Annotated in this window: 59 protein-coding genes (2 of these 59 only partly in view); 25 read left to right on the top strand and 34 right to left on the bottom strand. The window is 70.5% G+C overall.

What is annotated here, in order from left to right:
* The 3 genes in view from FCN22_RS05000 to FCN22_RS04990 are tightly spaced (at most 34 nt apart) and all read left to right on the top strand, a layout consistent with a single transcriptional unit that may run on beyond the window.
* Nucleotides 1–80: the 3' portion of an ABC transporter substrate-binding protein gene (locus tag FCN22_RS05000; protein ID WP_202911400.1), read on the top strand. The gene continues 1,156 nt to the left of window position 1, outside the view; 80 of the gene's 1,236 nt are visible here — the last part of the coding sequence; its start codon lies beyond the left edge, outside the window; it ends in the stop codon at nt 78–80.
* Nucleotides 81–114: 34 nt separating this feature from the next.
* Nucleotides 115–984, top strand: coding sequence for a branched-chain amino acid ABC transporter permease (locus FCN22_RS04995; protein WP_137120431.1), 870 nt, complete (start codon nt 115–117; stop codon nt 982–984).
* The gene (locus tag FCN22_RS04990; protein ID WP_137120430.1) at nt 981–2,000 is read left to right on the top strand and encodes a branched-chain amino acid ABC transporter permease; all 1,020 of its coding nucleotides are present in this window, start codon (nt 981–983) and stop codon (nt 1,998–2,000) included. Before FCN22_RS04995 ends, FCN22_RS04990 begins: the two co-directional genes overlap by 4 nt.
* Before the next feature lie 103 nt (nt 2,001–2,103).
* Here FCN22_RS04990 and topA read toward each other — a convergent pair whose 3' ends face one another.
* Nucleotides 2,104–4,851, bottom strand: coding sequence for a type I DNA topoisomerase (gene topA / locus FCN22_RS04985; protein ID WP_238384527.1), 2,748 nt, complete (start codon nt 4,849–4,851; stop codon nt 2,104–2,106).
* A gap of 174 nt (nt 4,852–5,025) precedes the next feature.
* On the opposite strand from topA, the gene FCN22_RS04980 reads away from it, so the two are divergent.
* Complete coding sequence (locus FCN22_RS04980; protein ID WP_137120428.1) at nt 5,026–5,826, top strand: dioxygenase family protein; 801 nt, start codon at nt 5,026–5,028, stop codon at nt 5,824–5,826.
* 28 nt (nt 5,827–5,854) lie between these two features.
* Here the strand turns inward: FCN22_RS04980 and FCN22_RS04975 are convergent, their stop codons facing one another.
* The 5 genes from FCN22_RS04975 to FCN22_RS04955 are packed head-to-tail and all read right to left on the bottom strand — an operon-like array spanning nt 5,855 to nt 10,302.
* Nucleotides 5,855–7,414: a DUF7059 domain-containing protein gene (locus FCN22_RS04975; RefSeq protein WP_137120427.1), complete on the bottom strand. Its 1,560-nt coding sequence runs from the start codon at nt 7,412–7,414 to the stop codon at nt 5,855–5,857.
* A 31-nt stretch (nt 7,415–7,445) separates the two neighbouring features.
* Nucleotides 7,446–8,462, bottom strand: a complete 1,017-nt coding sequence (locus FCN22_RS04970) for a DNA topoisomerase IB (protein ID WP_137120426.1) — start codon at nt 8,460–8,462, stop codon at nt 7,446–7,448.
* A 51-nt stretch (nt 8,463–8,513) separates the two neighbouring features.
* On the bottom strand, nt 8,514–9,083 hold the full coding sequence (locus FCN22_RS04965; RefSeq protein WP_137120425.1) for a DUF3618 domain-containing protein: 570 nt from the start codon (nt 9,081–9,083) through the stop codon (nt 8,514–8,516).
* The gene (locus tag FCN22_RS04960; protein ID WP_137120424.1) at nt 9,080–9,526 is read right to left on the bottom strand and encodes a phage holin family protein; all 447 of its coding nucleotides are present in this window, start codon (nt 9,524–9,526) and stop codon (nt 9,080–9,082) included. The genes FCN22_RS04965 and FCN22_RS04960 overlap by 4 nt, the downstream gene beginning before the upstream one ends.
* Nucleotides 9,523–10,302: a hypothetical protein gene (locus FCN22_RS04955; RefSeq protein ID WP_137120423.1), complete on the bottom strand. Its 780-nt coding sequence runs from the start codon at nt 10,300–10,302 to the stop codon at nt 9,523–9,525. The genes FCN22_RS04960 and FCN22_RS04955 overlap by 4 nt, the downstream gene beginning before the upstream one ends.
* 151 nt (nt 10,303–10,453) lie before the next feature.
* Here FCN22_RS04955 and FCN22_RS04950 point away from each other — a divergent pair, with 151 nt between their 5' ends.
* Nucleotides 10,454–10,876: a ChaB family protein gene (locus FCN22_RS04950; RefSeq protein WP_137120422.1), complete on the top strand. Its 423-nt coding sequence runs from the start codon at nt 10,454–10,456 to the stop codon at nt 10,874–10,876.
* Nucleotides 10,877–10,951: 75 nt separating this feature from the next.
* On the opposite strand, the gene FCN22_RS04945 is transcribed toward FCN22_RS04950, so the two are convergent.
* From FCN22_RS04945 to FCN22_RS04920, 6 genes are all read right to left on the bottom strand, one after another.
* A complete protein-coding gene (locus FCN22_RS04945) occupies nt 10,952–11,455 on the bottom strand; it encodes a CinA family protein (RefSeq protein WP_137120421.1) in 504 nt (167 codons plus the stop codon).
* 25 nt (nt 11,456–11,480) lie between these two features.
* Nucleotides 11,481–12,305: a carbohydrate ABC transporter permease gene (locus FCN22_RS04940; RefSeq protein ID WP_137120420.1), complete on the bottom strand. Its 825-nt coding sequence runs from the start codon at nt 12,303–12,305 to the stop codon at nt 11,481–11,483.
* 137 nt (nt 12,306–12,442) lie between these two features.
* Nucleotides 12,443–13,387: a carbohydrate ABC transporter permease gene (locus FCN22_RS04935; RefSeq protein ID WP_137120419.1), complete on the bottom strand. Its 945-nt coding sequence runs from the start codon at nt 13,385–13,387 to the stop codon at nt 12,443–12,445.
* Nucleotides 13,380–14,786: an extracellular solute-binding protein gene (locus FCN22_RS04930; RefSeq protein WP_137120418.1), complete on the bottom strand. Its 1,407-nt coding sequence runs from the start codon at nt 14,784–14,786 to the stop codon at nt 13,380–13,382. Before FCN22_RS04930 ends, FCN22_RS04935 begins: the two co-directional genes overlap by 8 nt.
* Before the next feature lie 133 nt (nt 14,787–14,919).
* The gene (locus FCN22_RS04925) at nt 14,920–17,262 is read right to left on the bottom strand and encodes a sodium-translocating pyrophosphatase (RefSeq protein WP_137120417.1); all 2,343 of its coding nucleotides are present in this window, start codon (nt 17,260–17,262) and stop codon (nt 14,920–14,922) included.
* 162 nt (nt 17,263–17,424) lie between these two features.
* Nucleotides 17,425–17,766 carry an STAS domain-containing protein gene (locus FCN22_RS04920; protein WP_137120416.1) on the bottom strand — a complete coding sequence of 114 codons (342 nt, stop codon included), beginning with the start codon at nt 17,764–17,766 and terminating at the stop codon, nt 17,425–17,427.
* Nucleotides 17,767–17,890: 124 nt separating this feature from the next.
* Between FCN22_RS04920 and FCN22_RS04915 the strand changes: the two genes are divergently transcribed.
* A complete protein-coding gene (locus tag FCN22_RS04915) occupies nt 17,891–20,245 on the top strand; it encodes a DNA 3'-5' helicase SftH (protein ID WP_137120415.1) in 2,355 nt (784 codons plus the stop codon).
* A gap of 6 nt (nt 20,246–20,251) precedes the next feature.
* Here FCN22_RS04915 and FCN22_RS04910 read toward each other — a convergent pair whose 3' ends face one another.
* The 3 genes from FCN22_RS04910 to FCN22_RS04900 are packed head-to-tail and all read right to left on the bottom strand — an operon-like array spanning nt 20,252 to nt 21,308.
* The gene (locus FCN22_RS04910; RefSeq protein ID WP_274381541.1) at nt 20,252–20,677 is read right to left on the bottom strand and encodes an Rv3654c family TadE-like protein; all 426 of its coding nucleotides are present in this window, start codon (nt 20,675–20,677) and stop codon (nt 20,252–20,254) included.
* A gap of 29 nt (nt 20,678–20,706) precedes the next feature.
* A complete protein-coding gene (locus FCN22_RS04905) occupies nt 20,707–21,069 on the bottom strand; it encodes a TadE family type IV pilus minor pilin (protein ID WP_238384526.1) in 363 nt (120 codons plus the stop codon).
* On the bottom strand, nt 21,069–21,308 hold the full coding sequence (locus tag FCN22_RS04900; RefSeq protein WP_238384525.1) for a DUF4244 domain-containing protein: 240 nt from the start codon (nt 21,306–21,308) through the stop codon (nt 21,069–21,071). Before FCN22_RS04900 ends, FCN22_RS04905 begins: the two co-directional genes overlap by 1 nt.
* A 180-nt stretch (nt 21,309–21,488) precedes the next feature.
* On the opposite strand from FCN22_RS04900, the gene FCN22_RS04895 reads away from it, so the two are divergent.
* The 3 genes from FCN22_RS04895 to FCN22_RS21835 are packed head-to-tail and all read left to right on the top strand — an operon-like array spanning nt 21,489 to nt 23,042.
* On the top strand, nt 21,489–21,920 hold the full coding sequence (locus tag FCN22_RS04895; protein ID WP_137120413.1) for an SRPBCC family protein: 432 nt from the start codon (nt 21,489–21,491) through the stop codon (nt 21,918–21,920).
* Between the two features lie 31 nt (nt 21,921–21,951).
* Nucleotides 21,952–22,488, top strand: coding sequence for a TetR family transcriptional regulator (locus tag FCN22_RS04890; RefSeq protein ID WP_137120412.1), 537 nt, complete (start codon nt 21,952–21,954; stop codon nt 22,486–22,488).
* Nucleotides 22,485–23,042: a helix-turn-helix transcriptional regulator gene (locus tag FCN22_RS21835; RefSeq protein WP_202911398.1), complete on the top strand. Its 558-nt coding sequence runs from the start codon at nt 22,485–22,487 to the stop codon at nt 23,040–23,042. The genes FCN22_RS04890 and FCN22_RS21835 overlap by 4 nt, the downstream gene beginning before the upstream one ends.
* A 52-nt stretch (nt 23,043–23,094) precedes the next feature.
* Here the strand turns inward: FCN22_RS21835 and FCN22_RS04880 are convergent, their stop codons facing one another.
* The gene (locus tag FCN22_RS04880) at nt 23,095–23,454 is read right to left on the bottom strand and encodes a DoxX family protein (RefSeq protein WP_137120411.1); all 360 of its coding nucleotides are present in this window, start codon (nt 23,452–23,454) and stop codon (nt 23,095–23,097) included.
* Nucleotides 23,455–23,491: 37 nt separating this feature from the next.
* Here FCN22_RS04880 and FCN22_RS04875 point away from each other — a divergent pair, with 37 nt between their 5' ends.
* From FCN22_RS04875 to FCN22_RS04860, 4 genes are all read left to right on the top strand, one after another.
* Nucleotides 23,492–24,028 carry a TetR/AcrR family transcriptional regulator gene (locus FCN22_RS04875; protein ID WP_162308137.1) on the top strand — a complete coding sequence of 179 codons (537 nt, stop codon included), beginning with the start codon at nt 23,492–23,494 and terminating at the stop codon, nt 24,026–24,028.
* A gap of 171 nt (nt 24,029–24,199) precedes the next feature.
* Nucleotides 24,200–25,228, top strand: coding sequence for an iron-containing redox enzyme family protein (locus tag FCN22_RS04870; protein ID WP_137120409.1), 1,029 nt, complete (start codon nt 24,200–24,202; stop codon nt 25,226–25,228).
* Nucleotides 25,229–25,244: 16 nt separating this feature from the next.
* Nucleotides 25,245–25,445: a CDGSH iron-sulfur domain-containing protein gene (locus FCN22_RS04865; RefSeq protein ID WP_137120408.1), complete on the top strand. Its 201-nt coding sequence runs from the start codon at nt 25,245–25,247 to the stop codon at nt 25,443–25,445.
* The gene (locus FCN22_RS04860) at nt 25,442–26,071 is read left to right on the top strand and encodes a methyltransferase (RefSeq protein WP_238384524.1); all 630 of its coding nucleotides are present in this window, start codon (nt 25,442–25,444) and stop codon (nt 26,069–26,071) included. The genes FCN22_RS04865 and FCN22_RS04860 overlap by 4 nt, the downstream gene beginning before the upstream one ends.
* Here the strand turns inward: FCN22_RS04860 and FCN22_RS04855 are convergent.
* The 11 genes from FCN22_RS04855 to FCN22_RS04805 all read right to left on the bottom strand — a co-directional run bounded on the left by FCN22_RS04855 (nt 26,032) and on the right by FCN22_RS04805 (nt 37,631).
* Nucleotides 26,032–26,802: a gamma-glutamyl-gamma-aminobutyrate hydrolase family protein gene (locus FCN22_RS04855; protein WP_137120406.1), complete on the bottom strand. Its 771-nt coding sequence runs from the start codon at nt 26,800–26,802 to the stop codon at nt 26,032–26,034. The genes FCN22_RS04860 and FCN22_RS04855 overlap by 40 nt on opposite strands.
* Before the next feature lies 1 nt (nt 26,803).
* On the bottom strand, nt 26,804–27,571 hold the full coding sequence (locus tag FCN22_RS04850) for a 3-oxoacyl-ACP reductase (protein WP_137120405.1): 768 nt from the start codon (nt 27,569–27,571) through the stop codon (nt 26,804–26,806).
* A complete protein-coding gene (locus FCN22_RS04845) occupies nt 27,568–28,944 on the bottom strand; it encodes an aldehyde dehydrogenase family protein (RefSeq protein ID WP_137120404.1) in 1,377 nt (458 codons plus the stop codon). Before FCN22_RS04845 ends, FCN22_RS04850 begins: the two co-directional genes overlap by 4 nt.
* Nucleotides 28,945–28,952: 8 nt before the next feature.
* Complete coding sequence (locus FCN22_RS04840) at nt 28,953–30,326, bottom strand: glutamine synthetase family protein (protein WP_137120403.1); 1,374 nt, start codon at nt 30,324–30,326, stop codon at nt 28,953–28,955.
* Nucleotides 30,327–30,344: 18 nt separating this feature from the next.
* Complete coding sequence (locus tag FCN22_RS22495; RefSeq protein ID WP_274381539.1) at nt 30,345–31,097, bottom strand: FadR/GntR family transcriptional regulator; 753 nt, start codon at nt 31,095–31,097, stop codon at nt 30,345–30,347.
* Entirely contained in the window at nt 31,094–32,662 is a 1,569-nt protein-coding gene (locus tag FCN22_RS04830) for an amino acid permease (protein WP_238384523.1), read from the bottom strand. The genes FCN22_RS22495 and FCN22_RS04830 overlap by 4 nt, the downstream gene beginning before the upstream one ends.
* Before the next feature lie 140 nt (nt 32,663–32,802).
* Nucleotides 32,803–33,411 (bottom strand): type II secretion system F family protein, encoded by a 609-nt coding sequence (locus FCN22_RS04825; RefSeq protein WP_137120401.1) that lies wholly within the window; start codon nt 33,409–33,411, stop codon nt 32,803–32,805.
* Entirely contained in the window at nt 33,408–34,214 is an 807-nt protein-coding gene (locus tag FCN22_RS04820; RefSeq protein ID WP_137120400.1) for a type II secretion system F family protein, read from the bottom strand. Before FCN22_RS04820 ends, FCN22_RS04825 begins: the two co-directional genes overlap by 4 nt.
* On the bottom strand, nt 34,211–35,410 hold the full coding sequence (locus FCN22_RS04815) for a TadA family conjugal transfer-associated ATPase (protein WP_137120399.1): 1,200 nt from the start codon (nt 35,408–35,410) through the stop codon (nt 34,211–34,213). Before FCN22_RS04815 ends, FCN22_RS04820 begins: the two co-directional genes overlap by 4 nt.
* A complete protein-coding gene (gene ssd / locus FCN22_RS04810; RefSeq protein WP_137120398.1) occupies nt 35,410–36,147 on the bottom strand; it encodes a septum site-determining protein Ssd in 738 nt (245 codons plus the stop codon). Before ssd ends, FCN22_RS04815 begins: the two co-directional genes overlap by 1 nt.
* Nucleotides 36,148–36,779: 632 nt before the next feature.
* Nucleotides 36,780–37,631, bottom strand: coding sequence for a Fic family protein (locus FCN22_RS04805; protein ID WP_137120397.1), 852 nt, complete (start codon nt 37,629–37,631; stop codon nt 36,780–36,782).
* Nucleotides 37,632–37,653: 22 nt separating this feature from the next.
* Between FCN22_RS04805 and FCN22_RS04800 the strand changes: the two genes are divergently transcribed.
* The 7 genes from FCN22_RS04800 to FCN22_RS04770 all read left to right on the top strand — a co-directional run bounded on the left by FCN22_RS04800 (nt 37,654) and on the right by FCN22_RS04770 (nt 44,484).
* Nucleotides 37,654–38,856 (top strand): sensor histidine kinase, encoded by a 1,203-nt coding sequence (locus tag FCN22_RS04800; protein WP_137120396.1) that lies wholly within the window; start codon nt 37,654–37,656, stop codon nt 38,854–38,856.
* Nucleotides 38,857–38,866: 10 nt separating this feature from the next.
* Nucleotides 38,867–39,697, top strand: a complete 831-nt coding sequence (locus FCN22_RS04795; protein ID WP_137120395.1) for a LytR/AlgR family response regulator transcription factor — start codon at nt 38,867–38,869, stop codon at nt 39,695–39,697.
* A 71-nt stretch (nt 39,698–39,768) separates the two neighbouring features.
* On the top strand, nt 39,769–40,092 hold the full coding sequence (locus FCN22_RS04790; RefSeq protein WP_238384522.1) for a hypothetical protein: 324 nt from the start codon (nt 39,769–39,771) through the stop codon (nt 40,090–40,092).
* On the top strand, nt 40,089–41,633 hold the full coding sequence (locus FCN22_RS04785; RefSeq protein WP_137120393.1) for a sodium/solute symporter: 1,545 nt from the start codon (nt 40,089–40,091) through the stop codon (nt 41,631–41,633). The genes FCN22_RS04790 and FCN22_RS04785 overlap by 4 nt, the downstream gene beginning before the upstream one ends.
* A 128-nt stretch (nt 41,634–41,761) precedes the next feature.
* Nucleotides 41,762–42,109, top strand: coding sequence for a DUF485 domain-containing protein (locus tag FCN22_RS04780; RefSeq protein WP_137120392.1), 348 nt, complete (start codon nt 41,762–41,764; stop codon nt 42,107–42,109).
* Nucleotides 42,110–42,123: 14 nt separating this feature from the next.
* Nucleotides 42,124–43,752, top strand: a complete 1,629-nt coding sequence (locus FCN22_RS04775) for a monocarboxylic acid transporter (RefSeq protein WP_137120510.1) — start codon at nt 42,124–42,126, stop codon at nt 43,750–43,752.
* Nucleotides 43,753–43,887: 135 nt separating this feature from the next.
* A complete protein-coding gene (locus FCN22_RS04770; protein ID WP_137120391.1) occupies nt 43,888–44,484 on the top strand; it encodes an AMIN-like domain-containing (lipo)protein in 597 nt (198 codons plus the stop codon).
* Between the two features lie 243 nt (nt 44,485–44,727).
* On the opposite strand, the gene FCN22_RS04765 is transcribed toward FCN22_RS04770, so the two are convergent.
* Entirely contained in the window at nt 44,728–45,714 is a 987-nt protein-coding gene (locus FCN22_RS04765; RefSeq protein WP_137120390.1) for a pirin family protein, read from the bottom strand.
* Nucleotides 45,715–45,914: 200 nt separating this feature from the next.
* Here FCN22_RS04765 and nhaA point away from each other — a divergent pair, with 200 nt between their 5' ends.
* From nhaA to FCN22_RS04750, 3 genes are all read left to right on the top strand, one after another.
* On the top strand, nt 45,915–47,246 hold the full coding sequence (nhaA, locus tag FCN22_RS04760) for a Na+/H+ antiporter NhaA (RefSeq protein ID WP_137120389.1): 1,332 nt from the start codon (nt 45,915–45,917) through the stop codon (nt 47,244–47,246).
* A 143-nt stretch (nt 47,247–47,389) separates the two neighbouring features.
* Complete coding sequence (locus FCN22_RS04755; RefSeq protein WP_137120388.1) at nt 47,390–47,806, top strand: phage holin family protein; 417 nt, start codon at nt 47,390–47,392, stop codon at nt 47,804–47,806.
* 18 nt (nt 47,807–47,824) lie between these two features.
* Entirely contained in the window at nt 47,825–48,739 is a 915-nt protein-coding gene (locus FCN22_RS04750; protein ID WP_137120387.1) for an alpha/beta fold hydrolase, read from the top strand.
* A gap of 95 nt (nt 48,740–48,834) precedes the next feature.
* Here the strand turns inward: FCN22_RS04750 and FCN22_RS04745 are convergent, their stop codons facing one another.
* The 3 genes from FCN22_RS04745 to nth are packed head-to-tail and all read right to left on the bottom strand — an operon-like array spanning nt 48,835 to nt 51,507.
* Nucleotides 48,835–50,043: a MarP family serine protease gene (locus FCN22_RS04745; RefSeq protein ID WP_137120386.1), complete on the bottom strand. Its 1,209-nt coding sequence runs from the start codon at nt 50,041–50,043 to the stop codon at nt 48,835–48,837.
* Nucleotides 50,044–50,074: 31 nt separating this feature from the next.
* Nucleotides 50,075–50,773 carry an NUDIX hydrolase gene (locus FCN22_RS04740; protein WP_338016632.1) on the bottom strand — a complete coding sequence of 233 codons (699 nt, stop codon included), beginning with the start codon at nt 50,771–50,773 and terminating at the stop codon, nt 50,075–50,077.
* Nucleotides 50,770–51,507 (bottom strand): endonuclease III, encoded by a 738-nt coding sequence (gene nth, locus FCN22_RS04735; RefSeq protein ID WP_137120385.1) that lies wholly within the window; start codon nt 51,505–51,507, stop codon nt 50,770–50,772. Before nth ends, FCN22_RS04740 begins: the two co-directional genes overlap by 4 nt.
* Nucleotides 51,508–51,566: 59 nt before the next feature.
* Between nth and FCN22_RS04730 the strand changes: the two genes are divergently transcribed.
* Complete coding sequence (locus FCN22_RS04730; RefSeq protein WP_137120384.1) at nt 51,567–52,244, top strand: Crp/Fnr family transcriptional regulator; 678 nt, start codon at nt 51,567–51,569, stop codon at nt 52,242–52,244.
* Nucleotides 52,245–52,273: 29 nt separating this feature from the next.
* Nucleotides 52,274–52,783 (top strand): 2'-5' RNA ligase family protein, encoded by a 510-nt coding sequence (locus FCN22_RS04725; protein ID WP_162308136.1) that lies wholly within the window; start codon nt 52,274–52,276, stop codon nt 52,781–52,783.
* 127 nt (nt 52,784–52,910) lie between these two features.
* On the opposite strand, the gene FCN22_RS04720 is transcribed toward FCN22_RS04725, so the two are convergent.
* The 3 genes in view from FCN22_RS04720 to FCN22_RS04710 are tightly spaced (at most 13 nt apart) and all read right to left on the bottom strand, a layout consistent with a single transcriptional unit that may run on beyond the window.
* Nucleotides 52,911–54,419 (bottom strand): tripartite tricarboxylate transporter permease, encoded by a 1,509-nt coding sequence (locus tag FCN22_RS04720; RefSeq protein WP_137120382.1) that lies wholly within the window; start codon nt 54,417–54,419, stop codon nt 52,911–52,913.
* Between the two features lie 13 nt (nt 54,420–54,432).
* Nucleotides 54,433–54,984, bottom strand: coding sequence for a tripartite tricarboxylate transporter TctB family protein (locus tag FCN22_RS04715; protein WP_137120381.1), 552 nt, complete (start codon nt 54,982–54,984; stop codon nt 54,433–54,435).
* On the bottom strand, nt 54,981–55,141 hold the final stretch of the coding sequence (locus FCN22_RS04710; protein ID WP_137120380.1) for a Bug family tripartite tricarboxylate transporter substrate binding protein. Its footprint extends 820 nt past the window's final position; 161 of the gene's 981 nt are visible here — the last part of the coding sequence; the start codon falls outside the window, past its right edge; its stop codon occupies nt 54,981–54,983. The genes FCN22_RS04715 and FCN22_RS04710 overlap by 4 nt, the downstream gene beginning before the upstream one ends.

Raw genomic sequence — 55,141 nt, 5'->3', positions numbered from 1 at the left:
CCTGGGACTACGAGAAGATCATCAACACGATCCCCGCCGCCGACGCCTACGAACCGGTCTCGAAGGCGTGCTCGCTCTGACCACCGGACGGTCGAGGAGCGACCAGAGGAAGTCATGAGTGCCTTCATCCAGTACACGTTGCAGGGCCTGGCAGCCGGCGGCTTCTACGCCCTGGCAGCCCTCGGGCTCGCCGTGATCTTCGGCGTGCTCGGTGTGGTCAACTTCGCCCACGGCGCCTGCTACATGCTCGGGGCAGTCGTGTCCGCGGTGCTCCTCGACGTCGTGGGTCTGCACTTCTGGCCAGCGTTGGTCATCGTGCCGATCCTGATGTTCCTCTTCGGCGTCCTGCTCGAACGCGTCTTCGTGCAGTGGCTGCTGCGACTCGACGTGCTCTACAACTTCCTGCTCACCTTCGGCATCGCCCTGGTGCTGGTCGACCTGGTCAAGCGTCGGTATGGCGTGTCCGGCCTCCCCTACGAACAGCCTGCCGGGCTGCGGGGCCAACTCCACCTGGGATCACTGAGCCTGCCGACCTACCAGGTCTTCGTGTTCGCCTTCTCCATGCTCGTCTGCGTCCTGGTGTGGCTGCTGCTCACCCGAACCCGCATCGGCATGATCGTCCGCGCCTCGACCGAGGAGCCGGAGCGCACCCGTGCCCTCGGCATCAACGTGAACCGTTGGGTGACACCGGTCTTCGGGTTCGGCATCGGGCTCGCCGGTCTGGCCGGCGTGCTCGCGGCGCCGTTCCGCGCGATCACCGCAGACATGGGCGGCAACTTCGTGATCATCCTGTTTGCCGTGGTGGTGATCGGCGGCCTCGGCTCGGTCCTCGGCGCTGTCGTCGCGGGCTTCCTCGTCGGGCTCGTGGAGGCCTACGGCCAGGCCTACGCCTCGTCCTTCTCACAGATCGCCATCTTCGTCCTCATGGCGCTGGTCATCCTGGTGCGGCCGGCCGGCCTCTTCGGGCGTCAGGAGACAGCATGACCGAGCAGTCGGCTCCCACAGCCCAGCTCGAGCAGACCGCCGAGGTCGCGCCGGCACGGCGCAGCACCGTGCGCTGGGTACTGCTCGCCATCGGCCTCGTCGCTGCCATCGCGCTGCCCTGGTTCGTCTACCCGCCGGTCGCCATGGACATCGCCGCGTGGGCGCTGTTCGCGATCTCGGTCGACCTGCTGCTCGGCTACACCGGGCTGCTCTCCTTCGGTCACGCGGCCTTCTGGGGCTCCTCGGCCTACGTGACCGGACTGATCGCCATACACGTCGGTGTGCCGTTCCCGGTCGCGATCCTCGGCGGCATGCTCTTCGCCATGCTCATCGCCGTGCCGATCGGCTACCTGTCCGTGCGCCGCACGGGCATCTACTTCGCCATGGTCACGCTGGCCTTCGCGCAGATGATCTACTTCGTCGCCAACCAGTGGCACAGCCTGACCGGAGGCGAGAACGGCCTGCAGGGAATCCCCAGGAGCTTCTTCGGGATCGAGCAGGTGGAGACCGACGCGTTCTACTTCTACTACGCCGCCGTCGGGCTCATCCTGCTCGGCGCCTGGGCCGCCTGGCGGATCCTGCACTCGCCGTTCGGCCGCGTCCTGGTGGCCATCCGCGACAACCCCGCCCGGGCCAGGGCCCTCGGGTATGACGTGGAGCGCTACAAGGTGGTGGTCTTCGTGCTGTCGGCCGGGCTGGCCGGGCTCGCGGGCGGCGTCTTCTCGATCAGCCACGGCTTCGCGTCGCTGCAGGAGCTGGCCTGGACCACCTCGGGCAAGGTCGTGCTGATGACCGTGCTCGGCGGGATCGGCACGCTGTGGGGAGGCCCCGTGGGGGCGGCCCTGGTGGTGCTGCTCGAGGACAAGCTGGCCACGATCGGCTTCGATGGCATCGGCATCATCACCGGCTCGATCTTCATCGTGATCGTGCTGTTGTTCCGCCGCGGCCTGTGGGGGACGGCGCGCACGGTGCTGCAGGGCCTGGCCGACCGCCGGCACCGAGCGCCCCGCGACTGACACCTGTGCTCGCGTCAGACCGCTTTGCTCGTCTCAGACCGCTCCCGCCCGGCCCAGGACCGGTTTGAAGTGAGCAAAGGCGCCTGGGCGGAGCAGGGGTGGGTCAGGTGCTGGACTTCTTGGTCGCCTTCTTTGCCGTCTTCTTCGCGGTCTTCTTGGTGGTCTTGCGGGTGGTCCGCTTGCGGGTCGTCGGCCCCTTGGCTCGCTTTTCCGCGAGCAGCTCGAAGCCCCGCGCGGGCGTGATCGCGTCGGGGTCATCGTCCTTGCGCAGCGTGGCATTGGTCTCGCCGTCCGTGACGTAGGGCCCGAACCGGCCGTCCTTGACCACCACCGGCTTGCCGGACGCCGGGTCCTCGCCGAGCTCCTTCAGCGCGGCGGCGGCCGCCCGTCCGCGTTGCTTGGGCTGGGCGTAGATCGCGAGCGCTTCCTCGAGCGTGATGGTGAACAGCTGCGGCTCCGACTGCAACGAGCGCGAGTCCGTGCCCTTCTTGAGGTAGGGGCCGTAGCGACCGTTCTGCGCCGTGATGTCGTCGCCCGACTCCGGGTCCGTACCGACCACCCGGGGCAGGCTGAGCAGCCGCAGCGCGGTCTCCAGGTCGATCGTGGCCAGGTCCATGTCCTTGAACAGGCTGGCCGTCCTGGGCTTGACCTTGGCCTTGCCTTTCTTGGCCGCCAGCTCCTCGGGCAGCACCTCGGTGACATAAGGACCGTAGCGGCCCGACTTGGCGATGATGTCGCGCCCGGTCTCCGGGTCCTGACCGAGCACCCGCCCGTCGTCGGCAGCAGCCTCGAGCAGCTCGCGGGCCTTGGCCGGCGTCATCTCGTCGGGCGCCAGGTCGTCGGTGATGGTGGCCCGCCGGGGCTTGCCCGCGCCCTCGACCAAGGCCCCGTCGGTCACCTCACCGGTCGCCGGGTCGACGCCCTCGGGCACGACCTCCTCGACGTAGGGCCCGTACCGGCCCACCCGGACGACCATGCCGTCGCCGATGGGGATCGTCGAGATCTCCCGGGCATCGATCTCCCCGAGGTCGTCGACCAGGTGGCGCAACCCCTCGACGGACTGCGCCTCGTCACCGAAGTAGAAGCGCTCCAGCCACTCCACGCGCTCCCGCTGGCCACCCGCGATCTGGTCGAGGTCCTCCTCCATCGACGCGGTGAAGTCGTAGTCGACCAGCGTCGAGAAGTGCTCCTCGAGCAGCCGGGTCACGGCGAAGGCCAGCCAGGTCGGGATCAGCGCCGAGCCGCGGTTGCGCACGTAGCCACGGTCCTGGATCGTGCCCACGGTGGCGGCGTAGGTCGAGGGTCGCCCGATCCCCTTCTCCTCCATGGCCTTGACCAACGTGGCTTCCGTATAACGAGCGGGCGGGCTGGTCTCGTGGCCGTCGGCCTCCGCACGCAGCACGTCGAGCGCGACGCCCTCGGACAGCTTGGGCAGCCGGCGCTCCTCGGCCTCCTGGGCGGACCGGGCGAGGGTCTCCTCGTCGCGCCCCTCCTCATAGGCCGCGAGGAACCCGCGGAAGGTGATGACGGTGCCGCTGGCCGAGAACTCGACGGTCCGGCCGTCGGACAGCGTGGCACCGAGCCTGACGGTTGCGGTCGACCCGCGGGCGTCGGCCATCTGTGAGGCGACGGTGCGCTTCCAGACCAGCTCGTAGAGCGCGAACTCCTCGCCGCGCAGCTCGCCGGCGACCTGCGCGGGAGTGCGGAACCGATCACCCGCCGGGCGGATCGCCTCGTGCGCCTCCTGGGCGTTCTTGACCTTCTTCTCGTAGCGGCGGGGTGCGTCGGGGACGTACTCCGCGCCATACAGGTCACGTGCCTGGCCACGGGCGGCGGTGAGCGCCGACTCCGACAGCGTCGTGGAGTCCGTGCGCATGTAGGTGATGTAGCCGTTCTCGTAGAGCCGCTGGGCCACGCGCATGGCGTTCTTGCTGCTCATCCGCAGCTTCCGGCTCGCCTCCTGCTGCAGGGTGGAGGTGGTGAAGGGCGCGGAAGGCCTGCGGGTATAAGGCTTCTCGGCGACGCTCGTGACCGAGACGTCGGCCGCGGTGACGCTGATCGCGATCGCCGTGGCGGCAGCCTCGTCCAGGTGGACGACGTTGTCGGCCTTGAGGGTGCCGTCGTCCTTGAAGTCACGGCCGGAGGCCACCCGGCGCCCGTCGACGCCGGTCAGCCGGGCCGTGAAGGCCTGCCCCGCAGCGGATTCGGGCGCGAACTCGCCCTCGACGTCCCAGTAGGACGCGCTGCGGAAGGCCATCCGCAGACGCTCCCGCTCGACCACCATGCGAGTCGCGACCGACTGCACGCGACCGGCGGACAGGCCCTGGCGCACCTTGCGCCACAGCACCGGCGAAACCTCGTAACCGTAGAGGCGGTCGAGGATCCTGCGGGTCTCCTGCGCGTCGACCAGGCGGGTGTCCAGGTCACGCGTCTCGTGGGCCGCGCGCTGGATCGCCTCCTTGGTGATCTCGTGGAAGACCATCCGCTTGACGGGAACCTTGGGCTTGAGCACCTCGAGCAGGTGCCAGGCGATGGCCTCTCCCTCGCGGTCCTCATCGGTGGCGAGCAGCAACTCGTCTGCGCCCTTGAGCAGCCGCTTGAGCTCGGAGACCTTCTTCTTCTTGTCGGGGTCGACGACGTAGTAGGCATCGAACCCGTTGTTCACGTCCACAGCGAACTTGCCGTAGGGACCCTTCTTCATGTCCGCCGGCATCTCGCTGGGGGTGGGAAGGTCGCGAATGTGCCCGACGCTGGCGTCGACGTCGTAGTCCTTGCCGAGGAACTCGCCGATCTTCTTGGCCTTGGCCGGAGATTCGACGATGACCAGTTTGCGGCCGGTTGCTGCTGCCACGGAATACCCCTTGTCCTGCTCCCCACGTGCAGCGGATTCGTCGCTGCTCGGACGTGGTGGTGCGGGTAGACCGTAACGCGTCCGGCTGGCAGACCGTGAGCGGATAAGCATCGCGGCGGTGGTGAGTCACGTCATACATTAGTTGAACGTTCAACTATAGGGTAGACTGTGGTCATGTCCGAGACAACGCGTATGCCGGTCCTCTACCTCAGCCACGGCGCTCCCCCGCTGGCCGACGACGCCACCTGGACCCGGGAGCTCGCGACCTGGTCGGCGGCCTTGCCCCGGCCCAGGAACATCCTCATGGTCTCCGCGCACTGGGAGGCCGCGCCGGTGACGCTGTCGTCCACCTCGACGGTGCCGCTGGTCTATGACTTCTGGGGCTTCCCCCAGCGCTACTACGACGTCACGTATGCCGCGCCCGGTGCACCAGAGCTCGCCGACGACGTCAGCAAGCTGCTCGCCTCACCCGGCAGCACGGTGCACCGCGAGGAGAGCCGTGGGCTGGACCACGGGGCCTACGTGCCGCTGGTCGAGATGTATCCGGAGGCGGATGTGCCCGTCGTCCAGCTGTCCATGCCCACGCTGGACCCGGCCGGGCTCTTCGGGCTCGGCCGCCGCCTCGCGCCGTTGCGTGACCAGGGCACCTTGATCATCGGGTCGGGGTTCACCACCCACAACCTGCGCTGGTTCAACCCGCACGCCCCCGCCGACGCCCCTGCGCCGACCGCCTCGCAGGAGTTCGACGCGTGGAGCCGCGAGGTCATCGAGGGCGGTGACGTGGACGCGCTGATCGACTTCCTGCACCGCGCCCCGGCCGCCCACGAGGCGCACCCCCGCACGGAGCACTTCGCACCGCTCTTCGTGTCGCTCGGGGCGTCCTACGAGTCGGGCGGCGGATCGCTCGGCGAGGCCACCAGCTCGATCGAGGGGTTCTGGTACGGCCTGTCCAAGCGGTCCTGGCAACTCGCCTGAACCGGCGGCAGGCGGCTGCGGCGGGCCATCACCTCTCCGGGCGCACCAGCAGGCCGTCGGCGACCAGCTCGTGGATCTGCGGTAACGCCCTGGCCCGCACGGCCTCCGCGGAGGTCTGCAGCAGCGCGGCGATGGCGTCCAGCGCCTGACCGGCGGTCAGACCGCCGTCGCACACCCCGACGAAGGCGGCGAGCGCCGTGTCGGCGCGCACCGCGCGGCGCAGCCCGCCACCCTGACGGATCAGGATGACGCCCGGGTCCTCGGCACCCGGCCTGCCGTGCCGTTCCTCGGTGACGTCGTCGGCGCACCGCCATGCGGTCTCGAGCACTCCCCGGTCGCCGTGCTCGGCCAGCCAGGTGCGGGCACGCACCCCCGCGAGCACGGTCGGGCCCATCGGCGCTGACACCGGGCCGAGGACCTCGACGAGGTCACGCCAGGGGGCGCGGTCGGTCGTGGGACGCTGCACGGTCACCACGCCGAAGCCGATCGAGGCCACGTCGCGCACGGCGAAGTCGGCCAGCCACGCGGCATACAGCCGCTCGAACCCCTCCGTGCCGGGCCGCTGGCCACCGTCACGGGCCCAGGTCTCGGCATACTCCGCGGGATCCTGCACTTCCCGCTGGATCACCCAGGCGTCCAGGCCGGTGCCGTCCAACCAGTCACCGACCCGAGCGCTCCAGTCACCCCCGGCGGGGAGCTCCCAGTTGCCGAGCAGCTGCGCGACGCCCCCTGGCTCGAGGTGGTCGGCGAGGTTGCGGACGAGGTCGCGGACCACTTGGTCACCGGCCAGTCCGCCGTCCCGGTACTCGTAGCGCGGCACGTCGGGTGACCGCGGCGTGATGACGAAGGGCGGGTTGCTGACGATGAGCCCGAACCGCTCGCCGCGCACCGGTTCAAGCATGCTGCCGAGTCTCAGGTCGAGGTCCAGCCCGGCGAGGGCTGCGTTGAACGTGGCGTAGCGCAGGGCCCGCTGCGACACGTCGGTCGCGACCACGCGTTCCGCGTGTGCGGACAGGTGCAACGCCTGCACGCCGCAGCCGGTGCCGAGGTCGAGCGCCGACGTGACCGGTGGGCGCGGCGTCCAGGAGGCGAGCGTTGTCGACGCACCGCCGATGCCGAGCACGTGGTCGTCCGGCAGCGGTCCGCGCACGGCGATCTCGGACAGGTCCGAGGCCACCCACCAGGAGTGCTGCTCATCGGCGTAGGGCCGCAGGTCGCACCGGGCGTGGACCGAGCCGCCCTCGACGGCGCCGAGCCCGAGGTCGGTCAGGCCTGCGACGCCCAGCCGCGGGAGGGCGGTGGCGAGCCGGTCCGGGTCGACCGGGAGGCCGAGCGCGAAGAGTCGCACGAGCGTCGCGGCCGGCGAAAGGTTCTGTCCCGTGGCCAGATCGGCGGGAAGCCGCTGCTCGCGACGCAGGGCTCGTGCAGCGGTCGGGCCGAGCAGCTCGGTCAGTCCCTCGACGGTGAAGCCCGCGGCATCGAGGTCGGCCCGCAACGAGGCGACCCGTGCGGGGTCCGGGTGTGGCGGGGGCGCGCTGCCGGGCCGCGATGGAGGCCCGGGCGGATCGGTCGGCGTGTCCGTGGCCATGGCCGTCACCCTAGAACCCGACTCGGCCAGCTCAGCGGCGGGTGAGCAACCGCACGACCGATCGCTCGACCGCCAGCCGGGTGTCGGGGTCGGCGAGATCGTCCACCGCCTCGACGCCGATGCGGTCCAGAGCCGGTTCGATGGTCACCTCGTCCTCGAACCCGTCGACCACGCGAGGGTCGACGTAGGACCGACGGGCCACCGCCGGCGTGTTGCCGAGCTGCTCCCCCACCTGCTCCATGGCAGCGCGCTCGGCCCGCTGCACCCCGGTCTTGGACCGCGGGAGGTCGACCTGCGCCAGCTCGACCGCCGCGACCACCGTGGCCTGCCAGGTGCGCAGGTCCTTGACGGTGAAGTCCTCTCCCGCCAGCTCCTTGAACCGCTCGTTCAGATCCTCGGCGTGCACCTCGTGGTAACCGTCACCTTCGCGAAACACCAGGAGCCGCTCCATCCCGGACCGGCTGCGCTTGAGCGCCGTGACCGTCTTGGCGAGCAGCGCATCCGGGAGGACCACGACTCGCTCCAGGCCGCCCTTCGCGGTGAACTCGGCGATGACCTCGCCCCGTCTGACCCGCACGTTGTCGCGAGAGAGGGTCGCGACCCCCTGCGTGCCGTGCTCCTGCGCGTACTGGTCACCACCGACCCGGAACACGCCGTGATCCAGCATCCGCAGGCCAGCCGCGAGCACCCGGTCTCGCCCGAGTCCCCGTGCGCGCAGGTCGGACTCGGTGGTGGCACGGATCTCGGGCAGGCGCCGGGCCAGCCGCAGGACCCGATCGTGCTTGGCCTCGTCGCGCTCGAGCCGCCACTGGTCGTGGTAGAGGTACTGCCGACGCCCGGCGTCGTCGGTCCCGACCGCCTGGATGTGTCCTGTGGCATGGGGGCAGATCCACACGTCCTGCCACGCCGGCGGTATGACGAGTGCCGTGATCCGCTCGCGGGTCGCCTCGTCGACGGGCTGGCCCTGCACATCGGTGTAGGACCAGCCCTTGCCGCGCCGCCGTCTCCGCAGGCCGGGCTCGTTGGGGTCACTGCGCCGTAGGCGCACCGTTGCCCTCCCTTCCCTGCGCTCCGGCCCGCCGGAGGACGCCCGGACCGATCAGTCGCGAGACTGCTGGACGTTGGACCTGGCCTCCTGCGCCCTTCCCTTGACGTCCTCCGCGGTCTGCTGGCCCTCCTGCTTGACGTTCTGCGCCGAGTCCGCCGCCTGCTCCTTGGTCGCCTGCACGGCCTCCTTGGCCCGGGGTTTCAGATCCTCCGCGGTCTCCTTGGCGACCTCCTTCACCTCGTCGACCACCGGAGCCGCCCGATCCTTCACCGCCACGGCGGCCTGTTGCTCCCGATCGCTCGCCGGGAGCAGCGAACCCAGCACGGCACCGACGCCGAAGGCGACGAGGCCCGCCGCCAGGGGGTTGCCCCTGACCTCGCTCCTGGCCCGGTCCTGGGCCTCGCTGGCCCGATCCGAAGCGTCGGACGCCGAGCTCTGCATGCTCGATCCGGTGCCCATGACCCTGTCCCGCAGCGAGGTGGCGGCACCGCCGACCTTCCCCGCCTGACGGCGGGCCACGTTGCCGGGCCGCACGGTCTCCCCTAGTTGGTTGACGTCGTAGCTGAGGTTGCTCTGGGTGCGCTCGATGTCCTGGCGGATCTGCTCCGGGTCGTTGCTCATCGGATCTCCTCGTTTCCCTTGAGTGCGTCGGGGATGTCGCGCGCCGTCTCCGTGGTGCGCGGGATTCCCTTGACCTGCTTGATTTCCTGGCGCCCTCGGGCGGCGAGAACGGCTCCGATCACGGCCCAGATGGCCGCCACGATCAACGCCGACCACCCCAGGCCCAGTTGTGTGCCGATGGCCCACCACACGGCCACCGATCCGAAGAGCAGGACCATGTAACCCGCCAGGGCGGCCCCGCCGAACATGCCGGCGCCCTTGCCGGCCTTCTTGGCGGACTCCCGCACCTCCGCCTTGGCCAACTCGACCTCCTGGCGCACCAGGGTCGAGAGGTCGTTGCCGATGCGGCCGACCAACTCACCGACGTCGCTCAACGGTCGGCCGGGGGGCTCGCCACCGGGCTGGGCACCGAGTCGCTCGCCTGTCTCGTGGCTCTGGGTCATGGCACCTGGCCACCTCGGACGGCCTCGTCGGCCGCGGGATAGGCCGGATATGCCGGCCTCTCGGCCGATGCGCCACTCGCCGGCACACCGGTGCTCGTGGACTGACCCGAGGAGCTCTGGTCCTGGTGCTCGGCAGCCAGGCCGCGGCCCATCCTCGAGGCGACGAAGCCGAGTCCGGCCGCGACCGCGAGGAAGGTGCCGGGCTTGCTCCGGGCGAATCCCCTGACCTCCTCGAGCAGGCTGCCCGGGTCACGTCCGTCCAGCCAGCCCGCCAGCTCATGGGCCTTGCTCGATCCCTGGCGCGCGAGGTCTGTCGCGACACCGTTCTGCTCGGACCGGTCTGCCATCGAACCCAACTCGTCGCCGAGCTCACGCAGGCCGCCCGCGACGCGCTGTTGCTGGTGCCCGGCCTGGTCGGTCAGCTCCGCCCGCGTCTGGCGCCAGAGGTCCTGTGCCTGGCGCCCGGCCTCCCCCGTGACGTTGCGCGCCTCGTCCTTGGCCCGATCGGCCACGCGCTGGCCGCCCTCCTGAGCATGCCGCTTCACGTCGCTCGCCTCGTCGCTGGCCACCTCCTTCGTCCCGCGGTCACCGCCGCCCACCTGCTCGGAGCCCAGCGGCCGACCAACCGTTGGACCGTCCGTCACCTGTCCCGACGTGGGTGGAGGCTCCTCCACCGATGGGGTCGGGGGCACTCCCGCAGAGCTCGCTGGGGGTCGTACCCCGATCCCCCGAACCGGGTCGTCGGGAAATCCTTGCTCGCCGTAGTCACTTGTCATCAGACCGTCTCCTTCGCTGGGTCACCCCTCGGAGACCCCCATCTACCCCCCACCTCTCGGCCGAAACCCGTTATCTTGGGCGGATTCGGGGTTTGTTGGACGCAAGTGACGGGTACCCGAATCCCAAGGATGGCGAAGGAGGCCGAGGTCGATGCCCAAGACGACGAAGAGCGGCAAGCCGAAGAAGGGTGAGCTGCCGAGCACGCTGCAGCGCTCGGACGCCAAGGCGCAACGCACCTTTGCCGAAGCACACGACTCGGCAGCCGAGGAATACGGCGAAGGCGAGCGCGCCCACCGGGTGGCGTATGCCGCCCTGAAGCACACCCACGAGAAGGTCGGCGACCACTGGGAGCCCAAGAAGCGCAAGGGGCCCTCGGACGCCAAGGCAGCAGGTGGACGAGGCACGAAGGCCGACACGGCCGGCGGCGTCGATGCGAACGCCAGCAAGAGCCACCTCTACGACCTGGCCAAGAGGCTGAAGGTCCCCGGGCGCTCCACCATGTCCAAGAAGGAGCTGGTCAAGGCGATCGAGAGGGCCAACAACCGCAAGTCCGACCAGGCTCGATCGTCCTGAGGACAGTCGGGCCCTGAAGGGCGTCGAGAGGCCTTCGCGCCCTTCAGGACCGGCGAGGCGCTCCGCGGCGCCGACTCAGCCGCTGTGGCGGGAGGATCCCTCGACCTCGGCGCGCAGCAACCGCAGCGCGCCGAGCGTCGTGTCCCGCACCACCTGCTCGGGATCACCGTCGAAGCGGTGTTGTTCGACCCTGACGTCCCCACCTGAGCAGACGGCGATGAAGACCGTTCCGGGCGGCATGTCCTCCTCCGGATCGGGGCCACCCGCGCCGGTGACGGCCACGGCCACATCTGCGGACAGCAGGTCCAGGACCCCGCGCGCCATCTGACGTGCGCAGGCCTCGGTGACCACCGGCCCCGGCTCGACGTGCAACACCGAGAACTTGACCTGCCGGCTGTAGGCCACCACCCCACCGGCAAACCAGTCGGAGGCCGCCTCCGCCGCCCCGAGGTGACTGGCGATCGCCCCGCTGGTCAGCGACTCGGCGGCGGCCACCCGCGCACCGGTGCGGCGCACGGCCGTCGAGATCGCGGCAGCGACCTCCCTCGATTCCTCGTTCAGCTCACTGGGTCCGGGCATGGACACACACTCTGCCATCGAACCACTACCCCTTGTAGGCGGAGGTGGCGATGCCGTCGAGGATGTAGCGCTGCGCAAAGGCGAATACCAGGATCATGGGCACGGTAGCGATGACCGTTGCCGCGAGCGCGATCTCCCAGTGGTACTCACCCGACAGCGCGAAAGCATCGATGATCTGCTTCAGCCCTCGCGGCATGGTGAAGTAGTCCTCGGTCTGCAGGTAGATCAGCGGCTTCATCAGGTCGGACCAGCTGGCCTGGAGCTCGAAGACGAAGACGATGATCAGGGCCGGCTTGGCCAGCGGGAGTGCGATCCGACGGAACATGCCGAGGTAGGAGCAGCCATCCACCCGGGCGGCCTCGAACAGCTCGCGTGGGATGCCGAGGAAGAACTGGCGCAGCAGGAAGATGTAGAACGCGGAGCCGAAGAGGTTTCCGGCCCAGAGCGGCACCTGGGTGTCCACGAACCCGAGCTTGTTCCAGATCAGGTAGACAGGGATCATCGTCACGGCCCCGGGCAGCATCATCGTCGCGAGGACCAGGCCGAAGATGGCTCCACGAAAGCGGAAACGGAAGTAGGCGAACCCGAAGGCCACCAGTGCGCTGCTCAGGCACACGGTCGTGGCGGCCATCACCCCGACCAGCACCGAGTTGAACAACCACCTCAGCACGGGCGCGACCTGCCACACCTTCTCATAGTTGCTCCACTGGAACACCTCCGGCCACAGCTTGTTGTCGAAGACCTGGCTCTTGGGCTTCAACGAGGCGCTGATCAGCCAGATCAACGGGTAGATGAAGGCCACCGTCGCAGCGGTGAGCACGACGAGGTAGGGAATCCGTCTCCAGGACAAGCCCGCAGACCGCGACGAGGACGACCGTGCGGCCGGATCCGCGGGGACGGCTCCCGGGGCGAACGGCGGCTGCGGCGAGCCCGGTGACGTGGCCGTCGGCGCGGGTTCCACGGGTGGTGTGGACTGGACAGAGCTGGTCACTTGGGTTCGCCCCCCTCGTAGTAGACGAAGTGGTTGCCCACCTTCACCTGGACCACGGTGATCACCACGATGATGACGAACAGCAACCAGGCCATCGCCGAGGCGAAGCCCATGTGGAAGTACTGGAACGCGTTCTGGAACAGGTAGACCATGTAGACGAGGGACTCGTCCGACGCGTTCGCCTTCTGCTGCGGCCCGTAGAACATCGTGTATGCCTGGTCGAACATCTGCATGGCGGCGATGGTGTGGGTGATCACGGTGAAGAAGACCGCCCCCGAGATCATCGGCAAGGTGATGACGAAGAACCGCCGGATCGGGCCCGCTCCGTCCAGCTGCGCCGCCTCGTGCAGCTGCCGCGGCACTCCCTGGAGCGCGGCCAGGTAGATCACGACCGCGCCTCCGAGGCTCCACAGGCTGACGATGGCCAGGGAAGGCTTGAGCCAGTTGGGGTCGGTCGTCCAGTTGGGGCCCGCGATCCCCACGAACGACAGCACCTTGTTGACCAGGCCCTGCTGTCCGTTGAGCAGCAGCAGGAACATCGCGCCGGCCGCGACGGCAGGAGTCATCACCGGCAGGTAGAAGGCGGTGCGGAAGAACCCGGCCGCACGCCCGACCCGGTGCAGCAGGAGCGCGAGCGCGAGGGCCACCACCGTGCCGAGCGGGACGAACATCGCCGCGTAGACGAAGGTGTTGGACAGCGACTTCATCACGCGTGGGTCGCTGAGCAGTTCTCGGTAGTTGGCCGTGCCCACCCCGGTCGGCGGCCGGATCATCGAGTAGTCGGTGAAGGACAGCACCAGGCTGGCGATCATCGGGCCGGCAGTGAAGATCAGGAACCCCAGAACCCACGGCAGGATGAACAGGTAACCCGCTCGGTCACGGTGCCGGCGACGATGTCGCCGGGTGCGCGCGACGCGCCCGGCAGCGGTCGCCTCAGCCATTCTGCGGCGCCTTGTCGAAGGCCCCCTGCGCTTCCTGCTGCGCGCGGTCCAACGCGTCCTTGGCGCTCATCTTGCCGGACAGGGCCCGCTCGACCGCGGCCGCCCAGGCGTTGTCGATCTGCGAGCCGACCGGGGAGGAGGGCAGCGGCTTGGCGACGTCCAGGGTCTTGTAGTAGTTCTCGATGGCCGTGTCGAATCCCTTGTCCCCCGTCGGCTTGAGGTACTTCGCCTTGATCGCCTCGTCGGCAGGCTTGTTGGCCGTGAACAACCCGGTGAAGAACGACTTGTCCTTCTTGACGGTCGCGATCCGCGCCGCAGCCGCCTTCATCCAGGTCTGCTTGTCCGTCATCGTCTTGGCGAACGCGCAGGCCGCGGCGACGTTCTTGGCGCCCTTGGGGATGGCCCATGCGTTCCCGCCGAGGATGCTGATCGGCTGCCCCTTCTTGTCCGTGAACATCGTCGACCCGAGCTGCAGGCCGTTCTTGCGCGAGCTCAACAGGACGTTGACGTACCAGTTCTCGATCGGGAAGGCGACGAGCTGGTCCTTGGTGAACTGGTTCTTCTCACCGAAGAGGTCGAAGCTGTCGCGGAAGGCCTTGTAGTCGCTCCAGCCGCCCTGCATCCGGACCATGTCCATGTTGAACTGCAGCGCCTCGACCGCTTTCGGGTCGTTGAGGTTCGGGGAGCCGTCCTTGTTGATGATCTCGACACCGTTGGCGCGTGCCCACAGGGGGAAGGCGTCGGGGATGTGGGTGTCGTAGCCGATGCGCTGGAGCTTGGAGCCGTCGGACTCGAACAGCCGCTTGGTGGTGGCCTTGAGCGCGTCCCAGTCCTTGGTCTGGATGTCGGCGTCGGTCAGTCCGGCTGCTCGCAGGGCCTTCTCGTTGATCAGGTTGACGCTCACCGTGTAGAACTCGGGGATCCCGTAGACCTTCCCGTTGATCGTCACCTGTTGCATCGCCGCCTCTCGGTACTGCGAGGTGTCGATGTGCTGGTTCTTGACGCAGGTGTTCATCGGCTCGATGGCGCCTTGCGCGGCATACGTGCCGATCAGCTTGCGATCCATGTAGACCACGTCCGGAGCGTTGCCGCTGGACACGGCCGTGAGGAACTGCTGGGCATCGAAGTCGCCCTTGTTCGCGGTGACGTCGACGTCCGGGTAGGCGGCCTTGAACGCGTTCATGCGCGAGCTCGCCACCTCGTCGCCCCCTGAGAAGCCCATGATCTTCAGGGCCCCGGAGGGTGTGCTGGCGCCGCCGCTGCCGCCGCTGCCGCCGCCATTCGTCGTGGGCTCCTGGTCGGATCCTCCGCCCACGCCTGCACAGGCGGACAGCATCAGGGACGAGGTCAGCGTCAGGCCGACGAGAGTGGCCAAAGGTAGCGAACGGGCATGCCTCATGGTGAATTCCCTCCGGTGGCGCTCCGCGGTCGGAGCAACTACCGGCCCGGTACCCAGACCGAACGCCCGAGAAACGCTTCCGGGGAGAAACGTTTGCTCGGGCGTCCGGGTGTGTCCAGCCGAGGGGAAGGGCTCAGCGCAGGACGTGCTGCCCCTCTGCCGGCGCCGCCTCGGGGTCGCTGTCGCCGCCGATGGCGAGGTCACGCCGCTTGGTGATGGTGATGACACCGACCAGGATGGCCAACGCGACGACGGCGATGACGATGCGCAGCACCTGGTGCGAGTCCGCGCCGATCGACATGGTCACGACGGCCGGCGCGATCAGCAGCGACACGAGGTTCATCACCTTGATCAGCGGGTTGATCGCCGGCCCCGCAGTGTCCTTGAACGGATCGCCGACGGTGTCGCCGATGACCGTCGCGGCGTGGGCCTCGGAGCCCTTGCCGCCGTGGGCGCCGTCCTCGACGATCTTCTTGGCGTTGTCCCAGGCCCCACCGGCGTTGGCCAGGAAGACCGCCATCAGGGTGCCCGCACCGATCGCGCCGGCGAGGTAGCCGGCGAGCGCGCCGACGCCCAGGCCGAAGCCCACGACCACCGGGGCCAGGACGGCCAGCAGGCCGGGGGTCGCCAGCTCACGCAGCGAGTCCTTGGTGCAGATATCGACGACGCGCGCGTAGTCGGGCTTCTCGGTGTAGTTCATGATGCCCGGGTGGTCGCGGAACTGGCGGCGCACCTCGAAGACGATGGCGCCCGCGGCTCGGGTGACGGCGTTGATCGCCAGCCCGGAGAACAGGAAGACCACCGCCGCACCGATGAGCACACCCACGAGCGTGTTGGGCGAGACGACCTCCACACTCAGCATCGACGCGCTGATACCGGAGGTGTCCACACCCGTCATCGTGCTCAGGGCTTCTCGCACCGAGTCGGTGAACGAGCCGAACAGCGCGGTCGCGGCGAGCACCGCCGTCGCGATCGCGATGCCCTTGGTGATGGCCTTGGTCGTGTTGCCCACGGCGTCGAGCTCGGTGAGGATCTGCGCACCCTCGTCGTGCACGTCTCCGGACATCTCGGCGATGCCCTGGGCGTTGTCCGAGACCGGTCCGAAGGTGTCCATCGCCACGATGACACCCACCGTGGTGAGCAGGCCGCAGCCCGCGAGCGCCACGAGGAACAGCGCCAGGATGGTGGAGCCCATGCCGAGCAGGAAGGCCAGGTAGACGGCCGCGCCGATGATGACCGCGGTGTAGACGGCCGACTCGAGGCCGACCCCGATCCCGGACAGGACCACCGTCGCAGCGCCGGTCAGGGACGTGCGGGCCACGTCCATCGTGGGCCGCTTGTCGGTGCCGGTGAAGTGGCCGGTGAGCCACAGGATGATGCCGGCCAGGATGATGCCGAGGATCACGGCCGCACTGGCGATGAGCCGGGGGTCACCGCCGAGCTGGGCGATCTGGGTGTTGGTCAGGCCCTCGAAGTCGGCGAACGAGCTGGGCAGGTAGATGAACGCGGCCAGCGCACACAGGCCCGCGGAGATGAGTGCCGACACGTAGAAGCCGCGGTTGATGGCCACGAGGCCGTTCTCGCCGGCCCGGGGCTTGGTGACGTAGACGCCGAGCATCGCCGTGATGGCGCCGATGGCGGGCACGATCAACGGGAAGACCAGACCGGACTCCCCGATCGCGGCCTTGCCCAGGATGAGCGCGGCGACCAGCGTCACGGCATACGACTCGAACAGGTCGGCGGCCATGCCGGCGCAGTCGCCGACGTTGTCGCCCACGTTGTCCGCGATGGTGGCGGCGTTGCGCGGGTCGTCCTCGGGGATGCCCGCCTCGACCTTGCCCACCAGGTCGGCGCCGACGTCGGCGGCCTTGGTGAAGATGCCACCGCCGACGCGCATGAACATCGCGAGCAGCGCGGCGCCGAAGCCGAAGCCCTCCAGCACCTTGGGGGCGTTGCCCTTGTAGAGCAGCACCACGACACCGGCGCCCAGCAGACCCAGGCCCACGGTCGCCATACCGACGACGCCTCCGGTGCGGAAGGCGATGCGCATGCCCTCGTCACGGCCGCTGGTCCGCGCGGCCGAGGCGACGCGGACGTTGGCCTTCACGGCCAGGCTCATGCCGAGGTAGCCGATAGCGGCGGAGAAGACGGCGCCGATGACGAAGAAGATCGAGCGGCCGATCCGCACACCGCCGGTGTCGGCGGGCAGCGCGAGCAGGACGAAGAAGACCACCACGACGAAGATCGACAGGGTGCGGAACTGCCGCTGCAGGTAGGCCTGGGCGCCCTCCTCGACGGCCGCGCCGATCTCCTGCATCTTCGGCGTGCCCGGGTCGGCCTTGAGCACCTCCCCGCGGAACTTCACCCCCATCCCCAGCGCGATGAGTCCGATGATCGCCACGACGGCGACCACGGTCAGGTTGCCTCCTCCGAGCGACAGGGAGCTCCCGTCAACAGATGGCATCAAACCCGGCATGCGGTTCCTCCTACGGGCAGGGTCCAAACGCGTGGGGCACGCGTGGCTGCCGTCACTCTATGGGGCGAGTGAACACGAGGACAGGGCGGGATTAGAAAATTGTGCCCACAAGCCACGGGATGAATGGGCCGCGGAGCTCCGGCTGAGGTGGGAGCGAGCGGCTCAGACGAGGCTCGCGACGGCGTCATCGACGCTGTCGAAGATCTGGAAGACCTTGTCGAGTCCGGTGATCGCGAAGACCTTGAGGATGCGCTCGGAGCGGCACACCAGGCGCAGGGTGCCCTCGTGCGACCGGACCATCTTGAGCCGACCGACGAGCACGCCGAGGCCCGTGGAGTCCATGAACGCCACGTCCTGCAGGTCGATGACCAACTGTCGACGGCCCTCCGCGATCTGCTCGTCGAGGCGCTCGCGCAGCTGGGGAGCGGTGTAGACGTCGATCTCGCCGCCGACCGCGATCACGGTGACTTCGCCGTGGTCAGCGGTGGAGATGGACAGGTCCACGGACGGCTCCTTGCCTGTGTTGCCGTTGAGATGAGATCGTCGGTCACTGGCCGCGGGCGTGCCCCGCTGCAAGGCCCAGCCTAGAGCGCGCGGGCGACGAACGCGACATACGGTGGGTGCAGCCATGACCATCGACATCGACGGCGACCTCGCGGCCGCCCCCACGAGCACGCTGCGCCGGCTGTCCCGCGGCACCCGCAGCGAGCGGCTCCTGCACGTGCAGCACGTTCCGGCGCGGGCGGAGGTGCGCGCGCCCTGGCCGGACTGGGTCAACCCGCAGGTGCACGCGGCGCTGGCCGGGGACGGGATCAGCGGGCTGTGGTCGCACCAGCGCGAGACCGCGGACCTGGCCCGGGCCGGGCAGCACGTGGTCGTCTCGACCGGGACGGCGTCGGGCAAGAGCCTCGGCTACCTGCTGCCGGTCCTCTCCGACCTGGTGGACGGCGCGACGGCGGCCTCGGGCCGCGGTGCGACGGCGCTCTACCTGTCACCCACCAAGGCGCTCGCCGCCGACCAGCGCGCACGTCTGGACGGGTGGGCGATCCCCGGGCTACGGGCCGCCACGTATGACGGGGACACCCCCGCGGAGGAGCGGCGCTGGATCCGCGACCACGCGCACTACGTGCTCACCAACCCGGACCTGGTGCACCACTCCCTGCTGCCGGGGCACGAGCGCTGGGCACCGTTCCTGCGCGCCCTGCGCTACGTCGTGATCGACGAGTGCCACGTCTACCGCGGACTCTTCGGATCCCACCTCGCCGTGCTGCTGCGGCGGCTGCGCAGGGTCGCTGCCCGGTATGGCGTGTGCCCGACCTTCGTGCTCGCCTCCGCCACCGTCGCCGACCCGGCGCAGCACGCGGGCGCGTTGCTGGGGCAGCCGGTCCGGGCGGTCACGAGGGACGGTTCTCCACGCGAGTCCCTCACCTTCGGGTTGTGGGAGCCGGCGCTGGTCGAGGGAGGCGGCGAGCACGACGCACCGCACCGCCGCAGCGCCGTCGCGGAGAGCGCGGACCTGCTGGCCGACCTGGTGCTCGACGGGGTGCAGACGGTGGCCTTCGCCCGGTCCCGGGTCGGGGTCGAGGTGCTGGCCACGGCGGCGCGGCGGACGGTCGGGCAGGTGGACGCGGCGCTGGAGGGCACGATCGCGGCCTACCGCGGGGGCTACCTGCCCGAGGAACGACGCGCGCTCGAGCAGGCGCTGCGGTCGGGGACCCTGCGCGGGCTGGCCGCGACCAACGCGCTGGAGCTCGGCATCGACGTGAGCGGACTGGACGCGGTGGTCCTGGCCGGATGGCCCGGCACGCGGGCGTCGCTGTGGCAGCAGGCGGGCCGTGCGGGGCGACGGGGCTCACCCTCCCTCGCGATCCTGGTCGCTGCGGACGACCCGCTGGACACCTACCTCGTGCACCATCCGGCGGCGCTGTTCGACCAGCCGGTGGAGGCGGCCGTGGTCGACCCGGACAACCCCTACGTGCTCGGGCCGCACCTGGCCGCCGCCGCGGCCGAGCTGCCTCTCACCGAGGCCGACGGTGACTACTTCGGGCCCGGGATGCTGCCGCTGCTGGACGAGCTGGCGTCGCGCGGCGTGCTGCGCCGACGACGCTCGGGGTGGTACTGGACCCGGCCGGACCGTGCCACCGACCACGTCTCGCTGCGGGGCAGCGGCGAACCCGTGGTGCGGATCGTCGAACGGTCCAGTGGACGGGTGCTGGGGACGGTCGACGGGGAGCGGGCGCACAGCACCGCGCACACCGGCGCGGTCTACCTGCACCAGGGCGAGCCGCACGTCGTCACCCAGCTGGACCTCGAGGACGCGAGCGCGCTGGTGGTGCGCGGAGATCCGGGATGGTCGACGCAGGCCCGGACCACGAGCAGCTTCGTGCTGGGCCGGACCGAGCTGTGCTGCGAGTGGGGGCCGGTCGGGCTGGCGTTCGGCAGCGTGTCGGTGACCTCGCAGGTCACGTCCTTCCTGCGCCGGCTGCCGTCCGGCGAGGTGCTCGGGGAGCACCCGCTCGACCTGCCGCCGCGGACGCTCGCGACCAAGGCCGTGTGGTGGACGATGCCGGAGGACCTGCTCGCCGCGGCCGGCATCGGAGAGACCGATATCCCGGGCGCGGCCCACGCCGCAGAGCACGCCGCCATCGGCATGCTGCCGCTAGTGGCGACCTCCGACCGGTGGGACGTGGGCGGCGTCTCGACGGCGCTGCACCCGGACACCGGCCTGCCGACGATCCTGGTCTACGACGGCCACCCGGGCGGCGCGGGCTTCGCCGAGCGGGGCTTCGACCGGGCCGTGACCTGGCTGACCGCCACCCGCGACGCGATCGCGGCCTGTGAGTGCCGCGCCGGGTGTCCCTCCTGCGTCCAGTCGCCCAAGTGCGGCAACGGCAACGAACCGCTCGACAAGGCCGGGGCGATCCGGCTGCTCGACGCCGTGCTCCGACACGCGCCTTCCGAGTCGAGCCGACCACGCGCCTGAGCTCGGCTAACCCGCTGGAGGCGGCCCGGCGCGGGCACGCGCGACGGCTTCGGGGAGGGCGGCCACGGAGGGCGGCACCGCCGCCTCCACCTGGATCGCGCCGCCTGAGACGGCGCACTCGGCGAGCCGCGCGGCGTTCGCCCGGACGATGACACCCGCGACCGCGCACGCCTCGCCAGCCGGTGCGCCCCGCAGCACAGCAGACGCTCCCGCCAGCGCCCCGAGGTCAGCGGCCGACCGCGCGCGGTGGCTGGCGACGACCGCGCTGCCGAGCACCAGGGCGGCCACTCCCAGGCTGACCAGGACACCGATCACGCCCATGGCCAGCACGGTGGCGGATCCTCGGTCGCGCCCGGTCCGTTGGACGCCTGGAGCCGTCGACCGTCGAACACTCGACGGCCAGCGTGCAGCACGGCCCGGGTGGAAGGCCACCCACCGACGCGGCTGGGCGCCAACGGGGCTCACGGCGCCGGCCCTCCGACCTCGAGTGGTGCCGAAGCCGTCGCCGCCGGCGCGAACGACTCCGGCAACAGCGCCCCCACCATCCGGGCGCGCGCCCTCACCGACACCCGGACCGCTCCCCCGTTTCGGCTCACCTCGACAGTGGCACCGTCGGGAGCGGCTTGTCTCACAAGCGCGCGCACGGTGCCCGACGGCTCACCCCGCGCGGCGGCCCGCGCGCCCAGTCGGGCTGCGTCGACGCACCGCACCTGGTCGATCACCAGCCCGACCCCGCCGAGCAGGACACCGAGCAGCAGGACCACGACCGGGAACACGGCAGCGAGCTCTGCGGTCACCATGCCCCGGTCGGGCCTGCGGACCATCAGGAGGCGATCGCCAAGGCGCTGGTGATCACCTTGGACAGCGCGCTGCGAACCGCGTCCGAACGCACGATGGCGATCAGCACGGCAGCGAAGCTGCACGCGGCAAGCGTGCCCACGGCATACTCCGCCGTCGACATACCTGCCTCGACGCCACGACGCGCCGCCGTCCATCGGGCGTACCATCGTGCACCCACCGATCGCCCGTGCCCGGTTGTCCTGCGGGTCATGGACTTGGTCATGAATCGCTCCTTCCACGAGGTGAACTGACCTTCATCGTGGAAGCCGCGCGCTCGCCGCGGAACCGGAGTTGGCCCGTCTGTGCATCGCGTGGTCTGGCGCGGCCCGACTGTGGATGACGCGGGCGACGACCAGCCGAATTCCCTGTGACGGGCCGATTCGCGCTGTGTATCATTTGATACATGAGTGAAGTGGAACGGACCATCGCCGCGGACACGGACCGCGTGTGGCAACTGCTCAGCGACCTCGACAACTGGGACCAGATGCTGCCCACGATGCAGCGGGTCACGCGCCTTGGCACCAAGGGCCCGCTGGGCGTGGGAACTCGGTTCGAGGTTCAACAGCCGGGCCTGCGCCGGGCGGTGTATGAGATCACCGATTGGCAGCCGGGTCGCGGATTCACCTGGCGCTCAACGGCGCCCGGGATACGGACCGCGGCGCCCCACTGGCTCGCTCCGCAGGACGAAGGAACCCGGCTGGTCCTGGGGATCGACTGGTCGGGGCCGTTGACCGGGCTCGTCCGTCTGCTCTTGGGTTCGAAGGTTCGCCGGATGGTCGAGCAGGAAGCCGACACCTTCACCCGATTGGCAGAGCGTGCCGGCCGGCCCGACTGAGCATCCTCGAGAGGTACTGCTGGGCCGGATCGTGGAGTGGTTCGCGGACAACGGCGTACTCGACACCAGCATGCGCACGCTCGCGGCCGGCGTCGGCACGAGCAACCGGATGCTCAACTACCACTTCGGATCCCGGGACCGGCTCTTGTCGGCGGTGATCGAGCGGGTCTGCGAGGCGGAGCGGGATGCGCTCGACCAGTTCCTCCGCGACACCAGCGATCCCGTCGATGCCGGCACGAGGTACTGGTCCCACGTCGCCGAGACGGCCAGCGCCTTCGCTCCGCTGTTCTACGAGCTGTCGGTGCACGCCATGTACGGCAAGGAGTATGCCGAGGGGTTGCGCGACATCCTGACCGATGCCTGGTTGGCCGGATTTACCCAAGGCTTCGCCAGGCTCACCGACAGTGCCCACGCCGAGCGGCTGGCTCGGCTGAGCCTGGCCGTGGGCCGCGGCGTGCTCTTCGAGGTGGCGCTGACGGGCGACCGTGCCGCGGCCGACACGGCGATCGAGGAGTTCACCGCGCTGATCAGGCACGCCCTCGACCCACCCCTCGACCCCACCCCGTGACCGGGAACGGCACCGCGCGCCGGTACGGGAGGTGCCGGGCTGACCTGCAGACGGCCCCTCAGCGCATCCGCTTCGGCTACACCTCCGCCGACGGGGACAGGACGGACCGGTATGTCGAGCCGCACCGCCTGGTCTCGATCGGTCGCCGTTGGTACCTCGTCGCCTACGACCCGGGCCGGCACGACTGGCGCAGCTTCCGGCTCGATCGGATGGACGAGCCGTCCAGCACCGGCGAACCGTTCCGACCGCGCGAGCTCCCCGCCGTCGACGCGGCGACCTACGTGCCCTCCGGGATCGAGCAACAGACTCGCCCACACGGGGTGATCGCGCTCGTCGAGGCACCAGAAGCCCTGCTGCGAGAGCGGATCGGCGCCTGGGCTGACATCCGGGCCGTTGACGAGGGCCGCTGCCGAGTGACCATGACGGCCGACTCGCTCGAATGGCCGGCTATGGCGCTGGGCGTCACCGGAGCGCCGTTCACCCTCGAGTCCCCGGCCGCGATGCGCGACCTCCTCACCGACTGGTCCGCTCGGTTCGGTGCCGCCGCCACATGACTCGCCGGTCGAACGCCGGGCCATGCGCAGGTCTCCAGCCCCGCAGGGTTTCTCAGACGAGGAAACAGAAGACGAACACCGCGAGGCACAGGAGCAGCATGCCGATGGCGTTGACGAACAGGTTGCGGCCGAGGTCCCGGGCGCGAACGTGCATGGAGATCGCCACCAGGAAGTAGAGGATCAGGCATCCCGTCGTCACCGGCCCGAGCCAGGGCACCCAGATGCCCGCCAGGAGGCCCGCGGCCGCGGCGAGCTTGATCGGGGCCATCATCGGCCAGTACCTGCGTGGCCACCCCACCTCGGCAAAGCACCGGGCGATGAAACCCACCGGCTTCCAGCACAGAGCTGCGTCGACCACGCACACGATCGCGAGGAGGACAACCGGCCAAGCCGGTTCGGGTAGTGCGTGCATGAAGCGACCGTACCATACGGTATGGTATGGTCGCTTCATGACAGCCCGGGACCGCTGGATCGATGAAGGCATGACCGCTCTCCGCGAGGGCGGGGCCGCAAACGTCCGCGTCGATCGCATCGCCGCGAGCCTCGGGCTGACCAAGGGCTCCTTCCACCATCACTTCCGCGGCGTCAACGACTTCCACCGGGCGCTGCTGCGTCGATACGAGCTCGACTCCAAGGACGCCATCGAGGGCGCCGCGAGGGCCGGCGCCGACCTTCCGGCCGAGCAGGCGCTCACGGCACTTCCCACCCGGGCCGCCCTCGACCCGCGTCTCGAGGCGGCCATCCGGGGATGGGCGCTGGAGAACGAGGAGGCCGGCTCCACCCAGGCCCGTGTCGACTCCGCCCGCCTCGACGCCCTCGTGGACCTGTGGCAGCGCATCCTCCCCGACCCCGCACGGGCCCGGACCGCCGCCCTCGTACCCCACTTGCTCACCATCGGTGCCTCGGTGGCGAAGCCGACCCTCACCCAAGCGGAGCTGGACGACGTGTTCGCCCTCCTGGTGTCCCTCGTCCCCGCAGTGAGGTAGTCGAGGTGGTCCGGCGGCGGGTCCAGCCCACTGCACCTACGCCCGCCCAGCGGATGACTGGCTACTCGCGGGTTTCGTAAGATTCCCTCCGGGTACCAGAGCCACTTCAAGGCACATCGGATCCCGTCCGGCCGTGCGTGAGCGCGGAGGACCGCGGATAGGAGGACAACCATGTTGCTGCCACAACCTCGGGGGCCGATCAGCCACGGTGTCGTGCGGCTGCTGAAGGACGACCGGGACGAACCGGCTGCCCTCACCGGCGGGGACGAGGGGGACCTGCAGGACGACGACCTGCAACTGGCGCTGTGGATGCTGTTCGAGCTGCACTACCGCGGCTTCGCCGATGTGCCCGCGGGCCGGGAGTGGGACCTCGACCTCCTTCGCCTACGAGCCGAGCTGCAGGAGCGGCTCGAGCAGGAGCTGCGCTCGCGAACGGCAACCGCCGTTGCCGAGGCGCTCACCGTGCCGGAAGCGGACTTCCCCGAAAGGCTGACCGCCCTGATCGACGCCGCAGACGGACCGTCCGTTGCGGCCTACCTGCAGCGCGACGCCACGCGGGACCAGGTGGTGGACTTCATGCGTCAACGCAGCATCTACCACCTCAAGGAGTCCGACCCCTACTCGTTCGTCCTCCCCCGGCTCGAGGGAGCTCCCAAAACGGCGCTCGCCGAGCTGCAGTATGACGAGTACGGCGCGGGGCTGCCGCACCGGCTGCACCAGACCATGTTCGGAGACGCCCTGGAAGGATGCGGTCTCGACCGCGAATACGGCGCCTACATCGACCAGGCCAGCGCCCTGACCCTCGCGACGAGCAACGTCGCCTCGCTCTTTGCGCTCCAGCGGCGGTTGCGCGGCGCGGCGCTCGGCCACTTCGCGGCCTTCGAGTCCACGAGCTCGGTGCCCTGCCGCAAGATTGCCCGCGGGATCCGGCGGGTCGGTCTGCCCGATGTGGTGGCGGCCTACTTCGACGAGCACGTGGAGGCAGACGCCGTGCACGAGCAGGTCGCCGTCCGGCACATCTGTGGCGCCCTGGTCGAACAGGAGCCCGCGCTTGCCGAGGACGTCCTCTTCGGAGCCGCCGCCTGCCTGGCCGTCGACGCCCTGGCCGGGGAGCGGCTGCTGGCGTCCTGGGCGTCCTCGGACTCACCCCAGGGTGAGTCGTCACTCACGCGCGCCGCCGCGTCCCCCACTTCCGGATGACCTCGAGGAGATCCCCATGACTTCCACGGACCGCGAGGTGACGGTCGAGCAGTGTCCCGGCGGCCCGCTCCTGGTGCGCGGAGCCGACATCATCCGCGACGCGGAAGGGACCGCCCACGACGTGACTCGACCGCTGGTGGCGGTTTGTGCCTGTGGGAAGACCGGACGACCCCCATGGTGCGACGGGACCCACAAGGCGCTTCGGCGGCCCACGTGAGCGCCGCCGAAGCGGTGGACTTCGGTGGCCTGCGCATCAGCTTCGACCACCGGGTGCTACGTCCACGTTCGTGGACGGCCGCGCAGTCGCACTGGGCCAGCGACCTGCTGCGCACCGCTCCGGCGGGGCACGTGCTGGAGCTGTGCACCGGTGCGGGACAGCTCGGCCTGCTGGCCGTCGCCGGCACCGACCGACGACTCGTGGCGGTCGACGTGAGTCCCGCTGCGGTGAGCCTTGCACGCGCCAATGCCGAAGCGGCCGGACTCGCCGAGCAGGTGGAGATCCGGCAGGGGAACCTCGACGAGACGCTCGACCCCGACGAGCAGTTCGCCGTCATCATCGCCGACCCACCGTGGGTCTCTCGCGCAGATGTTGCGCGGTACCCCGAGGACCCGGTGCTGGCCATCGACGGCGGCACACATGGCCTGGACCTGGCCCTCCGCTGCCTGGACGTGATCGAGCACCACCTGGCCGATGGCGGCTCGGCGGTCCTGCAACTCGGCACACTGGCGCAGGTCGCTCGCGTTCAAGCGTCAGTCTCGGCGGCGACGCACCTGCGCGTCGTGGAACACCGCGAGTTCCCGGATCACGGGGTGCTCGTCCGCATCGACCGGTCCTCGGGCTGAACGGCCCCGCGTCCCTCAGTGGACAGGATTGAGTCGATCCCGCGGCACCGCTCCACCAGTCCTTTGAACAGGCCCTGGTCGGTCCGGGCCTCGGGGTGCCACTGCACCCCGAGCCAGAAGTCGCGGTCCTCGCGTTCCATCGCCTCGAGGGTGCCGTCCGCGGCGTGGGCGGTGGGGGTGTAGCCGGGGTGGGTGATCACTGCTTGGTGGTGGTGGCAGGCGACCTGCACCTGGGGGCCGATCAGCGCGGCGATCCGGGAGCCGGCGACCGTGTCGACCGCGATGGTGCCGTAGACGTCCCCGCCGGGTGAGTGTCCCTCGTGCGACACGACGTCCGGGAGGTGTTGCTCGAGCGAGCCGCCGGCGTGCACGGCCATGACCTGCATCCCCCGGCAGACTCCGAGCACCGGCAGCGTCTGGTCCTCGGCGGCGTCGAGCAGCGCGATCTCCCAGCCGTCGCGGTCGGCTCGCGGCGCGCCGGTCCGCTGCTGCGGCCGCTGGCCGTAGCGGCCCGGATCGATGTCCGCGCCGCCGGCGATGACCAGGGCATCCAGGCGGGACACCACCTCGGCTGCCGCCTCGGGGTCGTCGGTCGGCGGCAGGAGGACCGGCACCCCGCCGGCGAGGGTGACCGCCCGTGCATACTCGGCGTTGAGCAGGTCCGCCTGGGCGTGCCACACGCCCCAGCGGGCCTGCTCCCGGTAGGTCGAGATCCCGATGACCGGTCGCATGTCAGAGCGGCGTCACGTAGGCGCCGGAGATGCCGCCGTCGACCAGGAAGGTCGAGGCGGTCATGAAGCTCGACTCGTCGGATGCCAGGAACAGCACGGCGTTGGCCATCTCCTGTGGCTCGCCGAAGCGGCCCATCGGCACGTGCACCAACCGGCGCTGCGCCTTCTCGGGGTCGTCGGCGTAGAGCTGCTGGAGCAGCGGGGTGTTGACCGGCCCCGGGCACAGCGCGTTGACCCGCACCCCCTGCCGGGCGAACTGGACTCCGAGCTCGCGGGTCATGGACAGCACCCCGCCCTTGGAGGCGGAGTAGGAGATCTGCGAGGTCGCCGCACCCAGCACCGCCACGAAGGAGGCCGTGTTGATGATCGAGCCCTTGCCCTGCTCGAGCATGTAGGGCAGCGCCGCCTTGCAACACAGGTAGACGCTGGTGAGGTTGACCTCCTGCACCCGGCGCCACGCGTCGAGGTCGGTGTCGAGGATGGAGTCGTCCTCCGGCGGTGAGATGCCCGCGTTGTTGAAGGCGATGTCCACCGATCCGTAGGTCTCCTTGGCGGTGCGGAACAGCGCGTCCACCTGCTCCTTGTCCGTGACGTCGGTGGCGACGAACGTTCCGGACACCCGCTCGGCCACCGCGGCGCCGCGCTCCTTGTCGACGTCACCGATCACGACCTTGGCGCCCTCCTGCGCGAAGCGCTCCACGGTCGCCAGCCCGATCCCCGAGCTCCCCCCGGTGATCACTGCCACCTTGCCCTCGAGCCGTCCGGTCACGATGTCGCCTCCTCGTGTGCGATGAACACGTTCTTCTCCTCGGTGAACGCGTCCGGTGCGTCCGGCCCGAGCTCCCGGCCGAGGCCGGACTGCTTGTAACCCCCGAAGGGCGTCCAGTAGCGCACGGCACTGTGCGAGTTCACGCTGAGGTTGCCGGCCTCCACCCGCCGCGCGACGCGCAGCGCCCGTCCGACGTCGCGGGTGTAGATCGAGCCGGACAGCCCGTATTCCGTGTCGTTGGCCATCGCGACGGCCTCCGCCTCGTCGGAGAAGGGCAGCACGGCCACCACCGGCCCGAAGACCTCCTCGCGCCAGACCCGGTCGTCGGTGGAGCGCGGAGCGACCACCGTCGGTGGCACCCAGAACCCGTCGCCGTCCGGCGCCGGACCCGTGCACACCACGTCGACGTCGTCGAGGTAGCCGCGCACCGAGTCCCTCTGGTGCGCGGAGATCAACGGACCCATCTCGCTGCCCCGGTCGGCGCCGGGGTCGGTCACGACCATGCCCTGCACCGCCTTGCCGAGCTGCTCGAGGAACTGCTCGTGCACCGACTCCTGCACCAGGATCCGCGACCGCGCGCAGCAGTCCTGCCCCGCGTTGTCGAACACCGCGTAGGGCGCCGTCGCCGCGGCCTTGGCCAGGTCGGCGTCGGCGAACACGATGTTGGCGCTCTTGCCACCCAGCTCGAGCGTGCACCGCTTCACCTGCTCGGCGCAGCCCGCCATGATCTTCTTGCCCACCGCGGTCGACCCGGTGAAGCAGACCTTGCGCACCAGCGGGTGGGTGACGAACCGCTCACCCACCACCGAGCCCTTGCCCGGTATGACGGTCAGCACCCCCTCGGGCAGGCCCGCCTCGAGCGCCAGCTCACCGATGCGGATCGCCGTCAAGGGGGTCAGCTCGGCCGGCTTGAGGACCACCGTGTTGCCCGCCGCCAGGGCCGGGGCCATCCCCCAGCCCAGGATCGGCATCGGGAAGTTCCACGGCACGATGATGCCGACCACGCCCAGCGGCTCGCGGAAGGTGATGTCCACCCCGCCCGGCACCGGGATCTGCCGGCCGAAGAGCCGCTCCGGCGCCGCCGAGTAGTAGTTCAGGACGTCGCGGACGTTGCCCGCCTCCCAGGTCGCGTTGCCCCAGGTGTGCCCGGCGTTGCGCACCTCCAGCTCGGCCAGCTCGTCGATGTGCTCGTCGACCACCGAGGCGAACCGTCGCAGCAGGCGCGCCCGCTCGCCGGGGGCCAGGTCGCGCCACGGCGGGAACGCCGCCGCGGCCCGCTCGATGGCGGCATCGGTGCGGTCGACGTCGGCCAGCTCCACCTCCGTCACCGGGCTGGCGGTGGACGGGTTGATGACCGTGTAGGTCGTGCTCACGTGCGCTCTCACATCCTCTCGAAGCCGCGGCGCAGCTCCCAGTCGGTCACGGCGGCGTCGAACGCGGCGAGCTCGACGTCGGCCATGTTGGTGTAGTGGTCGACGACGGTGTCGCCGAAGGCCTTCCGGGCAAGGTCGGATCCGTGGAACGCATCGCGGGCCTCGCGCAGCGTCTTGGGCACGTGCGGCCTCCCCGAGGTGTAGGCGTTGCCGGTCAGCTCCTCGTCGAGCTCGAGCTCGTGGTCGATGCCGTGGAACCCTCCGGCCAGCATCGCCGCCAGCGCCAGGTAGGGGTTGACGTCGCCACCGGGCACCCGGTTCTCCATCCGCGCCCCCGCTCCGTGCCCGACCAACCGCATGGCGCAGGTCCGGTTGTCCGTGCCCCAACCGATCGTGGTCGGCGCGAACGAGCCGTCGGCAAACCGCTTGTAGGAGTTGATGTTCGGCGCATACAGCAGCGTGAAGTCGGTCATCGTCGCCAGCACCCCGGCCACGAACTGGTCATACAGCCTGCTGCGCCCACCGGTCTCCTCGTCCCAGAAGACCAGCGACCCGTCGGTCCCCCGCAGCGACAGGTGGATGTGGCAGGAGCTGCCCTCCAGGTGGTTGTACTTGGCCATGAAGGTCAGCGACTTGCCGTGCTGCGCCGCGATCTCCTTGGCCGCGGTCTTGTAGACCGCGTGGTTGTCCGCGATGTGCTTCGCCTCGTCGTAGAGGAACCCGATCTCGTGCTGGCCGGGGTTGCACTCCCCCTTGGCCGACTCGACGTCCATACCGGCGCCGTACATGTGGTTGCGGATGTCCCGCAACAGCGGCTCCACCCGCGTGGTCCCCAGGATCGAGTAGTCCACGTTGTACTGGTTCGCCGGCGTCAGGACGCGGTAACCGCGGTCCCACGCCTGCTCGAAGGTGTCCTCGAAGACGATGAACTCCAGCTCGGTGCCGGCCAGCGCGACGTAGCCGTCCGCGGCCGCACGCTCCAGCTGCGCCGACAGGATCCGCCTCGGGGACTGCTCCACCCACCGGTGGTCCATCCAGGCCAGGTCGCACTGGATCATCGCCGTCCCCGGCAGGTGCGGCAGCAACCGGATCGTGTCGTAGTCGAGGACGAACTCCATGTCCCCGTAACCCTTCTCCCACGAGGTCATCTCATAGCCCGCCACCGTGTTCATCTCCACATCGGCCGCCAGCAGGTAGTTGCACCCCTCCGTGCCGTGGTCGACCACTTGGTCGAGGAAGTACTGCGCGTGCAGCCGCTTGCCCTTCAAACGCCCCTGCATGTCGGTGAACGCGACGATGACGGTGTCGACCGCCCCGTCATCGATGCGGGCACGTAGCTGCTCCAGCGAGAGCAGCCGGTCGTTGCTGCGGATCGAACTCATCATGATCTCCTTCGGGCCTCAGCCCAACAGGCCGCGAAGCAGGGCCGCGGTGTCGTCGCAGTGCTGCTCCATACTCCGCCGGGCCCGAGAGGGGTCGCCGGCGATGATGGCGCGCACGATGGCTTCGTGCTGGGCGTCGGAGTGCTCGATGTTGACGCTCAGCACCGGGATGGCGGTCAGCAGCGTGTGCAGGTCCGCCTGGGACCGGGTGACCGCATCGATGATGTGCGGCGAACCGGTCAGGGTGGCGATCCCCAGGTGCAGCCTCGAATCGGCCTGCCGGTGGGCCCGCCGGCCCTGCGCCCTCGCCACATCCGCCAGGGCCGCCCTCAACATGGTCCGCTGCTTGTCCGACAGCGGACGAGAAGCAGCCACGTGGCACGCCCCCGCCTCCACGACCCGGCGAAACACCAACGAGTCCAACAGCTCCTCGCGTCGCTCACCCAGGTCAGGCGGACTGGTCGGCACGATCTCCGGCAGCGCCAGCACCCGCGTGCCGCCGCCCCGACCGCGCACACTCTGCAACAGGCCGGCCGTGCGCAGGGCAGCGATCGCCTCCCGCAGCGTGGCCCGTGACACCCCCATCCGCGCCGCCAGCTCCCGCTCCGGCGGGAGCGTGCTGCCCTTGGGGTAGACACCCAGCCTGATCGCAGTGGCCAGCTGCTCGAAACAGCCCTCGAAACCGTGGTGGGCCCGGACCGGACGCAGCATGACCTCCATCAACGGTTCGGACTCCATCGACGGGTCCGCCTGGGCGGCCTGACCGTTCACGACTCGAGCGCCCCCTCCGGGTCGCCCTCCTCCAACACCCTCTCCGGGTCCGCCGCGTTGTGGTCCTCGGGCGAGGCGCCGTGCATGAACCGGTTGCGGCCGCCGAGGAACCAGGAGATCGTCGCGAAGAGGAACACGACGAGCACCGCGATCGGTGCGTAGTTGAAGGTGTCCACGGTGATCGGCTTGCTCGGGGGCAGGACGAACATCACCACGATGACACAGACCCACACGACCGCAACCCACCCGATCACCGGGCTCCAGCGGCCGAGGTTCCACGGACCGGGCGTGAAGTGCTCCGCCCGCCGGCGCAGGAAGACCGGCACGACATACGCGATGTAGAGGCCGATCACGGCGATCGACGTCACCGCGAGGTATGCCGTCTGGTTGAACAGGGCGGGTAGCGCGAGCAGGATCGACAGGACGACGCAGAACCAGATCGAGTTGGTCGGCGTGCCCGTCCGCACGTTGACCTTGGCCCAGAGCCTCGAGCCGGGCAGCGCGTTGTCGCGCGAGAAGGCAAAGGTCATGCGGGAGTTCGCGGTCACGGAGGCCATCCCGCAGAAGAACTGGGCGACGCACACGATGAACAGCAGGAACTTGGCCACGCCTGGGCTGCCGAGGGCGTCGAGGAACACCTGGGCGGGCGGCAGGCCGGTGTCGGTGGCGGCGAGCTTGCTCAGTCCGGCGGCGCTGCCGTCCGGGATGGCCGCGGTGATCGAGTAGAGCAGGATGAACCCGCCGATGATCGACACCACCACGCTCATCACGATGCCGCGCGGCGCACTGGTCGCGGCCGACTTGGTCTCCTCCGCGACGTGGGCGGACGCGTCATACCCCGTGTAGGTGTACTGGGCCATCAGCAGGCCCATGAAGAAGACGTATGGCGTGAAGCCCCAGCCGGTCTCGTTGTGCCACCCGGTCAGGGTCCAGCCGACGCTCTGGTGGTGCTCGGGGAGCAGCCAGAGGAAGCCGACGATGACGAGGACGCCGACCACGTGCCACCACGCGGAGACCATCGACAGCAGGCTGACCAGGTTGACGCCGAAGGTGTTGAGCAGCGCGTGCGCCACGATGATCGCGATGAACAGCAGGAAGACGCGTCCGGGTGTGACCTGGACGCCCCACACGAGGTTCATGAACGCGCTCCACGTCGTGGCGCAGCCGAAGTCGATCGCGGCCGTGACACCGATCTCGCCCATGAAGTTGAACCAGCCGACGTACCACGCCCAGACCTTCTTGTTGCGGCGGGCGAGGCGGCCGGCCCAGAAGTAGAGGCCACCCGCGGTGGGGTAGCGCGAGCAGACCTCGGCCATCGCCAGGGCGACGCAGGCGACGAAGACGCCGACGATGAGCCAGCCGAGGACGATCGTCGAAGGGCCGCCGGATCTCAGCGCGATGCCGTAGGAGGTGATGCAGCCCGCCAGGATCGAGATGATCGAGAAGGAGACCGCAAAGTTGGAGAAGCCGGACATCCCCCGGTGCAGCTCCTGCTTGTATCCCATCTCCGCCAGGAGTCGGGAGTCGTCGTCGAGTTCCTCGTGCTGCTGCGCTGATTGGGTCATCAGGTTTCCCATACGCCGGGGACGGTGATGCCGCATGAGTATGTCGCTCCTGCGCCGATCGGTCAATGGTCCGGCCCCAGACCTTTACTGCTTCCCACGGGTACCCAGAGTTCGGACGACCGCGACGGGATGCGCTGAGCTCAGGCCTGCCCGAGGACGTCCTGGGCCAGCGCCAGCACGACGGGCAGCACCGTCATGAGCACGAAGGCGGGCAGGAACGCGAGGCCGAGCGGCAGCACGAGCGCGACGCCCAGCTTCGACGCCGCGACCTCCAGCCGGGCCTGCTGGGCTCGGCGCACGTCGGCCGCGCCGGCGGCCAGCAGCTCGCCCGGCGGCACTCCTGCGAGGCCGGCGAGGCTCATCGCCCGCGCCGCCGGCGACCAGGTCGGGGGCAGGTTGGCCCAGGCGGCCTGGTCGTCCATGCCCCACCGCAGGCCGGCGCTGACCACCCGTAGCTGACGACCGGCCTCACCGCCGACCTCTGCGGCCACCACCTCGATCGACTCGGTGACGCCGGCGCCGCCCGTGAGGGCCAGCGCCAGCAGGTCCATCGCGGTGGCGACGTCCGCCGCGTCATCTGCCGTCGAACTCTCCGGACCCGCAACCGGCGAGGAGCGTTCGCTGTCCGGTCCGGGCGCAGCCGCGTTGGCGGGCCGGGGCTGCGCGATGAAACCGCGGGACCGGTGCGCCCACCCGGCCGGCCACACCAGCACGGCGAGGAAGAGCAGGACCGCGACCGCCACGGTCATCCGGCTGCACCCGCACGAAGGCTCCGGCGCACCATGCGTCGGACCATCAACCGGCCGACCACGAGCAGGGCCAGTCCGAGGACGAGGCAGCCGAGGGCGAGTGGGGACTGGGTGTAGAGCGCGATCGGGGAGATGCCGAGCATCGCCGCCACCGCAGCGCCGCCGACCGGCAACACGGTCAGCAGGTTCATCGTCGCCCGCGCGCCCGCCGACGCGGCCTCCACCCGTCGCCCGGACCGTAGCCGCTCGCGCACCAGTTCGCTGCTGGCGGCGACGGCCTCCGACAGGGGCGAGCCCAGTGCCTCGCTGAGCGCCCAGGCCTGGGCGAGAAGCAGCAGCTCCGCTGAGTCCTGGTCGCGAGCGAGCTGCCGCCACCGGGCTGCCAGCGGTTCGCCGTCGCGGGCCCGTTCACCGAGGTCGACCAGCTGGTCATGCCACGAGGTCCGGAGGCGGCCGCCGCGGGCAGGCGCGCGGTCGTCGAGATTCACGCGCACCAGCAGCGCGAGCGCCTCACCCGGCGCCAGCCCGGCAGCGAGAGCCGGCGCGAGGCCCTCGAGCAGGGCCAGCGCCTCCTGCGGGGTGACCGAGCGGGATCGGCGGTGCACGCGGTCAGACAGCCGTCGCCCGACGGGGCCCAGCAGTGCGCCCGGTGGGCGCGAAGCGCTCCGATCGTCCGCGCCGGTGCCAACAGCGCCAGCCGTGACCCGGCCGGCGAGCGCGCGGACTGTCGAGCCACGAGCCGGCCAGATCAGCACCGCGGCAACCAGCAGGGCCACCAGGGCGGCGGTCATCGCGGCGGTCATGACGGCGGCGCTGTTGCCGGGCGGCGTGTGGGAGCGTCCGGACCGGTGGCCGGCTCGGGCTGCTCCTCGAGAGCCAGCATCTCGGCGAGCCTTGGCCAACCCTCTCGTCGACCACTGGACCCGTCCGGCCCACGAGAGAGCGCCGGCAGCACCCGGGGCCGAGCACCCTCCGACACCACCACCGCCAGCTCCTCGACCACACGCACGGGGCCGGATCGCGACAGGTGGACGACCACCTCGAGGGCGCTCAGCAGCTGCGCGTGCACTGCTGCGGGCCCCATGCCGGCCAACGCTCCGAGCGCCTCGAACCGCGCGACCACGTCGGCCGGGGCATTGGCGTGGACGGTGCCACAGCCGCCCTCGTGCCCGGTGTTGAGCGCCGTCAGCAGCTCACGGACCTCGGCACCGCGGACCTCGCCGACGACCAGCCGGTCGGGCCGCATCCGCAGCGACTGGCGCACGAGCGCGGTCAGCGTGATCGAGCCACGGCCCTCGACGTTGGGGCTACGGCCCTGCAGCCGCACCACGTGCGGATGGTCGACGGCGAGTTCTCGCACGTCCTCCACGATCACGAGGCGTTCGTCGCGCGGCACCTCGCCGAGCAGCGCTCCGAGCACGGTGGTCTTGCCGGACCCGGTGCCGCCGCTCACCACGAAACCGATCCGTCGACGCACGAGCGCCTGCAACGCCTCGAGCATGGTCGCGTCGCACGATCCCCAGTCGTGCAGCTGCTGCAGCGTCGGAGTCACCCGGCGCGGCACCCGCAGGCTGAGGTGGGGTCCGCCGTCGACGAGCGGCGGCAGGATGGCGTGCAACCGGACACCGCCCGGGAGCAGACCGTCGACGAAGGGAGAGGTGTCGTCGAGCCGTTTGCCTGCGAGCCCCGCCAGCCGCACCGCCAACCGTCGGACCTGCGCCTCGTCGCCCACCGCGAGCGGCTCGCGTCGAAGGCCGGTCCCACGGTCCGCCCAGACACCCGCGACACCGTTGACCAGGACGTCGGTGACCTCGGGATCGGCGAGGAGCGACTCGAGCGGACCCGCCCCGAGCACCTGGGACCGCAGTTGCTGGCGGGCCAGCCCGACGCCCTCGGTCCCCAGCACGATTGCGCTGTCCTCGACCACGGCGGAGACGAGGTCGTCGGTCGGTGCCCGCCCGGCGAGGATCTGACGCCACACGGGCTCATCAGCCGCCATCAGGCGACCATGCCGCTCGCGCCCGTGACGAGCTGGGCGAGCAGCTCGTCGGCCGCGCCGGCGACCGGCCCGCGGCGGTCCCCGGGCGCGAGGCCGTGCCACAGATCGGCGTCGAGCCCGCGTTCGTGGCGCAGCACGGTGGACAGGGGCAGGTCGACACCTTCGGCGATGACCGGCGCGAGGTCACCGAAGTGCCGGTCCACCCGGACGCACAGCCACGTCCGCCGCGAATCGTGGCAGACGTGCGGTGCCACGGCGCAGGCCGCAGCAAGTCCCCGCGGGTCGGAGCCGGCCAGCAGCACGACGTCGGCGCAGGCCTCGACCCAGCAGCCGAAGAGCGGCGCCCCGGGCGCGGGCAGGTCCACCGAGACGACCTCACACGCGGCCCGCAGCCCGGAGAGGACACCGCGCACCGGCTCGGCGGACAGCTCGACGTCGCGGGACCGGTCGAAGGACAGCACCGGCACCGTCTCACCCCAAGGCAACCGGGACAGCAGCTGGTCTCCGTCGACCTCCCCGCGGACCCGGGCCAGATCTGGCCAGCGCAGCCCGGTCTGCTGTTCCAGACCCATCGTGACGTCGAGGCCACCGCCGAACCGGTCCCCGTCGACGGCGAGCGCGCTGAGTCCCGCCGCGGCCGCGCGGACCGCGATCGCACAGGTGAGCACCGACGCACCAAGACCACCGGAAGCGCCGAGCACCCCGATGACCTGCGACGACGTGTTCATGCTGTTCATCGCCCCACGGTGAGCCCGAGGCGAGCTTGGACGCCATACCGTCGTCGGAGCCTGTGCGGGACGGGACTCGCGTGAGCGGGGTGTGGAGAACGTGGCCGGAAAAGGGGCCAAGGGGGGTCAGGAAAGGGGACGGCCCCCGTCGGGGGGACAACGGGGGCCGTCGACGCGCCGGGCTCCGGGGGGGAGGAGCCGGTGCGCCGGCACGCTCAACCCCTAAGGGGAGCGTGCACTTCCCATACTGTGCCCTTTGCAGGCGAAAGGCAAACGGAACGCGGAAACTCGCCGGGGGGAAGTTTTTCCCGCTGCGGCATCGATTCCTGCACCACGCTGACCGCCGGTCGGCGTCCTGGTCAACGGGTTCTGACAAGTGATAGCACCCCGCGAACGGGGTGCTATCAACCGCGATCCGAAGCGGGTTACCAGAGCGTGCGCTTCTGTGTTGTCGCACCGGGACAAGCCCGTCACGATCGGTCCATCAGTGGACTGCCCGCGCGTGGGTGCCCGTGTGGATCGCGGTGGTCGTCGGGCTCTCGCCCGTCGCTATAGGTCCTGTGTACCCCACCGCTGCGCCAAACGGAAGACTTGACTTTGACGGACTCGAGGGGATCAGCCGGGACGGTGGTGGCAGGCCGTCAGCTCAGCCGGCCGGCCAGCACCGCGTCGGCGATCTGCCAGCCCTCGCGGGCGCCGAGCACCACTGCAACTCCACAGTGCTCGATCCACAACCGCACTCCGTCGGGGCTGCCCGAGGCGTATGCCGCGAGGGCACCCCCGTAACCGGCCGTCCCCTCCCCGCCGTGCCCCAGCTCGGGGACCGCGACACCGGTGGGATCCAGCCCGCTGCGGTGCAGGATCGCCCGTTCCATCGCCCGGGCCACCAGGCCGTTGCCCCGCACGAATGGGCGCGCCACGGCGATCTCGGCGTGCACAATGGCACAGACCACCAGAGCCGGTGCCTGCGCGGACGCGAGGATGATCGCCGACAGGTCGGCGAGCCGGGAGGGGAGCTGCGCCGGGTCGGGTGCCGGTCCCACCTCGGACAGCTCCACGCACTCCTCGCCGGCCTGCCGGGGCCGGCCGACCTGGTCGGGCGGCAGCAACGGCGTCGCCGCGGCGACGTGCAGCCGGGCCAGGGCCTGAGCCGGTGCGCTGGCCAGCAGTGCCGCCACGTGCTCGGTCTCGGCGGCAACCTGCACGGCTCCACGCAGTGTCTCCTCGAGGGGGCCAGGGTCGGTGGGCCAGGCCACGGCGCCCCGCATCAGGTCGCGCACCACGGACACGTCGAACTCGGCACCCTCGAGGGCCGCACTGGCCCGGGCGCCGCGGACGCGAGACTCGGCTGCCGCCTGGGGGATCCGGCGTCGGAGCGCCTGGTGCCAGCGCAGCTCGGTGCACACCTCGCGGGCGGCGTCGGTCGCCTCCGCCACCCCGGGCAGCTGCTGCAGAGCGCGGAGGGCGACGAGTGACTCGGTGAGCTCAGGCACCCGCCCAGCCTAGGGTTCGCTCATGCGACCTTCGGCCAACCTCACGGCGGTGCTGCTCGTGGTGCTCACCACACTCGTGCTCGCCGCTCTCGTCTGGGCGGCGACCCGGGTGGTCCGTCACCGCCGCCACCTCGAGGACCCGGTGGACCGGGCGACATACACCACCTTGCACACGGCCTCCCGTGCCGCGACCCACCTACGGGAGGGCCTGACCCCTAGCGCGGCCGCCCGTGCGGGCCGAAACTTGCGCACTCTGCTCGGCACTCCGGCCATCGCGCTGTGCGACACCACGTCCACCCTCACCTGGGAGGGACAAGGCAGCCACCACCAGGAGGACGTCCTGCGGCACGCGGCCGACGTCCTGGCGACCGGGCGGACGGTGGTCCTGGGCCGCGGGGACCTCGACTGTCCCACTCCTGACTGCCCGGTGCGGCACGCGGTGCTCGCCCCGGTCGTGAGCGACGAGCACGTCGTCGGTGCCCTCGCGGCCTACGGGCGCACCGCGTCCACCGCCGTCACCCGCGCCACCGAGGAGCTCGCCGGCTGGGTGTCGTGCCAGGTGGAGCTGGCCGAGCTGGGGCGGCAGCGCACCCGGGCGATGGAGGCCGAGCTGCGCGCCCTGCGGGCCCAGATCAGCCCTCATTTCGTCTACAACTGCCTCGCGGCGATCGCCTCGTTCGTCCGGACCGAGCCCTCCCGCGCGCGCGAGCTGCTGCTGGAGTTCGCCGACTTCTCGCGCTACGCGTTCCGTCGGGGCGGCACCTTCACCACCCTGGCCGACGAGCTGACCAACATCGAGCGCTATCTGCGGCTGGAGCAGGCACGCTTCGGTGACCGGCTGCAGGTCTCCCTCCTCGTGGCGCCCGAGGTGCTCGCCGTGTCGCTGCCCTACCTGTCCATCCAGCCGCTGGTCGAGAACGCAGTGCGGCACGGGCTGGAGGGCAAGGAGGGCCCGGGCACGATCAACCTGACGGCCCGCGACGTCGGCTCGGAGGCGGAGATCGTGATCGAGGATGACGGCATCGGCAGCGACCCCGAAGTGGTCCGCATGGTGCTGGCCGGCGGGCCGGGCGGCGACCACGTCGGCCTCGGCAACGTCGACGCGCGGCTGCGGCAGGTCTTCGGTGACGACCACGGTCTGGCCGTCGAGACGGCCGAGGGCGCCGGCACCCGGGTCAGCTTCCGCGTCCCGAAGTACTCGCCGGTGATCCGCTCCAGCACGTAGCCTTTCGGCCATGCCCCACCGAGGTCCCTCCCGATCGAGGGATGCCGCCGAGCCCACCCGCATCCCGCGGGCAGCGGCGCAGAAGGACGGCCTGCGCGCCCTCCTCGTGGACGACGAGCCGCCGGCGCTCGCCGAGCTCGACTACCTGCTCGGCCTCGAGCCGCGCATCCAGGTCGTGGCGACCGCCCGCAGCGGATCGGCTGCGCTGGAGTCCCTCGCCCACACCGCGGTCGATGTCGTGTTCTGCGACATCAAGATGCCCGGGCTCGACGGCATCGCGCTGGTCGAGGCACTCGGCCGGCTCCCGGTGCGGCCCCAGGTCGTGTTCGTGACCGCCTACGACGAGCACGCCGTGGACGCCTTCGACCTGCGGGCGACCGACTACGTCATGAAGCCTGTGCGCGCGGAGCGGCTGCAGGAGGCGGTCGACCGTGTGGTCGAGGCCCACCTGTCCGCCCGGGGCCGCGGCGACGAGGTCGGCGATGCGCCGGACGAGTCGATCCCGGTCGAGCTCGGGGGCGTGACGCGCTTCATCCTGCGTTCGCAGGTCCGCTACGCGCGCGCCCAGGGCGACTACGCCAGGCTGCACACCCGCGACGGCTCGCACCTGGTGCGGGTGCCCCTGTCGACCCTCGAGGAGCGCTGGGCGGCGGCGGGTTTCCTGCGCATCCACCGCAGCACGGTGGTCAACACCAGTGCCATCGACGAGGTGCGGGTCGACCGTGGCCGCGTGGCCGTGCGGATCGGGGACACCGAGCTGCAGGTCAGCCGCCGCCACGCCCGCGCCCTCCGGGACCGGATCGCCTCCCCGGCGGCGCTGCGTTCTCGGGCGCCCGACTGATGCCGGGGCGCGCGACCGAGCCGCCCGACGTCCCACGGCGGGTGCGGGTCACCTCTCCCCGGAGGAACGCCGTGGTGCGTGGGCCGCAACGCCCCGTCACGACCGACATCCGGGAGCAGACCGGTCTGGGTGAGCTCTACATGCGCTCCCTCGTCCGCGCCCAGCTGCGGCTCTCCCTGACCGTCCTCGCGGCGACGGCCGTCGTCCTCTGTGGGCTTCCACTGGCCTTCCTGCTCGTGCCGGCCACCCAGACCGTCCACGTGTGGCGGATCCCCTTGCCCTGGCTGGTGCTCGGCGCCGCGGTCTATCCGGTGGTGCTGGCCGCCGCGCGATACTACGTGCGGCAGGCCGAGCGGCTCGAGCGCGAGTTCGTCGCCCTGGTGGAGCGCCAGTGAGCTCGCACTACGGGATCGTCGCGATCGTCGCGGTCTGCGCCCTGACCGCCGGGGTCGGCGCCTTCGGGCTGCGGCTGTCGCGCACCACGAGCGACTTCTACGTCGCGAGCCGAGCCGTCTCGCCCCGCCTGAACGCCTCCGCCATCGGCGGCGAATACCTCTCCGCCGCATCGTTCCTCGGCATCGCGGGGCTGATCTACTCCCGCGGCGCCGACATGCTGTGGTTCCCGGTCGGCTACACCGTCGGCTACCTCGTCCTGCTCGTCCTGATCGCCGCGCCGTTGCGGCGATCGGGCGCCTACACCGTCCCCGACTTCGCCGAGGCGCGACTGGACAGCCCACGGATCCGGCGGCTCTGCTCGGTGCTGGTCATCGGGATCGGCTGGCTCTACCTGCTGCCGCAGTTCCAGGGCGCCGGTCTGGCACTGCACGTGGTGACCGGCGCCCCGGCCTGGGTCGGCGGGTTGATCGTCGCGGTGGTGGTGCTGCTCAGCGTGGTGGCGGGCGGCATGCGCTCGATCACCTTCGTCCAGGCGGTGCAGTACTGGCTCAAGCTCACCGCGATCTGCATCCCCGCCTTCGTCCTGCTCATGCTGTGGCTGCGACAGGGCCAGCCCGCCCCGGTCGTCCTCAGCGAGCCGGGAGGCGGCGGATGGGCCCGCCCGCTCAGCGGATTCGGCGGCCAGGACCACCCGACATACTGGACCTACAGCACGTTGCTGGCCCTCTGTCTCGGCACGATGGGGCTGCCCCACGTGATCGTCCGCTTCTACACCAACCCGGACGGTCACGCGGCCCGCCGGACCACCTCGTGGGTGATCGGGTTGCTCGCCGCCTTCTACGTGTTCACGCCCCTGTATGGCGTGTGGGGGCGCGTCTGGCTGCCGCAGCTGCCGCACGGACTGCACCCCGACTCCGTGGTGCTGCTCCTGCCGTCGGCCGCCTCCCCCACCACCTTGGGTGACGTCCTGTCCGCGCTGCTGGCGGGCGGTGCCTTCGCGGCGTTCCTGTCGACCGCCTCCGGCCTGACCATCTCCGTCGCGGGTGTGCTCGACCAGGACCTGCTGCGGCCCAGACTGCACGCCTGGACCGGCGGGGATGCCATGTCGGTGCAAGGGTTTCGTGTCGCGGCCGTGCTCGGGATCCTGGTGCCCTACGGGCTCTCACTGGCCGGCGCGTCGGTGGCTCTCGCCAGCGCGGTGGGCCTGGCCTTCGCCGTCGCCGCGTCGACCTTCTGCCCCCTGCTGGTCCTCGGGGTGTGGTGGCGACGGCTGTCGACCGTCGGGGCGGCTGCCGGCCTCGGGATCGGCGGCACGCTGGCGCTCCTCGCCGTCTCGACGACGGTGCTGTTCGGCGTCCCGGCGGGCTGGCCCGGCGCCCTGCTGTCGCAACCCGCGGCCTGGACGGTGCCGATCACCTTCCTGGTGACGATCGTCGTCTCGCTCGCGACGCCGGACCGCGTGCCGCAGGGCACCGGACGGATGATGGTGCTGCTGCACGGTCCGGAGGGACTGGTCCTGCCGGCAACGCGAGGTGGATGACCGTTGGTCGAGGAATTTCGACCGTCCGTCGCGCCGCGTCCCGTGAAGGGGTCCGCGCGAGCCCGCGCCGCCCCAGAGTGACCTTCGTCACCGGACTTCCCCGTGACTGACCACCCTGGAGGTTCCTCATGAGTGAGAGCGCTCCCCCGCTCGAAGATGCGGATCGCCGGTCGACCTACCTCGAGGTCCAGCGGTCCGAGGAGTTCGTGGATTTGCGCCGCCGGTTCCGCAAGTTCGTCTTTCCCATGACCGGGCTGTTCCTGGTCTGGTACTTCCTCTACGTCCTGCTCGCGGCGTTCGCCTCGGACTTCATGTCCACCAAGGTGTTCGGCAACGTCAACATCGGGCTGCTCCTCGGCCTCGGCCAGTTCGTCAGCACGTTCGTGATCACGACCCTCTACGTGCGCTGGGCGGACCGAGAGTTCGACCCGACCGCGGAGCGACTCCGTCACTCGATCGAAGGAGAGCAGCCGTGAGCGCCCTCGCCACGATGATGCCGACGCAGACGAACGTCGGAAGCCCCGGCATCAACATCACGATCTTCGTCGTCTTCGTCCTGATCACCCTCGCCATCGTCATCCGTGCCTCGCGCAACAACCGGTCGGCGGCCGACTTCTACGCGGGCGGCCGCGCGTTCACCGGCCCGCAGAACGGCATCGCGATCTCAGGCGACTACCTGTCCGCGGCGTCCTTCCTCGGCATCGCGGGCGCCATCGCGATCAACGGGTACGACGGGTTCCTCTACTCCATCGGCTTCCTCGTCGCCTGGCTGGTCGCGCTGCTGCTCGTGGCCGAGCTGCTGCGCAACACAGGCCGATTCACCATGGCCGACGTGCTCTCCTTCCGACTCCGGCAACGCCCGGTGCGGATGGCGGCGGCGATCTCGACCCTGGTGGTGTGCTTCTTCTACCTGCTGGCCCAGATGGTCGGCGCCGGTGGCCTGGTCGCCCTCCTGCTCGGCGTCGACGGTCGGACAGCGCAGAGCCTGGTGATCGCGATCGTCGGCATCATCATGGTCACCTACGTCCTCGTGGGCGGCATGAAGGGGACCACGTGGGTGCAGATCGTCAAGGCCGTGCTGCTCATCTTCGGTGCGGCCGTCATGACCATGTGGGTCCTCGGCAAGCACGGCGTCAACATCTCCACGCTGCTGCACCACGCGGTCACGGAGTCACCGGCCGGGGAGAAGATGCTCGAGCCCGGACTGAAGTACGGCGAGTCGACGCTCACCAAGATCGACTTCATCTCCCTGTCACTGGCGCTGGTGCTCGGCACGGCAGGGCTGCCGCACGTGCTGATGCGCTTCTACACCGTGCCCTCGAGCCGCGAGGCGCGCCGGTCGGTGCAGTGGGCCATCTGGCTGATCGGCCTGTTCTACCTGTTCACCCTGGTGCTCGGCTACGGCGCCGCAGCGCTGGTCGGCCCGGAGCGGATCCTCGGCGCGCCCGGTGCCGCCAACTCGGCCGCACCGCTGCTCGCCTTCGAGCTGGGTGGTGAGATCCTGCTGGGCCTGATCGCGGCGGTGGCGTTCGCGACCATCCTCGCCGTGGTGGCCGGCCTGACGATCACTGCCAGCGCGTCGTTCGCCCACGACATCTACAACAACGTCGTGAAGAAGGGCGAGGTCGGCGGCAAGGGTGAGGTGCGCATCGCCCGGATCACCGCCCTGGTGATCGGTGCGGTGGCCATCGTCGGCGGCATCTTCGCCAACGGGCAGAACATCGCGTTCCTGGTGGCCCTGGCCTTCGCGATCGCGGCCAGCGCCAACCTGCCGACGATCCTCTACTCGCTGTTCTGGGAGCGGTTCAACACCCGGGGCGCCCTGTGGAGCATCTACGGCGGGCTGATCTCGGCCATCACCCTGATCGCCTTCAGCCCGGTGGTCTCCGGCAAGCCGGCCGGCCCCGACGGCAACAGCACGTCGATGATCAAGGACGCGTCGGTCGACTTCAGCTGGTTCCCGCTGGACAACCCGGGCATCGTCTCGATCCCCCTCGGCTTCTTCCTCGGCTGGCTGGGCACCGTGACCAGCCGCGAGCGCTCCAGCGAGGAGAAGTTCGCCGAGATGGAGGTGCGTTCCCTGACCGGTGCCGGTGCGGAGAAGGCGGTGATCCACTGACACTCTGCACCAACTCCACTTGCTGCTGGGAGAAGGCGTCGTCCTTGACGCCTTCTCCCAGCAACTGGATCCGGGGCGGCGCGGTCAACCGGGCCCGTGCGGTGCGCGTGGAAGAGGTGTCCAAAGGAGGACGCCATGAAACTTCACCGCACAAGATCCCTCGTCCGCCCGCTCACCCTCGCGCTCGCCCTGACCGGGGCACCGGCCCTCGGGCTCGCCGTGTCCTCGGCGACCGCCGCTCCCGCTGTGGCCGCGCCATACTGCGGCATCGAGTGGGGCTCGCTCACCAAGTCGTGGACCCAGACCACCACCGCGTCGATCACCGACGTGCGCTCCGGTCGACACACCTGCTTCGACCGGCTCGTCATCGACCTCAGCGGCACCGACCGGCGCAGCGGCTACGTGGTGAAGTACGTCAGCAACGTGCTCGCCCAGGGCTCCGGTGCGATCGTCCCGTTGCGGGGCGGCGCCAAGCTCTCGATCACGGTCCACGCGCCGGCCTACAACTCCACCGGCCGGCCCACCTACACCCCGACCAAACGCACCGAGCTGGTGAACACCACGGGCTACTCGACCTTCCGGCAGGTCTCGTGGGGCGGCAGCTTCGAGGGTCAGACCACCATCGGCCTAGGGGTGCGGGCACGGTTGCCGTTCCGGGTGTTCACGCTGGCGGGAGCCCCGAACGGTGGTCACGGGAGCCGTGTGGTGATCGACGTGGCACACCGCTGGTGAGGAGCAGCTGACCGCAAACCCTTTGCCAAGTCTTGTCACGACGTTGGTCCCTCACAGACACACCTTCCGTCACACTGGTCCCAGGCAGTTGTCGCTCCACCTTCCGGCGACGGCTGCGGCGGGCAGTCAGGGGTCCGCACACTGGTCGGTCCACCCGGCGGGGTCCAGGGTCCCGCCGGGTGGACGTCAATCCTCCCTCAGCGGGGGCCTGTGGTCGCGCTCCTCGCGGCTCGTCCCCGCAGCTCAGTGACGGCGACCTCGCGGCCGCAGCGTCACATGGGGCAGCGGAGGGGCCACCAGCCGCTCGGGACCCGGATAGTGCGACACCTCGCCGAACCGCGTGTCGTGCCCGTTCCACTCCTGCCGCGCTCGGGCGATCTCGTCGTGGGTCCGGCCGACGAAGTTCCACCACATGACGATCTCCTCCTCGAAGGGCTCGCCCCCGAGGAGCAGCACCCGCGCGTCCGGCGAGAGCGTCACCTCGAGCGCGGAACGGTCGGTGCCGAGGTACATCGCCTGACCGGCGGTGACCTCGACCGGATGGCCCGACTCGTCCGGCACCGTCGCCGACCCGCGCAGCGGCAACAAGAGGTGCTCGTATGCCGTGTCGAGCGGCAGGGTGCCCTCGCGCCGCTCCGCGGCCTCCGGCGCGAGGTCCGCGCCCACGAGAGGGGTCACGCCCTGTGCGGAGGCGGACACGTCGCCGACCCGGCCGACGAAGACCTGCGCGCTCAGCCCGTCCCGCGACCAGACGGGGGCTGGCTCGTGCAGCGTGAACGCGTGCTCGCCGTGCCTCGCGGCCTCGGGCAGCGCCACCCACAGCTGGGCGCCGTGCAGGACCGGCCCGTGGTCGTCGGGGGAGTTCTCGGAGTGCGCGATGCCGTGGCCGGCCGTCATGATGCCGACGCGGCCCGGCTCGACCAGCGCCGTCGTGCCGAGGCTGTCGCGGTGCAGGACCGTGCCCTCGACCAGCCAGCTGACGGTCTGCAGGCCGATGTGCGGGTGGGGAGGCACCGTCATACCCGTCTGTCCGGTGATGTCCCGCGGGCCGAACAGGTCGGCGAAGCACCAGGCCCCGACCATCCGCCGCTCGCGGTGCGGCAGCAACCGCAGCACCTCGTCGCGCGGGCTGATGCGGGCCCGGATGGCGTCGTAGACCGTGATCTCCCGGCCGTGCGGGTCCACGTCGTCGGTGCACTCCCGATAGACGTCGGCAATCGTGTTGCTCATCGAGCCAGCCTACGAGGGCTAGCGGCCGGCTGTCCGCTAGCGTGGGGCCCGGTGAGCCGGGAAGTCTGGTCGGCGTCCTCGTCACGGGCCTCGTGACGGCGTCGAACGACCCGTGAAGGACCCATGACCGCACCCCACGAAGACCACCCCACGAGGTTCTCCGCTCGCAGGTTCGCTCCGATACTTCGAGGGGGCCCCGCATGACCAAAGTGCCAAACCCGCGTCGCCTGCTGACCCGCTCGAGCTGGCCCGAGGCCCAGCGGATCGCCGGCGCGCTGCGGACCGAGACGGTCGGTGGGTCGCTGCTGCTCGTCGCGGCCCTCGTGGCCATCGTGTGGGCCAACACGCCGTGGGGCGACAGCTACTTCGCCCTGCGCGACCTCACCGTCGGGCCGGCGTCGTGGCACCTGGACCTCAGTCTCGGACAGTGGGCCTCCGACGGCCTGCTGGCGGTCTTCTTCTTCGTGGCGGGCCTCGAACTGAAGCGTGAGTTCGTCGTCGGCGACCTCAACCAGCCGGCCAAGGCGGCGCTGCCGGTCGCGGCCGCCGCCTGCGGCGTGGCCATGCCGGCGGTGATCTTCGTCGCCATCGCGGGCACCATCGGCAACGGCGAGAGCGGCCTGCTGCGGGGCTGGGCCATCCCGACAGCCACGGACATCGCCTTCGCCCTCGCCGTGCTCGCGGTCCTCGGCACCCACCTGCCGTCCGGCCTGCGGTCCTTCCTGCTGACCCTGGCCGTGGTCGACGACCTCATCGCCATCACGATCATCGCGCTCTTCTACACCGACAGCCTCGATGTGGTGGCACTGTTGCTGGCGCTGGTGCCCCTGGCGTTGTTCGGGTTCCTGGTGCAGCGCAGGATCGACCGGTGGTGGCTGCTCGTGCCGCTGGCGCTGCTGGCCTGGGGACTGGTCCACGCTTCGGGGGTCCATGCCACGGTGGCGGGCGTCGTGCTCGGCATGCTCGTCCCCGTGCGGCCCCGGCAGGGCGGGCAGCAGGCCGACCCGCAGGCGCCGCCGGCACCGAGTCTCGCCGAGCGGTTCGAGGAGTGGCTGCACCCCTTCTCGGCGGGCTTCGCGGTGCCGGTCTTCGCCTTCATGGCCGCCGGCGTGCACGTGCTCGGCGGCGGCTTCACCGACGCCCTCCGCGACCCGGCCGCCATCGCGGTGGTGTGTGCGCTGGTGATCGGCAAGGTGATCGGGGTCTTCGGCGGGACGTGGGCCTTCTCAGGGTTCACCCGGGCCCAGCTCGACAGTGACCTGGCGTGGTCGGATGTCTTCGGGCTCTCCCTGCTGGCGGGGATCGGGTTCACCGTGTCGCTGCTCGTCGGCGAGCTCGCCTACGGTGCCGGATCTCCGCACGACGAGCACGTCAAGCTCGCGATCCTCGTCGGCTCGACGCTCGCGGCCCTCCTCGCGGCAGTGGTGCTGCGCCGCCGCAACCGGATCTACCGCCGCATCCACGAGCTGGAGCAGCTCGACCTGGACGCGGACGGCATACCGGATGTCTACCAGCGGGACGACGAGGACTGAACCGGCCAGCGGAGCGCCGCGCTGCGCCGGGAGGCGGCACCCGGGAGAGCCGCGGGGGCGGCAACCGGCCCCGGAGGTGGATAGGGTCGGGGGTGCCCTGCGGACCGCAGGGTGGATCGCCCCCGCACGTCGAAGGAGAGGTCATGGCCACCACTGACAGCACCACGCCCGAACGAACCCTGGGGCAGCTCGTCGCCCAGGCCACCGAGGACGTCTCGTCGATCGTGCGCAGCGAGCTCGACCTCGCCAAGGCCGAGCTGAAGGCCGATGCGCTGAAGGCCGGCACCGGTGCGGGCATGCTGGGCGCGGCCGGGCTGGTGGCGCTCTACGCGCTCGGGCTGCTGTTCTTCGCGGCCGTCTACGGCATCGTCGCGGCCGGGCTGTCGCCCTGGCTGGCCTTCCTGATCATCGGCGTGGTCCTGCTGATCATCTGCGGCATCCTGGCCCTGATGGGCAAGGCCGCCCTCAGCAAGGTCCAGGGCAAGCCGAAGCGCACCATCAAGAACGCACAGGACACCATCGCGGCGGTCAAGCCCAGCAAGGAATCCAACGCCCGTTGACGACGACTCGGGGGTCGCGTGAACACTGACGGTGCGGGCATCTTCGTCGAGGGCCCCTGGGAGCACCGGCTCGTCCCGGCCAACGGCGCCCGATTCCACGTGGCCGAGCTCGGCCAGGGCCCGATGGTGCTGCTGCTGCACGGTTTTCCCGAGTTCTGGTGGGCCTGGCGGGCGCAGCTGCCGGCCCTGGCCGAGGCCGGGTACCGCGCCGTCGCCATGGACCTGCGCGGCTACGGCGGGTCCGACAAGCCGCCGCACGGCTACGACACCTTCACGCTGGCTGCCGACGCCGCCAGCGTCATCCGGTCCCTGGGCGCGGAGGACGCGGTCGTCGTGGGCCACGGCTGGGGAGGGTGGATCGGCTGGTCGATGCCCTCGATGCAGCCGGCTGTCACCCGCGCGGTCGCGGCACTCGGCATGCCGCATCCGCTGGCCTGGCGCCGCGCCTCCTACGCCGACCCGGCGCAGGTCCGCGCCAACGGTTACCTCGCCGGTCTCCAGCGACCGTTCGTCCCCGAGCGGCGGCTCTCGCGCAACAGCACGTATGTCGAGGGGTTCCTGCGCCGTTGGGCGGCGCCGGATGGTGGGTGGCCCCCTCCCGACGTGGTCGAGCGCTACGCGCACGCGATGGGCCTGCCCTTCGTCGCCCACAGCGCGGCGGAGTACTACCGCTGGCTGGTTCGCAGCCAGCTGCGCAGCGACGGACGGCGTTTCGTCAACCGGCTGCACCGCTCGGTGCGCGTGCCCGTGCTGCAGCTGCACGGGGAGCAGGACGGCGCCTTCGTGCCGTCGGCGGCGGCTGATTCGGGGGGATACGTCACCGGACCCTTCAACCAGCGGTTCCTCAGGGGCGCCGGACACTTCCTGCCGGAGGAGGCACCCGACGAGGTCAACCGCCGCCTCGTCGACTGGCTCGGCGCCCTTCCCCGATGACGTCGCGCCGCCGAGGTGACTGCCGGACGGAGGGTCAATATTGATCTGCCGTGCCTGTCACCTGAGGTAGAAGCCTCCACCCCGAGCGAGCGCGGTCAGCGGGACACACAGGCACCGGTGTCGACCGGGACGTTCGCCGAGCCGGCTTTCTTCAGGACCCGCGCGGACTCCTGCATGGTCAGGGCGTAACCGGTGTCGGTGTCCTCGATCGACCGGGCGAAGACGGTGCCGACCACCTCACCGGACGGTGCGAGCAACGGGCCGCCCGAGTTGCCCGGCTGCACCTTCGCGGCAAGCGAGTAGACCTGTCGGCTCACGCCGGGGTTGCCGCGGATGTCGGCACCGCGTGCGGTGATGATGCCGCGGACCCGCGCCGGGGCGAGGCGGAACGGCCCGTCGAGCGGGAAGCCCGCCACGACGGCGCTGTCCGCCCGGTTGAGGTCCTTGCCGACTTTCATCGGCGGAGCCGGCAGCCCCGGCACCGACAGCACCGCGAGGTCGCGCCGTGGGTCGAAGACCACCGCCCGCCCGCTGTAGGAGCGGCCGGCGCCACCCACCTGCACCGCGACCTTGGTCATGCCGGCCACCACGTGGGCGTTGGTGACCACCTTGTCCGGTGCGACGACCCAGCCGCTGCCCTCCTGCCCGCGGTGGCATCGGTTGGACAGTCCGGTGATCTTGACGATCGACCCGGACGCGCGAGCGACGCCCGGGCCCCTGGTTGCCCCGTCGTCCGGCGGCGAGACCGGCAGGATCGGCTCCTGCTGCAGACCGTCGAAGACCCTCGGGAAGCCGTGCCGGTCGAGCACGTCCTGGAACCCGGCGAACCACCCACCGACCTGACCGGGGACGACCCGGTTGATGCCCTGCAGGACCTTGGACTGCGACACCGCTCGAGCGGCGGATCCGGGCAGCGCCCCCCGGGCGGCGCCCGCGAGGAACCACACGAAGACCGCCACCACCATCACGGAGGCGACGGCGCCGAGCGCGGCGTCGAGGTACCGCAGCGCCGGCGGGTGGACCATCCCCCGGATCCTCGCGCCGAGCGCCGACCCCAGCAGCTGGCCGAAGCTGGCCAGGATGAGGACTCCCGCGATGAGGACCAGGCTGCGCAGGAAGATGCTGTTGTCGACGGCTCGCGACTGGTGCACCAGCAGGGGCAGCAGCCACAACCCGAGCGCGCCGAAGACGAGGATGCCGGCGAGCGCGAACACGCTGGCGACCAGCCCGCGGCGGTAACCGGCCACGGCATACAGGACCAGCAGTGCGGCCAGCACCACGTCCAGGACGGCGTGGCTGCTCATGCCGCACCTCCACGCCCCGCGTGGTCGTTGCTCACCGGCGTCGGACCTCACGCTGTGCCGGCGGACCGTCGCCGAGCGCGCGCAACCACTCCGGCAGCGGCCGTCGCACGGTGTGGTCCCACTCGCGGTCAAGACCGGCCAGCTCGAGCACCTTGGAGAGCAGCCCGGCGGTGAAACCCCAGACGAAGAGGCCGTCGACCTCGAAACCAGGGCCCACGTAGCCGCTCGGGTGCGTGACGGTGAAACGCCGCGCCGGATCGGTCAGTTCGCGCAGGGGCGCACGGACCACGCGGGCGACCTCGCCCGTGTCCTGCACGCCGATCGGCGACTGCCGGGCCCACCAGGCGAGCACGGGCGTGACGACGTACTGGCTCGGCTGGAGGAACAACTGCGGCAGCTTTGCCACGACCTCGACCCCGTCGGACCGCAACCCGACCTCCTCCTCGGCCTCGCGCAGCGCCGCCGAGACCGGCCCGTCGTCCTCCGGGTCCACCGAGCCGCCCGGGAAGGACACCTGACCCGGGTGCGAGCGCATGGTGTGGGCGCGCTCGGTCAGCACCACGTCCTCGCCCCCGGCCGCGTCGGGTCCGAAAAGCATCAGCACCGCGGACTCGCGGCCGCCCTCCTCCGGCGGGAGGAACCGGCTGAACCAGCTCGGCGGGACCTGCCCGATCTGGCCCCGCAGCCGGTCCATCCACTCCGGCACCGGAGCCCGGGCGGCGTCGCTCACCGCGGCGCCAGCTCGAACTTGAGCAGCTTGGCCGCCTTGTCGGGGTCGGTCTCGCCGATGCCGTATGACGGGCACCAGCGGGCCACGGGGCAGGCGCCGCAGGCCGGGCGCTTGGCGTGGCAGGTGCGTCGCCCGTGGAAGATCAGCACGTGCGACAGCATGGTCCAGTCCTTCTTGGGGAAGAGCGCACCGACCTCGTGCTCGACCTTGACCGGGTCCTCCTCCAGCGTGAAGCCCAGGCGCCGCGACAGCCGGCCGAAGTGCGTGTCGACGGTGATGCCGGGCACGCCGAACGCGTTGCCCAGCACCACATTTGCGGTCTTGCGGCCGACGCCGGGCAGCGTGACCAGGTCCTTCAGGCGCGCGGGCACCTCACCGTCGAACCGGTCGACCAGTGCGTCGCCCAGCTTGATCAGCGAGTTCGTCTTGGCGCGGTAGAAGCCGGTCGACTGGATGATCGTCTCCAGCTCGGTGCGGTCGGCGCCCGCGTAGTCGGCGGCCGAGCGGTAGTGCGCGAAGAGGGTCGGCGTGACCAGGTTGACGCGCACGTCGGTGGTCTGCGCGGACAGGATGGTCGCCACGAGAAGCTCCAGCGGAGTGGAGAAGTCGAGCTCGCAGTGGGCGTCGGGGTAGCGCTCGTGCAGGAGCCGGTAGACCTTGCGGGCGCGGCGGGTCAGGGCGACCGGGGACTCCCCCGTGGGCGTGGCGGGCGATTCGGCGGCGGTGGCAGACACCTCACCAGATTAGACGCCGGATCCGACCATCACGGCCGCACCATGGCAGACTGACGCCCGTGGATCTCGATGTGGTGAGAAATGCGCCCTTGTTCGCAGGCCTCGACGACGAGGCCGCGTCCGCCCTGCTGGGGTCGATGTCCCGGACCCGTCTCGAGCGCGGCGACGTGCTCTTCCGCGAGGGCGACCAGGGCGACCGGCTCTACGTCATCGGCGAGGGCAAGATCAAGCTCGGCCGCACCAGCAAGGACGGCCGCGAGAACCTCCTGGCGATCCAGGGCCCCGGCGAGCTCTTCGGCGAGCTGAGCCTGTTCGACCCCGGACCGCGCACCGCCACGGCGTCGGCGATCGCCGAGACCCAGCTGCTCGGCCTGGGCCATGAGGACCTCAACGACTACCTGGCGGGGCGCCCGGCCGTCGCCACCGCCATGCTCGCAGCCCTGGCCCGCCGGCTGCGCCGCACCAACGACATCCTGGCCGACCTGGTCTTCACCGACGTGCCCGGCCGCGTCGCCAAGGCACTGCTCGACCTGTCCACCCGGTTCGGCCGCCGCTCCGAGGACGGCGTGCTGGTCGCCCACGACCTCACCCAGGAGGAGCTCGCGCAGCTCGTCGGCGCCTCCCGCGAGACGGTCAACAAGGCGCTCGCCGACTTCGCCACGCGCGGCTGGCTCAAGCTCGAGGCCCGCGCCGTCACGCTGATCGACGTCGAGCGGCTCCAGCGCCGCGCCCGCTGACCATCACCGACGCGCACTCGGTCCTGCTGGTGCCGGTCCCGCCGCTCGAACCGGTGGTCCGGCCGCCGCTGGAGCGATGGGCGCCGGACTACCTGCACGCCGACCCCGACACGGTGCACGCGCACATCACCCTGCTCGGCCCGTTCCTGCCGCGCGAGGAGCTGACGCCTGAGGTCCTGGACGATTTGTGCGGCTTCTTCGCCGGGGTCGTGCCGTTTCGCTTCGAGCTCGCCCGGCTCGGCCGCTTCCCCGGCGACGGCCTGGTGCACCTCGTGCCCGAACCGACCGACCCGTTCCGCGCCCTCACCTCGGAGCTGTGGCGGCGCTGGCCGCAGTGTCCGCCCTACGGCGGCAGGTTCGCGGACGTCATACCGCATCTGTCGATCGACCACGCGGCCACGCCGGACGAGCTGGCCGAGCTGACCGCCGGCGTGGCGCCCTTCGTCCCGGTGACCGTCACCGCCGTTGCGGCCGAGTTGTACTGGTACGAACCGCACCGCAGCCGCTCACTGGCCCGCTTCCCCTTTGCCAGCGGCTAGCGAGCACCGGTGCCAGCGCTCTGATCCCGCTCTCGGCGGCCGCATCCAGGATGCGCTCGGTGCTCGAACCGCGTGGCAGCTGCACCCGCTCGACCGCCTCGCGGAAGGGGGTGCGGGCCGGTCCTCCTCAGTCGGGGCGCGCGAAGCGGCGTCTCAGCTGCAGGAGCATCGGCACGGCCACCCCGATCACGATGAGCACCAGCAGGGTCAACGAGATCGGCCGGTCGATGAAGGTCGTCCAGTCGCCGGCCGAGATCCGAAGCGCACGCCGCAGGTTCAGCTCCAGCAGCGGCAGGAGAACGGCCGCAAGGATCGCCGGCGTCAACGGAAAGCCGTTCTCCTGCAGGAAGTAGCCCATCAGCCCGATGACGAGGAGCAGCATCAGCGAGAAGAAGCTGAAGGTCAGCGCGTAGGCCCCGAGCATGACGAACGCGATCACGCCGCTGTAGAGCAACGGCGGAGGCACCTTCAGCAGCTTCACGAACAGGCGGACCATTGGCAGGTTGAGCACCAGGAGCATGGCGTTGCCGATGAGCATGCTCGCCACGATGGTCCAGACGAGGTCACCGTCGGTCTGGAAGAGCTGCGGACCGGGTTGGAGACCGTACATCTGGAAGACGAAGAGCAGCAGCGCGGTCGTGGCCGATCCCGGGATGGCCAGCGCCAGCATGGGCACCATGGCGCCGCCGACACCGGCGTTGTTGGCGGTCTCCGGCCCGGCCACGCCCTCGATGGCGCCGTGGCCGAACTCGGCGCGGCGCTCGTCCCTGGCCCGTCGGCCGAGCGTGCGCTCCACCGAGTAGGAGGCGAAGGAGCCGAGGGTGGGACCGAGTCCCGGCATGACGCCGGCGACGAAGCCGATCAGCGTGCCCCGCGCATAGGGACCGCTCGACCGGCGCAAGTCCCTCTTGTTCATCCACGCTCGCTGGATGGCGAGGGCGTGCGACGGGTGTCGCTCTCCGACGGCGAGGTTGCGGATCGCCTCCGGAATGGCGAACAGCGCCATCGCGAGCAGGGCGATGTCGATGCCGTCCGAGAGCTGGATGCTCCCGAAGGTCCACCGCGCCACCGAGTCCTGCGGGTCCATGCCGACCAGACCGACGCACATCCCGAACAACACCGAGATCAGGGCCTTCAACCTCGAACCGGACATCAACGAGGTCGTGAGGGCCAGTGCGCCCACGAGCAGGACCGCGTACTCGGGCGCACCGAAGGAGGTCGAGACGTCGACCAGCACGGGCGAGAGAAACACCAGGCCGAGGACGGCCAGGGAGCCGCCGATGAAGGATCCGACGGCGGAGGTGGCGAGGGCCGGCCCAGCGTGTCCACGCTTGGCCATCTCGTAGCCCTCCAGGGCCGTGACCGCCGACGCCACCTCCCCCGGCGTGCGGATGAGGATGGAGGTGATGGATCCGCCGTACATGGCGCCGTAGTAGACACCGCACAACAGGATCAGCCCGGCGGCCGGATCCAGCCCGAAGGACAGCGGGATGAGCAGCGCGATGGCCGTGATCGGCCCCAGGCCAGGGAGCACCCCGACGATCGTCCCGATCAGGACGCCGACGAAGACGAACAGGAGGTTGGTCGGTGTGACGGCCCCGGCGAGGCCGGACAGCAACGAGTTCAGCGCATCCATACCAGTGGTCCGATCAGCCGAGGATGCCCACCGGCAGCTGGACTGCCAGCAGCCGGGTGAAGGCGTAGTAGACGATCACCGCGAAGAGGACCGCGAAGACCAGGTTGCGCTTCCAGCGGGCCCGGTCGATCACGGTGACCATGGCCGCCAGGTAGAGGGCGGTGGACACCATGTAGCCCAGCGGGATGAAGATCAGCGCGTAGCCGATGAACATCGCCACGACGACCACGAGCCGGCGTGGAGGGACCGGCGGCTCGTCGGGGAGCACGAGCTCCCCGACGTCCTCGGCGTCGCCGTAGTGCATGAGTTCCCGCTCGATCCCCATGACCCGCACCCGGCGCAGGCCCAACCCGACGAGGAGCAGACCGCTCACGATGAGCATCACGCTGAGGGCGACCGGCAGGGTCCTCGGACCGATGCCGAGGTCCTTGCCCGTCGTCTCGATGTGGAGCGCGAAGACCAGCAGCACCGCACCGGCGACGGCGACCACGAGGCCCGACGAGACGTCGGAGCGCCCGGACCGGTGCTCCGTTGTAAGAGCCTCGGTCTCCAACGTCGCCGTCATGAGTTGCCGGTCTTGGCCATCGCGTCCTCCACCTGCTGGTTGGTGGACTTCAGGTAGGTGTTCATCTCGTCGCCGGTCATGAACGTCGTCTCCCACTGGTTCTTCTTGGCGGCCTTCTTCCACGAGTCGGAGTTCACGGCCTTCTTCAGCGCCTTCT

This window comes from Segeticoccus rhizosphaerae, assembly GCF_005222685.1.
GTDB classification, from domain to species: Bacteria; Actinomycetota; Actinomycetes; order Actinomycetales; family Dermatophilaceae; genus Segeticoccus; species Segeticoccus rhizosphaerae.
This window is presented reverse-complemented; position numbering and strand designations above follow the sequence as displayed.

Bases quoted from the DNA above. Each gene is read 5' to 3' on its own strand.
- FCN22_RS04990 (WP_137120430.1), top strand. From the start codon at position 981: ATGACCGAGCAGTCGGCTCCCACAGCCCAGCTCGAGCAGACCGCCGAG.
- FCN22_RS04855 (WP_137120406.1), bottom strand. From the start codon at position 26,802: ATGCGACCGGTCATCGGGATCTCGACCTACCGGGAGCAGGCCCGCTGG.
- FCN22_RS04925 (WP_137120417.1), bottom strand. From the start codon at position 17,262: ATGCCGGGTTTGATGCCATCTGTTGACGGGAGCTCCCTGTCGCTCGGA.
- FCN22_RS04895 (WP_137120413.1), top strand. From the start codon at position 21,489: ATGAGTGAAGTGGAACGGACCATCGCCGCGGACACGGACCGCGTGTGG.
- FCN22_RS04905 (WP_238384526.1), bottom strand. From the start codon at position 21,069: ATGGTCCGCAGGCCCGACCGGGGCATGGTGACCGCAGAGCTCGCTGCC.
- FCN22_RS04770 (WP_137120391.1), top strand. From the start codon at position 43,888: ATGAAACTTCACCGCACAAGATCCCTCGTCCGCCCGCTCACCCTCGCG.
- FCN22_RS04745 (WP_137120386.1), bottom strand. From the start codon at position 50,043: ATGAGCAGCCACGCCGTCCTGGACGTGGTGCTGGCCGCACTGCTGGTC.
- ssd (WP_137120398.1), bottom strand. From the start codon at position 36,147: ATGAACAGCATGAACACGTCGTCGCAGGTCATCGGGGTGCTCGGCGCT.
- FCN22_RS04935 (WP_137120419.1), bottom strand. From the start codon at position 13,387: ATGGCTGAGGCGACCGCTGCCGGGCGCGTCGCGCGCACCCGGCGACAT.
- FCN22_RS04830 (WP_238384523.1), bottom strand. From the start codon at position 32,662: ATGACCCAATCAGCGCAGCAGCACGAGGAACTCGACGACGACTCCCGA.
- FCN22_RS04870 (WP_137120409.1), top strand. From the start codon at position 24,200: ATGTTGCTGCCACAACCTCGGGGGCCGATCAGCCACGGTGTCGTGCGG.
- FCN22_RS04880 (WP_137120411.1), bottom strand. From the start codon at position 23,454: ATGCACGCACTACCCGAACCGGCTTGGCCGGTTGTCCTCCTCGCGATC.
- FCN22_RS04945 (WP_137120421.1), bottom strand. From the start codon at position 11,455: ATGCCCGGACCCAGTGAGCTGAACGAGGAATCGAGGGAGGTCGCTGCC.
- FCN22_RS04995 (WP_137120431.1), top strand. From the start codon at position 115: ATGAGTGCCTTCATCCAGTACACGTTGCAGGGCCTGGCAGCCGGCGGC.
- FCN22_RS04795 (WP_137120395.1), top strand. From the start codon at position 38,867: ATGCCCCACCGAGGTCCCTCCCGATCGAGGGATGCCGCCGAGCCCACC.
- FCN22_RS04820 (WP_137120400.1), bottom strand. From the start codon at position 34,214: ATGACCGCCGCGATGACCGCCGCCCTGGTGGCCCTGCTGGTTGCCGCG.
- FCN22_RS04715 (WP_137120381.1), bottom strand. From the start codon at position 54,984: ATGACGGCGACGTTGGAGACCGAGGCTCTTACAACGGAGCACCGGTCC.
- FCN22_RS04930 (WP_137120418.1), bottom strand. From the start codon at position 14,786: ATGAGGCATGCCCGTTCGCTACCTTTGGCCACTCTCGTCGGCCTGACG.
- FCN22_RS04960 (WP_137120424.1), bottom strand. From the start codon at position 9,526: ATGACCCAGAGCCACGAGACAGGCGAGCGACTCGGTGCCCAGCCCGGT.
- FCN22_RS04755 (WP_137120388.1), top strand. From the start codon at position 47,390: ATGGCCACCACTGACAGCACCACGCCCGAACGAACCCTGGGGCAGCTC.
- FCN22_RS04965 (WP_137120425.1), bottom strand. From the start codon at position 9,083: ATGAGCAACGACCCGGAGCAGATCCGCCAGGACATCGAGCGCACCCAG.
- FCN22_RS04765 (WP_137120390.1), bottom strand. From the start codon at position 45,714: ATGAGCAACACGATTGCCGACGTCTATCGGGAGTGCACCGACGACGTG.
- FCN22_RS04775 (WP_137120510.1), top strand. From the start codon at position 42,124: ATGATGCCGACGCAGACGAACGTCGGAAGCCCCGGCATCAACATCACG.
- FCN22_RS04840 (WP_137120403.1), bottom strand. From the start codon at position 30,326: ATGAGTTCGATCCGCAGCAACGACCGGCTGCTCTCGCTGGAGCAGCTA.
- FCN22_RS04815 (WP_137120399.1), bottom strand. From the start codon at position 35,410: ATGGCGGCTGATGAGCCCGTGTGGCGTCAGATCCTCGCCGGGCGGGCA.
- FCN22_RS04950 (WP_137120422.1), top strand. From the start codon at position 10,454: ATGCCCAAGACGACGAAGAGCGGCAAGCCGAAGAAGGGTGAGCTGCCG.
- FCN22_RS04975 (WP_137120427.1), bottom strand. From the start codon at position 7,414: ATGGCCACGGACACGCCGACCGATCCGCCCGGGCCTCCATCGCGGCCC.
- FCN22_RS04825 (WP_137120401.1), bottom strand. From the start codon at position 33,411: ATGACCGTGGCGGTCGCGGTCCTGCTCTTCCTCGCCGTGCTGGTGTGG.
- FCN22_RS04980 (WP_137120428.1), top strand. From the start codon at position 5,026: ATGTCCGAGACAACGCGTATGCCGGTCCTCTACCTCAGCCACGGCGCT.
- FCN22_RS04955 (WP_137120423.1), bottom strand. From the start codon at position 10,302: ATGACAAGTGACTACGGCGAGCAAGGATTTCCCGACGACCCGGTTCGG.
- FCN22_RS04865 (WP_137120408.1), top strand. From the start codon at position 25,245: ATGACTTCCACGGACCGCGAGGTGACGGTCGAGCAGTGTCCCGGCGGC.
- FCN22_RS04875 (WP_162308137.1), top strand. From the start codon at position 23,492: ATGACAGCCCGGGACCGCTGGATCGATGAAGGCATGACCGCTCTCCGC.
- nhaA (WP_137120389.1), top strand. From the start codon at position 45,915: ATGACCAAAGTGCCAAACCCGCGTCGCCTGCTGACCCGCTCGAGCTGG.
- FCN22_RS04720 (WP_137120382.1), bottom strand. From the start codon at position 54,419: ATGGATGCGCTGAACTCGTTGCTGTCCGGCCTCGCCGGGGCCGTCACA.
- FCN22_RS04780 (WP_137120392.1), top strand. From the start codon at position 41,762: ATGAGTGAGAGCGCTCCCCCGCTCGAAGATGCGGATCGCCGGTCGACC.
- FCN22_RS04900 (WP_238384525.1), bottom strand. From the start codon at position 21,308: ATGACCAAGTCCATGACCCGCAGGACAACCGGGCACGGGCGATCGGTG.
- FCN22_RS04915 (WP_137120415.1), top strand. From the start codon at position 17,891: ATGACCATCGACATCGACGGCGACCTCGCGGCCGCCCCCACGAGCACG.
- FCN22_RS04800 (WP_137120396.1), top strand. From the start codon at position 37,654: ATGCGACCTTCGGCCAACCTCACGGCGGTGCTGCTCGTGGTGCTCACC.